Origin of the sequence: Cohnella fermenti, from assembly GCF_004801405.1 — a bacterium.
Classification (GTDB): domain Bacteria; phylum Bacillota; class Bacilli; order Paenibacillales; family Paenibacillaceae; genus Cohnella; species Cohnella fermenti.
Genome location: NZ_SSOB01000004.1, coordinates 57,672 through 115,342 on the forward strand (window position 1 = coordinate 57,672; position 57,671 = coordinate 115,342).

General features: G+C 60.8%; 42 protein-coding genes (2 of these 42 cut by a window edge). 30 read left to right on the top strand and 12 right to left on the bottom strand.

Going from position 1 to position 57,671, the window contains the following annotated elements; translation table 11 throughout:
- The 4 genes from E6C55_RS04420 to E6C55_RS04435 all read left to right on the top strand — a co-directional run.
- On the top strand, positions 1–637 hold the 3' portion of the coding sequence (locus tag E6C55_RS04420) for a formate/nitrite transporter family protein (RefSeq protein ID WP_136368573.1). It extends 185 nt beyond the left edge of the window; 637 of the gene's 822 nt are visible here — the last part of the coding sequence; the start codon falls outside the window, past its left edge; its stop codon occupies positions 635–637.
- Positions 630–1,556 (top strand): L-lactate dehydrogenase, encoded by a 927-nt coding sequence (locus tag E6C55_RS04425; RefSeq protein ID WP_230986532.1) that lies wholly within the window; start codon positions 630–632, stop codon positions 1,554–1,556. The genes E6C55_RS04420 and E6C55_RS04425 overlap by 8 nt, the downstream gene beginning before the upstream one ends.
- A 92-nt stretch (positions 1,557–1,648) precedes the next feature.
- Positions 1,649–1,975: an ArsR/SmtB family transcription factor gene (locus tag E6C55_RS04430; RefSeq protein WP_136368574.1), complete on the top strand. Its 327-nt coding sequence runs from the start codon at positions 1,649–1,651 to the stop codon at positions 1,973–1,975.
- Between the two features lie 108 nt (positions 1,976–2,083).
- Positions 2,084–3,808, top strand: coding sequence for a SulP family inorganic anion transporter (locus tag E6C55_RS04435; protein ID WP_136368575.1), 1,725 nt, complete (start codon positions 2,084–2,086; stop codon positions 3,806–3,808).
- Positions 3,809–4,134: 326 nt separating this feature from the next.
- On the opposite strand, the gene E6C55_RS04440 is transcribed toward E6C55_RS04435, so the two are convergent.
- Together E6C55_RS04440 and E6C55_RS04445 are read right to left on the bottom strand one after the other, a co-directional pair.
- A complete protein-coding gene (locus E6C55_RS04440) occupies positions 4,135–5,082 on the bottom strand; it encodes a transposase (protein WP_136368576.1) in 948 nt (315 codons plus the stop codon).
- A 504-nt stretch (positions 5,083–5,586) separates the two neighbouring features.
- Positions 5,587–6,234 carry a TetR/AcrR family transcriptional regulator gene (locus E6C55_RS04445; RefSeq protein WP_136368577.1) on the bottom strand — a complete coding sequence of 216 codons (648 nt, stop codon included), beginning with the start codon at positions 6,232–6,234 and terminating at the stop codon, positions 5,587–5,589.
- A 266-nt stretch (positions 6,235–6,500) separates the two neighbouring features.
- On the opposite strand from E6C55_RS04445, the gene E6C55_RS04450 reads away from it, so the two are divergent.
- The 8 genes from E6C55_RS04450 to E6C55_RS04485 all read left to right on the top strand — a co-directional run bounded on the left by E6C55_RS04450 (position 6,501) and on the right by E6C55_RS04485 (position 17,852).
- The gene (locus tag E6C55_RS04450) at positions 6,501–7,847 is read left to right on the top strand and encodes an ABC transporter substrate-binding protein (RefSeq protein ID WP_168735454.1); all 1,347 of its coding nucleotides are present in this window, start codon (positions 6,501–6,503) and stop codon (positions 7,845–7,847) included.
- A gap of 80 nt (positions 7,848–7,927) precedes the next feature.
- Positions 7,928–8,797: a carbohydrate ABC transporter permease gene (locus E6C55_RS04455; RefSeq protein ID WP_136368689.1), complete on the top strand. Its 870-nt coding sequence runs from the start codon at positions 7,928–7,930 to the stop codon at positions 8,795–8,797.
- 4 nt (positions 8,798–8,801) lie between these two features.
- Entirely contained in the window at positions 8,802–9,641 is an 840-nt protein-coding gene (locus E6C55_RS04460; RefSeq protein ID WP_136368579.1) for a carbohydrate ABC transporter permease, read from the top strand.
- 62 nt (positions 9,642–9,703) lie between these two features.
- Positions 9,704–11,467: a sensor histidine kinase gene (locus E6C55_RS04465; RefSeq protein WP_168735455.1), complete on the top strand. Its 1,764-nt coding sequence runs from the start codon at positions 9,704–9,706 to the stop codon at positions 11,465–11,467.
- A complete protein-coding gene (locus E6C55_RS04470) occupies positions 11,442–13,112 on the top strand; it encodes a response regulator transcription factor (RefSeq protein ID WP_136368581.1) in 1,671 nt (556 codons plus the stop codon). The genes E6C55_RS04465 and E6C55_RS04470 overlap by 26 nt, the downstream gene beginning before the upstream one ends.
- A 42-nt stretch (positions 13,113–13,154) precedes the next feature.
- Positions 13,155–14,846, top strand: a complete 1,692-nt coding sequence (locus E6C55_RS04475) for an MGH1-like glycoside hydrolase domain-containing protein (RefSeq protein WP_136368582.1) — start codon at positions 13,155–13,157, stop codon at positions 14,844–14,846.
- 12 nt (positions 14,847–14,858) lie between these two features.
- On the top strand, positions 14,859–15,737 hold the full coding sequence (locus E6C55_RS04480; RefSeq protein WP_136368583.1) for a glycoside hydrolase family 43 protein: 879 nt from the start codon (positions 14,859–14,861) through the stop codon (positions 15,735–15,737).
- Positions 15,738–16,658: 921 nt separating this feature from the next.
- Positions 16,659–17,852, top strand: coding sequence for a MalY/PatB family protein (locus E6C55_RS04485; RefSeq protein ID WP_136368584.1), 1,194 nt, complete (start codon positions 16,659–16,661; stop codon positions 17,850–17,852).
- 127 nt (positions 17,853–17,979) lie between these two features.
- Here E6C55_RS04485 and E6C55_RS04490 read toward each other — a convergent pair whose 3' ends face one another.
- Together E6C55_RS04490 and E6C55_RS04495 are read right to left on the bottom strand one after the other, a co-directional pair.
- Positions 17,980–19,794, bottom strand: a complete 1,815-nt coding sequence (locus tag E6C55_RS04490; RefSeq protein ID WP_136368585.1) for a cache domain-containing sensor histidine kinase — start codon at positions 19,792–19,794, stop codon at positions 17,980–17,982.
- A gap of 39 nt (positions 19,795–19,833) precedes the next feature.
- Positions 19,834–21,222: a response regulator transcription factor gene (locus E6C55_RS04495; RefSeq protein ID WP_168735456.1), complete on the bottom strand. Its 1,389-nt coding sequence runs from the start codon at positions 21,220–21,222 to the stop codon at positions 19,834–19,836.
- A 201-nt stretch (positions 21,223–21,423) separates the two neighbouring features.
- On the opposite strand from E6C55_RS04495, the gene E6C55_RS04500 reads away from it, so the two are divergent.
- The 4 genes from E6C55_RS04500 to E6C55_RS04515 all read left to right on the top strand — a co-directional run bounded on the left by E6C55_RS04500 (position 21,424) and on the right by E6C55_RS04515 (position 26,395).
- Positions 21,424–22,836, top strand: coding sequence for an ABC transporter substrate-binding protein (locus tag E6C55_RS04500; RefSeq protein ID WP_168735457.1), 1,413 nt, complete (start codon positions 21,424–21,426; stop codon positions 22,834–22,836).
- Between the two features lie 111 nt (positions 22,837–22,947).
- The gene (locus E6C55_RS04505; protein WP_136368588.1) at positions 22,948–23,835 is read left to right on the top strand and encodes a carbohydrate ABC transporter permease; all 888 of its coding nucleotides are present in this window, start codon (positions 22,948–22,950) and stop codon (positions 23,833–23,835) included.
- Between the two features lie 15 nt (positions 23,836–23,850).
- Complete coding sequence (locus E6C55_RS04510; RefSeq protein ID WP_136368589.1) at positions 23,851–24,678, top strand: carbohydrate ABC transporter permease; 828 nt, start codon at positions 23,851–23,853, stop codon at positions 24,676–24,678.
- 22 nt (positions 24,679–24,700) lie between these two features.
- Entirely contained in the window at positions 24,701–26,395 is a 1,695-nt protein-coding gene (locus E6C55_RS04515; protein WP_136368590.1) for a glycoside hydrolase family 66 protein, read from the top strand.
- A 559-nt stretch (positions 26,396–26,954) separates the two neighbouring features.
- On the opposite strand, the gene guaD is transcribed toward E6C55_RS04515, so the two are convergent.
- Positions 26,955–28,322, bottom strand: a complete 1,368-nt coding sequence (gene guaD / locus E6C55_RS04520; protein WP_136368591.1) for a guanine deaminase — start codon at positions 28,320–28,322, stop codon at positions 26,955–26,957.
- Positions 28,323–28,463: 141 nt separating this feature from the next.
- Between guaD and E6C55_RS04525 the strand changes: the two genes are divergently transcribed.
- The 3 genes from E6C55_RS04525 (at position 28,464) to E6C55_RS04535 (ending at position 31,669) form a co-directional block, all read left to right on the top strand.
- The gene (locus E6C55_RS04525; protein WP_230986533.1) at positions 28,464–29,168 is read left to right on the top strand and encodes a glycosyltransferase; all 705 of its coding nucleotides are present in this window, start codon (positions 28,464–28,466) and stop codon (positions 29,166–29,168) included.
- Between the two features lie 85 nt (positions 29,169–29,253).
- Complete coding sequence (locus tag E6C55_RS04530; protein ID WP_136368592.1) at positions 29,254–30,294, top strand: pectinesterase family protein; 1,041 nt, start codon at positions 29,254–29,256, stop codon at positions 30,292–30,294.
- Positions 30,295–31,111: 817 nt separating this feature from the next.
- The gene (locus tag E6C55_RS04535) at positions 31,112–31,669 is read left to right on the top strand and encodes a GNAT family N-acetyltransferase (protein WP_136368593.1); all 558 of its coding nucleotides are present in this window, start codon (positions 31,112–31,114) and stop codon (positions 31,667–31,669) included.
- A gap of 26 nt (positions 31,670–31,695) precedes the next feature.
- Here E6C55_RS04535 and E6C55_RS04540 read toward each other — a convergent pair whose 3' ends face one another.
- Positions 31,696–32,235, bottom strand: a complete 540-nt coding sequence (locus E6C55_RS04540) for a chromate transporter (RefSeq protein WP_136368594.1) — start codon at positions 32,233–32,235, stop codon at positions 31,696–31,698.
- A gap of 5 nt (positions 32,236–32,240) precedes the next feature.
- Positions 32,241–32,840, bottom strand: coding sequence for a chromate transporter (locus E6C55_RS04545; RefSeq protein WP_330999596.1), 600 nt, complete (start codon positions 32,838–32,840; stop codon positions 32,241–32,243).
- A gap of 376 nt (positions 32,841–33,216) precedes the next feature.
- Here E6C55_RS04545 and E6C55_RS04550 point away from each other — a divergent pair, with 376 nt between their 5' ends.
- From E6C55_RS04550 to E6C55_RS04560, 3 genes are read left to right on the top strand one after another with little or no spacing between them, the layout of a single operon-like run.
- The gene (locus E6C55_RS04550; protein ID WP_136368595.1) at positions 33,217–33,945 is read left to right on the top strand and encodes a hypothetical protein; all 729 of its coding nucleotides are present in this window, start codon (positions 33,217–33,219) and stop codon (positions 33,943–33,945) included.
- Between the two features lie 14 nt (positions 33,946–33,959).
- The gene (locus tag E6C55_RS04555) at positions 33,960–35,645 is read left to right on the top strand and encodes a vWA domain-containing protein (RefSeq protein WP_230986534.1); all 1,686 of its coding nucleotides are present in this window, start codon (positions 33,960–33,962) and stop codon (positions 35,643–35,645) included.
- Between the two features lie 43 nt (positions 35,646–35,688).
- Positions 35,689–36,828: a toxic anion resistance protein gene (locus E6C55_RS04560; protein WP_136368596.1), complete on the top strand. Its 1,140-nt coding sequence runs from the start codon at positions 35,689–35,691 to the stop codon at positions 36,826–36,828.
- Between the two features lie 730 nt (positions 36,829–37,558).
- Here E6C55_RS04560 and E6C55_RS04565 read toward each other — a convergent pair.
- Positions 37,559–38,482, bottom strand: a complete 924-nt coding sequence (locus E6C55_RS04565; RefSeq protein WP_136368597.1) for an alpha/beta fold hydrolase — start codon at positions 38,480–38,482, stop codon at positions 37,559–37,561.
- A gap of 16 nt (positions 38,483–38,498) precedes the next feature.
- Complete coding sequence (locus E6C55_RS04570) at positions 38,499–39,056, bottom strand: PadR family transcriptional regulator (RefSeq protein WP_136368598.1); 558 nt, start codon at positions 39,054–39,056, stop codon at positions 38,499–38,501.
- A gap of 186 nt (positions 39,057–39,242) precedes the next feature.
- On the opposite strand from E6C55_RS04570, the gene E6C55_RS04575 reads away from it, so the two are divergent.
- Positions 39,243–40,076 (top strand): sugar phosphate isomerase/epimerase family protein, encoded by an 834-nt coding sequence (locus E6C55_RS04575; RefSeq protein ID WP_136368599.1) that lies wholly within the window; start codon positions 39,243–39,245, stop codon positions 40,074–40,076.
- A gap of 92 nt (positions 40,077–40,168) precedes the next feature.
- Here the strand turns inward: E6C55_RS04575 and gdhA are convergent, their stop codons facing one another.
- The 3 genes from gdhA to E6C55_RS04590 all read right to left on the bottom strand — a co-directional run bounded on the left by gdhA (position 40,169) and on the right by E6C55_RS04590 (position 45,291).
- Positions 40,169–41,527, bottom strand: a complete 1,359-nt coding sequence (gene gdhA, locus E6C55_RS04580) for an NADP-specific glutamate dehydrogenase (protein WP_407923685.1) — start codon at positions 41,525–41,527, stop codon at positions 40,169–40,171.
- A gap of 263 nt (positions 41,528–41,790) precedes the next feature.
- A complete protein-coding gene (locus tag E6C55_RS04585) occupies positions 41,791–42,774 on the bottom strand; it encodes a diaminopimelate dehydrogenase (protein WP_136368600.1) in 984 nt (327 codons plus the stop codon).
- A 171-nt stretch (positions 42,775–42,945) separates the two neighbouring features.
- Positions 42,946–45,291: a helix-turn-helix domain-containing protein gene (locus E6C55_RS04590; RefSeq protein WP_136368601.1), complete on the bottom strand. Its 2,346-nt coding sequence runs from the start codon at positions 45,289–45,291 to the stop codon at positions 42,946–42,948.
- Between the two features lie 260 nt (positions 45,292–45,551).
- Here E6C55_RS04590 and E6C55_RS04595 point away from each other — a divergent pair, with 260 nt between their 5' ends.
- The 7 genes from E6C55_RS04595 to E6C55_RS04625 form a co-directional block, all read left to right on the top strand.
- Complete coding sequence (locus E6C55_RS04595) at positions 45,552–47,237, top strand: extracellular solute-binding protein (RefSeq protein ID WP_168735458.1); 1,686 nt, start codon at positions 45,552–45,554, stop codon at positions 47,235–47,237.
- Positions 47,238–47,286: 49 nt separating this feature from the next.
- A complete protein-coding gene (locus E6C55_RS04600) occupies positions 47,287–48,252 on the top strand; it encodes an ABC transporter permease (protein WP_230986544.1) in 966 nt (321 codons plus the stop codon).
- Complete coding sequence (locus E6C55_RS04605; RefSeq protein ID WP_136368603.1) at positions 48,246–49,100, top strand: carbohydrate ABC transporter permease; 855 nt, start codon at positions 48,246–48,248, stop codon at positions 49,098–49,100. Before E6C55_RS04600 ends, E6C55_RS04605 begins: the two co-directional genes overlap by 7 nt.
- Before the next feature lie 20 nt (positions 49,101–49,120).
- Positions 49,121–51,145 carry an MGH1-like glycoside hydrolase domain-containing protein gene (locus E6C55_RS04610; RefSeq protein ID WP_136368604.1) on the top strand — a complete coding sequence of 675 codons (2,025 nt, stop codon included), beginning with the start codon at positions 49,121–49,123 and terminating at the stop codon, positions 51,143–51,145.
- A 29-nt stretch (positions 51,146–51,174) separates the two neighbouring features.
- Positions 51,175–54,891, top strand: coding sequence for a sugar-binding protein (locus E6C55_RS04615; RefSeq protein WP_168735459.1), 3,717 nt, complete (start codon positions 51,175–51,177; stop codon positions 54,889–54,891).
- A 210-nt stretch (positions 54,892–55,101) separates the two neighbouring features.
- Positions 55,102–56,703 carry a response regulator gene (locus tag E6C55_RS04620; RefSeq protein ID WP_136368606.1) on the top strand — a complete coding sequence of 534 codons (1,602 nt, stop codon included), beginning with the start codon at positions 55,102–55,104 and terminating at the stop codon, positions 56,701–56,703.
- A protein-coding gene (locus E6C55_RS04625; protein WP_136368607.1) for a cache domain-containing sensor histidine kinase crosses the window boundary here: on the top strand, positions 56,700–57,671 show its 5' portion. 816 nt of this gene lie beyond the right edge of the window; only the first 972 of its 1,788 coding nucleotides appear in the window; it begins with the start codon at positions 56,700–56,702; its stop codon lies off the right edge, out of view. The genes E6C55_RS04620 and E6C55_RS04625 overlap by 4 nt, the downstream gene beginning before the upstream one ends.

A 57,671-nucleotide genomic window follows, 5' to 3' on the forward strand; every position in this document is an offset into this window, starting at 1 on the left:
GATGGCCGCGATTACGTTCGGGGCGGCGATCATCCTGATCTCGTACGGAGGAGGGGACCTGTTCACCGGCAACACGTTCTACTATACCTACGCGGCTCTCCGGAAGAGGCTCGAGTGGAAGACCGTCCTGAAGCTGTGGCTTTACACGTACATAGGCAATATCGTCGGTGCTGCTTTTTTCGCGTTTATTATCTTTACGACAGGGCTGTTCTCGGAATCCTCCGTCAACGAGTTCCTGCTCAGCGTCGTGGACAAGAAGATGAACCTGCCGGTCATGGAGCTGTTCTTCCGGGCGCTGCTCTGTAACTGGCTGGTGTGCCTCGCATTCTTCGTGCCGATGTCCATGAAGGGCGACGGTGCCAAAATGTTCGCGATGATCCTGTTCGTCTTCTGCTTCTTCATCTCGGGCTACGAGCATAGTATCGCCAATATGTGTACGTTCGCGATTGCGCTGGTGCTGCATCATCCCGGCACAATCTCGATGGGCGGGGTATTCCACAACCTCATCCCGGTTACGCTAGGCAACATTATCGGCGGTGCCGTTCTGATGGGCTTCATGTATTATTATGTGAACAAGCCTTACTTGGACGAACTGGATGCCCAGCCATCACAATCGGAGGTTGATAATCATGAGTAACACGATGAGCAAAACAAAGATCGTCGTCATCGGAGTCGGAGCGGTAGGAGCGACGACCGCATATACGCTGTTGCTGAGGGAGCGGGCGGACGAGCTCGTGCTCATCGACGCCAATCAGGCCAAGGCGAGGGGCGACGCCATCGACATGAACCACGGCATGCCGTTTCTCGGCCGCACGAAGGTATGGGCGGGGAGCTACGAGGATTGCGCCGGGGCGAACATTATCATCATCACGGCGGGAGCCGCTCAGAAGCCGGGCGAGTCGCGGATCGACCTGCTGAAGCGCAACGTCGGCATCTTCGAGAGCATCATGACGGAGGTGTTCAAGTACAACCAGGACGGCATTCTGCTGATCGCTTCGAATCCGGTCGACATTATGAGCTACTTCTCTTGGAAAAAATCGCAGTGGCCCGTTCACCGGATCATCGGCTCGGGAACTCTGCTCGACAGCGCGAGATTCCGGTACTTGATCGGGGAGGAGCTCGGCATCGATCCGCGGAGCGTCCATGCGCATATTATCGGCGAGCACGGAGATTCCGAGCTGCCGGTATGGAGCCTCGCCAACATCGCGGGCACACGCATCTCGTTCGATGAGGACCAGAAGGATCGCATCTTCCGCAATACGCGCGATGCGGCCTATGAGATCATCTCGGCGAAGGGGGCGACCTATTACGCGATCGCTCTTGCGCTCGACCGGATCTGCACCGCGATCCTGCGCGACGAAGGAGCCGTGCTCAACGTCTCGACGCTGCTGCAGGATTACCATGGCGTCTCCGACGTGTACCTCGGCGTTCCTTGCGTCGTGGACCGCACCGGTGTGCGCGAGGTGCTGAAGCTGCAGATCTCGGAGTCCGAGAAGGAACTTCTGCATAAGTCGGCCGAGAAGCTGAAGGGGCTTATTCAATCGATCGAAGTATAGAGGTCCCGCGCGGGTGCCCTCTCCGTCCTGAATGTGTTATTCTGGTTAGAGATAACCAGACGACACCCAGGCTCGGGGAGGGCATTCCTTATATGTTCCAAGAAGTTCAGCAATTCAAAGCCGATTTTTTTAAAGCGTTGGCGCATCCTCTCCGAATTCGGATTCTCGAGGTTCTGTCTGAAGGAGACAAGACGGTGAACGAGATCCAGACGCTGCTCGGAAGCGAAGGCTCGGCGGTGTCGCAACAGCTCGCCATTCTTCGCGGGAAGAACGTCGTGTACGGCACCAAGGACGGAACCTCCGTCATTTACTCGTTGCGGGACCCGCTCATCAAGGAGCTTCTTCAAGTTGCGCGGCAGATCTTCGACAACCATCTCGTCAATGCGATCTCTATGCTGGAGAGCATGAAGCAGAACTGACGGACGATTGCAGCGGGTGAGATAGATTGCCGATTGACGCCTTTAATATTTGGATTTATGATAATATCAATATTCAAATAATCAGATGTTTGAAGGTGCTCGTCAATCATGAGATTCAGCGGCCGGTTCGAAGGCTATGACGCCCGCTCCCTGCGGCGGGATTTGTTGTCGGGTATAATCGTCGGAGTCGTCGCCATTCCTCTTGGAATGGCGTTTGCCATTGCGTCGGGAGTGAAGCCCGAATACGGCCTATATACGGTCGTCGTCGCCGGCGTTCTGATCTCCTTGTTCGGCGGCTCCAAGTTCCAGGTCGGAGGACCGACGGGAGCGTTCGTACCGATTCTGCTCGCGATCGTGCTTCAGTACGGATACGAGAAGCTGCTGATCGCCGGCTTCCTCGCCGGCATCCTGCTTGTCCTAATGGGGCTGTTCCGGCTCGGCAGCGTCATCAAGTACATTCCGCGTCCGATCACCATCGGCTTCACGGCAGGCATCGCGGTGACGATCTTCGCCGGACAGCTCGCGAACTTCCTTGGCCTGCGCGACCTGCCGAAGCACGAGTCGTTCGTCGCGAACATGGGGGAGATTGTGTCCCACCTCCGCGAGACGAACCTCTACAGCGTCGCGACCGCCGCCGTCGGCCTGGCCGTCCTGCTGCTCGGAGCCCGCTTCCTCCCCCGAATTCCTTCCTCGCTCCTGGGTCTGCTGCTGGCGACGGCCGTCGCATCTCTCTTCTACCCGAACGAAGTCGCCACGATTGGTTCGACATTCGGCGCGATTCCGAATCGTTTGCCCGGCCTTCATCTTCCCGACCTGTCGCCCGAATCGCTTGTTCCGCTGCTGAAGCCCGCGTTGATCATCGCGCTGCTCGGCGGCATCGAATCGCTGCTCTCCGCGGTCGTTGCCGACGGCATGACCGGCACGCGGCACAACAGCAACCGCGAGCTGATCGGCCAGGGGATTGCGAATATGGTCACCCCCCTGTTCGGCGGAATTCCGGCGACCGGAGCGATCGCCCGGACGGCGACGAACATCAAGAACGGAGCAGCGTCGCCGCTCTCCGGCGTCATTCACGGCATCGTCGTGCTGCTTGTATTGATCCTGTTCGCTCCGTACGCATCTCGAATTCCGCTTGCTGCCATGGCTCCGATCCTGATGATCGTCGCCTGGAACATGAGCGAGCGCCAGGAGTTTTGGCATATCCTCAAGGCGAGAAGCGCGGAATCGTTCGTTATGGCCGGGACATTCCTGCTGACCGTGTTCGCCGATCTGACGACGGCGGTCGAGGTCGGGCTGGTGCTGTCGGCGGGGATCTTCATCAAGAAAATGAGCGGCCAGCTCGCGCTTGAGAAGGTGCTGCCAGACCCGGCCGACAAGGGGGAGAAGCTGTCCGCCCGAGCGGTCGGCGAACAGCGTAACTGCCCGCAGATCAGCATCTTTACAGTCGAAGGAGCGCTGTTCTTCGGAGTAGCGGACCAATTCGAGAAGTCGATTCTGAAGGAGATTCACAGCGACCCCAAGGTGCTCATTCTGCGAATGAGCTACGTTCCCTATATCGACGCGACGGCGACGGCGTACCTCTCCAGCATCGTCAAGCACTTCCGCAAGCGCGGCGGGACGGTTCTCGTCTCCGAGCTGCGAAGCGAGCCGATGCGAACGCTCGAGACGGCCGGCCTCGCGGACCTGATCGGGCGGGATCGCTTCTTCACGCGAACGGGAGACGCGATCGGCTTCGCTCTCACGAAGCTGGACCCAGCTTGCTGTCAGGGGTGCCGCCACTTCGCGTTCCGCGAGTGCTCTTCTCTGTCCGGTGCGGAGGCGAGCGGCGGTTAAGGGATCCCCCGCTAAGAAGGGCGGGAGGGGATGGGGGGACTCGAGGCAGGGGGCCGCTCCAGAACAGCATTCCCCTTTTTCCCAAAGGGTGCCTTATCCCCTCCGTTCAGGTTCCGTCCTGTCAGATTCCGCCCCGCCAGATTTCGATCCGCCAAGTTCCGGACTGTTCCGATTCGGCTTCGATTCAGCTCCTGCGCAGTTCCGATTCCGTTCCGGTTTAGGCATTTGTTCAGGTGTCATCCCGTTTATGTTCAACGAGCAGCCGCCTGGAGTTGAAGAGCCGATCGCCACTTAAGCCACGTTATGAGCAGATGGAAGCCTCCCCGTTAAACAGCGGTATAAAGCCGAAGCCACTTGCCCCGCCACTTCTTCTTGCTCTCGAACTTGTGCCACGGGGGCAAGAGGACCGGCCGGTCCTTCGTGAGCTCGGGATAAGTGATGGCGGGAGTGATGGCGCTCAGACGAAGAACGGAGCCAAGCAACAGGCCGGGGCCAAGAAAGTCCGCCGCATGGTTGGCACGATAGCCGTATTCGTTCAAGTAAGCCTGAAGATGCTTGGGGCGAATGCCGCAGAACGTATCGTTCAGCCAACACTCGACATGGCGCCGATGGTCCCGAAGAGCGGGATGCCTCCGGTTGGCGGCAGGCGGAATAATCGTCGCGGGGCTCCCGTCCGTGCAAGTCGTCCGGAATGCCTCGATGCCGGCTCGGGCGATCCGCCTGAAGAAGCCCTCCTCAACATGGTCCGGCGACGGCTGCCAGAAGCGAAAGAACTCGGGCTGCTGCTGCTCGTCCAACGAGGCCGCAAGAAGCAAAGGCTGACGCGCATCGAGATAGAGGGCGGGGCCATAATCGGCGTGCTCGATATGGACGTTGCCGCTCAGAATGCGGCTCTCCACCTCCAAGGACAGGGCGTGCCGGATTTTGTGGGCGATGAGCCAGGCTGTTTTATAGGTAACCCCGAGGATGTCGCGCAGCTCCGTCGCCGCAATGCCGGAAGGCTGCGAGAGCAGATAGATCGCTTGGAACCAGCGGGGGAGCGAAGTGGAGCTTCCTTCCATAACGGTCCCTGAGATCAGGGACGTCTGTCGGCGGCAAGAGGCGCATTCGAACAGGGGAAGCCTGCGGGTCCGAATCAGGAAGTAACGGGTTTGGCCGCAGCAAGGGCAACGGAAGCCATCCGGCCAGCGCGCATCGAACAAAGCCGAGATGCAGGCTTGATTGGAGGCGAAGCGTTCCTTGAACTGTGCGAAAGCGATCGGGTCGTCGATCATGAGAGGATCACCGCCAGGAGAGGGATTGTGCTTCCATTATACCAAACAAACGTTCTTATTTCAAATGTTTTTTAGGGAAAGACATCCATTCCCCAATTGGATCGCGAACGGATCGCAAAATGAGTATCGGTTCCTGAACGAAGGGGATAAGACACTGTCGGGAGAATAGGAGGGACTGAACGAAGGGGATAAGACACTGTTGGGCGGAATGAATGACGGAACTGAGCAAGAGGGATAAGGCACTGTGCGGCGCAACTGGGGAACGGGGGGCGAAACTGAACAGAAGGGATAAGACACTATTTCTCGAAAAGAGAAGTGCTCATCGCGGGAAGGAATTTACTGAGCGTTTTTACGAAAAATACCATATTCGAAAGAGCCGGACCCGCGATATTACATGGAATTCCTAGGAGAACGGATATGATATAAAGGTGCGAGTACGGCCGAATAGCAACAACAACCGCCAGGGGAATCGCGGGAGTCTCCCTGGCGGTTGTTGTTAACCCGTTATTCCGGGGGGCGAAGGTAGGAGAGGAAAATCTTCTTCAACTGCTCAAGCTGGCTCTGCGGAGGGAAGTCCTGGCGGGCCACGGGAATGTGGCTGAGAAGGGTCAGCTTGCGAGAGAACACGCCGAAGACGTTGACGATCGTCGTCAGCACCTCTTGAGTCGGAATATCGGTCCGGATCGAGCCGTCCCGAGCGCCTTCTTCCGCGATGGAGGCGAAGACGCGGGAGATCTGGCGGTAGACGGTGTCGTAGGCTTCGATATCCTCGAGCGGCTCCGGGAGATGGGCGACATAGCTGTCGAAGTTCTCGAGCAGCTTGGCCTGGCCGAGGCTCTCCAGTCGGGAGAAGTTGTCGAACAGCAGCTCGATCTTCCGAATGCAAGGAACGGGGCTCTCCGCGATGTCCCGGAAGTCCTGCAGCACGCTTTCCATTTTCCGAGTGGCGACGGCAAGGATGAGCTTGTCCTTCTTCGAGAAGAAGCGGAACACGGTCGCGATGCCGACATTCGCTTCGGTCGCGACGTCCTGCATGGTCGCGTTCTCGATCCCCTTATTCGTGAATACTTGCTCGGCGGCTTCGACAATCGTCCGCTCCCGATTTTCCTTGCCGGCAAGCCGCTCGCTCTCGTATCTCTTCTTCGGGTCCATCTCGTTAATCCTCACATTCCGTCGCGTAATGGTTATCCGTATTATAGCGTATTATAGCCTTTGCTACTTGATGTAACAACCGCTAACCGGGGGCAACGTGCCTATTAGCGCCTAAGACTTGAATCTGGTTTGGAACTGCTGAGTTTTGTTAAGCAATGCCTTACTTTTGTTTATGGAAGGCGCTTACACGGGGGCTTACAATGAGAGAGCAACGGACGAATCAGCGAACAATACAGCTAACGAAATTAGAGGAGGGGTTGCAACAAATGAATACCCGCAAGATCGTCTCTCTCACGATGTTATCCTCGTTCCTTGTGCTCGCCGCGTGCGGCGGCAACGGGAACGACAACTCCAATTCCGGCGCTTCCGCGTCGCCGTCTGCCGGCGCGTCGTCGTCGGCTTCGGCAAGCCAGCCGGCCAAGAAGGTCGAGCTGCGCATGGCATGGTGGGGCTCCGAGGAGCGCCACGAGAAGACGCTTAAGGCGATCGAGCTGTTCGAGCAGAACAACCCGGGCATCACGATTACGGGCGAATATTCCGGCTTCGACGGCTACTTCGACAAGCTGAACACGCAGATTGCGGCGGGCAACGCTCCGGACCTGATTCAGATGGGCGGCAACATCAAGGAATACGCGGGCAAGAACTCGCTGCTCGACCTGAAGCCTTACATCGGCCAGACGATCAACCTGGACGACTTCACGCCAAGCCTTGTGCGCGAAGCGACCGTGGATGACAAGGTGTACGGAGTAACGCTCGGCGTCAGCTCGTCCGCGCTGCTGTACAACGCCAGCATGTTCAACAAGGCGGGCGTCGCGGTGCCGACCGAGAAGTGGACGTACGACGACTTCAAGACGATCGTGCAGCAGATCGCGGATAAGCTGGGAGACGGCTATTACGGCTCCTACGACCTGTCCAGCGACTCGGCGACGCTGGCCTCCTACCTCGGCAGCGTAGGCAAGGAGCTGTACCGCGACGGAGCGATTCACTTCGACAAGCAAGACATGGTGAACTGGTTCACGCTATGGTCCGACCTGCGCAAGTCCGGCGCCGTCGTTCCGGCCGAGACGCAGGTGGCGAACCCGCCGACCGCGGTCGACAAGTCGCTGATCGTTCAAGGCAAGGTCGCCATCCAGAGCGCGTCGGCTTCGCAGATATCCGGCTTCCAGGCGCTGACGCAGGATCAGCTCGGCCTCATCACGTTCCCGAACGGGACGGCCGGCAGCGGCATGGTGCCGCCGATCTCCGGGCAGTTCATCACGGCGTACTCGGGCACGAAGCATTCGGAGGAAGTGGCGAAGTTCATGGACTTCCTGGTGAACGATCCCGAAGCGGGGGCCATCCTCGGCAGCACGCGCGGCGTTCCGCCGTCGGCGAAGATTCGCGACTCGCTCGCCGCAAGCACGACCGCGACCGACAAGGTGCTGTACGATTACATCTCCCTCGTGAGCGAGGTCGCTCCCGACGTCGACTACCAGCAATTCCCGGTCGATACCGAATTCACGAAGCTGCTCCAGCTCACAAGCGAGAAAATCTCGTTCGACGTCGCCTCGATCGATTCCGCCGTGGACGAATTCATGAGCGAAGTGAACAAGCTGCTCGCCAAAGCGCAATAACGCCATATCGGGGAGCTCCCAGCGGGCTCCCCATTCTTCAGACATAGGAGTGAGCGGATTTGCAGAGATACAAAACCTACATGGCAGGCTACGCCTTCCTGCTGCCCTGGCTTATCGGCTTCCTGGCGTTGACGCTCGGTCCCATCATTGCTTCGATGTACTTGTCCTTCACGCAATACGATCTGCTGACCGCTCCGAAGTGGGTCGGCCTGGCCAACTACAAGACGATGTTCACGGACGACTTCCGGCTTACGGATTCCGTGCAGGTCACCTTCAAGTACGTGCTGCTGTCGGTGCCCCTGAAGCTCGCGTTCGCCCTTCTGCTGGCGATTCTGCTTAACCAAGGCTTGCGAATGCTGCATTTCTACCGCACGATCTATTACATTCCTTCCCTGCTCGGAGGAAGCGTCGCGATCTCCGTTCTGTGGAAGCAGGTGTTCGATCAGGACGGTCTCTTCAACCGGATGCTCGGCGTCTTCGGCATCGAAGGCCCGGCGTGGATCTCCAACCCGCACTATGCGGTGTATTCGCTGGTCGGCTTGTCCGTCTGGCAATTCGGCTCCGTCATGATTATCTTCCTGGCCGGCCTCAAGCAGGTGCCGCAGGAGCTCTACGAAGCCGCGACCGTGGACGGGGCGGGCATTCTTCGCAAGTTCGCGAGGATCACGCTGCCGTTGCTGACGCCGGTCATCTTCTTTAATCTGACCATAACGTTGATCCAGTCCTTCCAGACGTTCACGAAGGCCTTCGTTATCAGCGGAGGCACCGGCGGGCCGATCAACTCGACCTTATTGTATTCGCTGTACCTGTATATGAAGGGGTTCACCTTCATGGAGATGGGCTACGCTTCGGCGATGGCCTGGCTGCTGCTGGCGATTATTGCCGTCTTCACCGGAGTTCTGTTCCTCACTTCCCGATTCTGGGTATTCTATTCGGACGGAGGGAAATAACGCGATGCCGCACCTTAGCAGAATTAAACCCTACGCGCTCCACCTCCTGATCACCGGAGTCGGCATTCTGATGCTGTACCCGGTTCTGTGGATGATCGCCAGCTCGTTTAAGCCGACCACCGAGATTTTCACCCAATCGGGTCTGTGGCCTTCGCGTTTCACGCTGGAGCACTACCATAACGGCTGGTTCGGGCTGCGCAACATCGAATTCGGCCGCTTCTTCGTCAACTCGTTCTTCCTGTGCGTCATCGCGGTGGGAGGCACGGTCATCAGCTCCTCGATGGCGGCGTTCGCGTTCGCAAGAATCGAGTTCCCGCTGCGCAGGTTCTGGTTCGCGCTGATGCTCGGAACGTTCATGCTTCCCGGCCACGTGACTCTGATTCCTCAATATACGATTTTCCACGAGATGGGTTGGGTCGACACGTTCCTGCCGCTGACGGTGCCGAAGTTCTTCGCCGACGCGTTCTACGTCTTCCTGATGGTGCAGTTCATCCGCGGCATCCCGCGCGAGCTCGACGAGAGTGCGGCGATCGACGGCTGCGGCTGGTTTAAGCTGTACATCCGGATCATCCTGCCGCTTGCGCTCCCCGCGATCATGACGACGGCGATCTTCACGTTCATGGCGACGTGGGACGACTTCTTCGGCCAGCTAATCTACTTGAGCGACATCAAGAAGTTCACCGTGCCGCTCGGCCTGCGCCTGTTCCTCGACTCGACGGGCAACTCCAACTGGGGTGCGGTGTTTGCCATGTCGGTGCTCTCCGTCATTCCCAGCTTCATCGTCTACTTCGCCGGGCAGAAATACTTCACCGAGGGAATCGCAACAACCGGACTCAAGGGGTAAAATAAAGCTGCGATGCCGGACTGCAACGGTATCAAACTTCGAATTCAAGAGGAATGGCGATCATGCGCAGAAGGCTTAAGGTGCCGACCCGGCTGTTCACGTTGATGGTTCTGTGCTTCGTCGGCTTCAACGGCCTGTTCCTGCTCCTATCGGGAATCGTCTATTACGGCACGTATTCGGACATCGCCAACCGCGAGATCCGGATGACGAAGAAGGAACTGCTGGACGTCTCGTCCGAGAAGCTGTCGAGCTATGTGTCGGGCATTCAGGACAGCGCGCGCTTCGTCGTCACGAACGCGCTTATCCAGAGCTACTTGTCCGACTCTCCCAAGAGCCGATTCGAATTCGTCACGGAGAGCCGCGACCTGTACGAGGAATTCCTCAAGCTGGCTTCGCTTCGCAGCGGGCTCTATTCGATCGAGCTCTACACGAATTGGATCGGCTCGTATACCCCGTTCCAGGACCGGTTCCTGCATCCGCTCGCGGACGCGGAGGAGGAAGGCTGGCTTGCGCGGTTGGACCGCGCCGACGGCTTCTGGCTGCCCGCCCATGACGATCCGGCGCTGGCGGCCGGCAAGCGGATGGTCGGCTACGTGCAGAGAATCATCGGCAACAAAGGAGAGAGCCTTGGCATCATCAAGATCAACATTCCGGAGGCGGATCTGCTTCTCCAATTGGCGAAGAACGATGAAGGCTCTTTCTTTGTCCTCCGGGACTCGGGAGGCAACGTCATTGCGTCGGCACTGCCGGAGGGCCTGCCTGCGGACCCGTCCTCGGAGGAGTATGCGCGGGCGCTTCACGGCACGGATTATACCGTCATCGAGTCGGACTCGGGCTCGGAGTATTGGACGGTCCGGCAGTTGATCTCCAAGGACGTGTTCGGGCAGAGCGGCAAGCGAATCCAGACGATCATCATCGTCCTGCTGTCCGTTCTGATCGCGCTGTCGATTCCGCTTGCGCTGTGGGTGTCCAAGAAGCTGACGAGCCCGATTCATCGGATCGTGGAAGGAATGAAGTCGCTTGAGAAGGGAGACTTCGGCGTCCGGGTGGAAGCGGTCACGACGACGCACGAATACGCTTATCTGACGACAAGCTTCAACCGGATGGTCCAGCGGCTGAAGGACCTGATCGGCCGGCTGAACGAGGAGCACCGCAGCCGGAGAGAGTCGGAGCTTCAGCTTCTTCAGTCTCACATCAAGCCGCATTTTCTGTACAATACGCTCGATCTCATTCATTGGAAGGCGCTCGATCACGACGCGCAGGAGATCAGCCGGATGGTGCTGCAGCTGTCCAAGCTGTTCCGGCTGGGGCTTGGCAACGGCAACTGGTACGCAACGATTCGCGACGAGCTGGCGCACGCCCGCTGCTACATGGCGATCCAGGGATATCGCAGCAAGTTCCCGATCGATTACCGGGAGGACGTGCCCAGGGAGCTGCTCGATTGCCTCGTTCCGAAGATCATCCTCCAGCCCTTCCTCGAGAATGCGGTCATCCACGGGTTCCGGCAGAAGCGGGAGGGTGCGGCGGTCGGGGTGTCGTTCGAGCTTCGGGAGAGCGGGGCGGATTCGTGCCTCGTCGTGACGGTCGCCGACAACGGAAGCGGCTTGCCGGAAGGGTTCGAGAGCCGCGAGCGGCGCGGGATCGGCATCCGCAACATCGAGGACCGCATTCAGTTGTACTGCGGCCCGCGCTACGGGGTGAAGGTCAAGCCGGGAGAGGCGGGCGGAACGACGGTCGTGATGACGCTGCCGCTGATCCGCGACGAGGAGGAGCTTGAGCAATGGAGAAAGGGGCTGTCCCATGAATACGATTCTCTTGGTGGATGACGACGATTACGTGCTCGACGGCCTGCTGCGGCACATTCCGTGGCAGGAGATCGGCGTGCAGATCATTGGGACGGCGGGCGACGGCGAGGAGGGGCTGCGCAAGTTCCGCGAGCTGAGGCCGGACATCGTCATCACCGACATCTACATGCCGGAGCTGGACGGCTTCCAGCTCACCGAAGCGATCCACGCGCTCGACGAGAACGTGCCGATCGTCATCCTGAGCGGCTACGACGACTTCGCCAACGCCCGCCGTGCGATGTCGTCGGGCATCCGGCACTTCCTGCTGAAGCCGCCGAGCCTGGAGGAGATCGAGTTCGTCGTGCGGGAGGTCGTGCAGCACCTGGGCGAATCGAGGGAGCGGGACGAGCTGCTCGCCAGCTACAAGGGCCAGCAGGAGCTCGTCCGGAAGACGATGCGCGACTCCTTCTTCCGGGATCTGCTGCAGGTCCGCTATCGTCCGGAGGAGCTGCCGGCTCAGCGGATCGCGTTCATGGGCTTGCCGGAGAGGCTGACCGTGCAGGCGCTGACGCTGAGCCTTGTGCGCTCGAGCGGAGCGGCGGGGCGGGACGAGCGGGAGTGGCAACTGCTCCGCTTCGGCACCGGCAACATCGTCCGCGAGCTGCTGGCGACGCGGCTGGAGCCGCAGCCCGGCGTGACGGCTTTGGTCCTGGAATACACGGACACGGACTTCGTTGTCCTGTTCCTTCGGGAGGCGGAGGAGGAGGGAGCGGCGACATTCGTCAAGGAGCTTGGCGAGGAACTCGTTCATCATATTCTGAAGTATATGAAGCTGTCGGTGCTTGCGGGGCTCGGGTCGCAGCATGAGGGGTATCACCGGCTTATCGATTCCTATCTGGAGAGCCTTCACGCTCTCGAGCAGGCGGAGATGAACGGGTGGAACCGGGTGTACGAATTCGGCGACCGGACGACGGAAGCGGGGGCGGAGAAGGAGAAGGAGAAGGAGAAGGAGAAGGAGAAGGAGAAGGGCGGGGATGTCTCGATGGAGGCGATTCGCTCCTTGCACGACGCGATTTTCCAGCGGCAGTGGCCGCAGGTCGCCGAGCAATGGAAGCGGCTTGCCGGCGAGCTGTCCCGCGGCGGGCTTCCGCTTCCCGTGCTGAAGGGCGTGTGCTCGGGCATCGCGAGCGCCATCTGGACGGCGTCCTCGTTGGAAGGGGCGAAGGACGGCCGCGAGGAGACGGAGATCAGCCTGGAGACGTGGCTGCTTCGCCTCAGCCGCTGCGGCTCCGCGCCGATGCTGCTCGAATGGATGGACGAAGCGATGGCCGCGATGCTCGGCCGCATCCAGGAGGAGTTGCTCGGCAAGAAGAGCCATGCTCTCGTGGACCGCGTCATCCGCGAGTTCATCGAGAAGAGCTACGACCAGGAGATGACGCTCGAGCAGATCGCCGCCAGCCTGCATGTGAACCGCAACTACTTAAGCCAATTGTTTAAGCGGGTGACGGGCGAGCCGTTCGTTACTTACTTCAATAAATACCGGATTCGGAAGGCGAAGGAGCTGATCCGCACCGGCAAGTACATGGTGTACGAGATCAGCGAGATGGTCGGCTTCCGCAACTCGACGTACTTCAGCCAGGTGTTCAAGTCGATTACGGGCTACAGCCCGTCCGAGTTCGAGAGATAAGATCAGCGCGAGAGGCTGATCATCGGGAGAGGAGCGATTGAAGTGGGAGAACTGCTTGACGAGCTGCGCGGCGTGGGGACGGCCGACGAGAAGAGCCGGGCCAGCGGAGCGGCGGTACTCGGGGCGAGGTTGCGAGAGGAGTTCATGAGGTCGGGCGTGCGCTTCGTCGCGACGCCGAGCCGGCTGGCGGACGTTCACCGGGCGGCGGCGGAACGGCTCGCGGACTGCCTCGACACGGACGGCCGGGGACGGCCCGTGCTGCAGGAAGGCGGCGTGTACAAGGGCTGCTGGCTCGAGAGCACGGGCACGATCAACGCCGAGCTTCTGTCGCGCTTCTGCCCGTCTGTCGCCGAAGCGACGTTCGAGCAGTTCGCCGACGGCCAGCGGAGCGACGGGCTTATTCCGTACAAGGTGACGGCGGGCTCTCCGGTGTTCAAGCAGATTCAGCTTGTGACGCCTCCGGCGCGGAGCGTCTGGAATCATTACCGGCTGAACGGGAGCGCCGCGGGGGCGGCGAATGAGGGCTCGCGGCTGGAGTGGCTGCGCAAAATGTACGGCGCTCTGTCCCGCTATGACGGCTGGCTGGCTGCGAACCGCGACACCAGGGGAACGGGCGCGGTGGAGGCGTTCTGCGCCTTCGATACCGGCCATGACCTGTCGCCGCGATTCTGGCACGTGCCGGATGCTCCCTACGGAGGCGACCCGGCGCGCTTCGATCCGAACTCGCCGATTCTGCCGTTCGTTGCGCCGGATCTGACGGCGAGCGTGCATGCCAACCGCAGACACCTGGCGCTGATGGCCGAGGAGCTGGGGGACGGGGCTGCCGCCGACGAGTGGCGCCGCAAGGCGGAGCGCTCGCTGCGGAGCCTGATCGATTATTGCTACGACGAAGAGGACGGCTTCTTCTACGACGTCGACGCTGCCGGAAGGTTCGTCCGCGTCCAGTCGGACGTTCTTCTGCGGGTGCTCGCGTGCGAGGTCGGAGACGGCGCATTCTTCGCTTCCTCGCTGTCCCGTTACCTGCTCAATACGCGCAAATTTTACTCCAAGTATCCGTTCGTGTCGATTGCGCTGGACGATCCGAGATTCGATCCGTCTTCGGCTTATAACTCCTGGGCGGGGCCGGTCAACTTCCTGAGCCTGATCCGCGCGCCGCACGCCTTCGAGCGGCACGGCCGCCACGTCGAGCTGACGTGGGTCATGCAGCCGATTCTGTCCGCGCTGTCGCGGATGACCCGCTTCGGGCAGACGCTCAGCCCGTGGACGGGCGAAGAAGGCTACACCGAGGCGTATTCGCCGGCGATCCTGTGCGCGCTCGACTTCACCGAGCGCATCTGCGGCATTCAGCCGACGCCGGACGGCGAGCTGCGCTTCACGGGGCTGCTGCCATCGTCGGTCGACCACGGCGCCCCGGTGGCGACGGAGACGGCGTATTCGCGAACGGTCGACGGAGTCGTCTGCGAGCTGCACAATACGCCGGAGGAATGCTTCGCTTATCGCGACGGCAAGCTCTGGTGCCGCTTCCCTGCGGGCTTGCGGCTCGTGACCGACCGCCGCGGCGAGCTGAAGCGGGTGATCGGCATGACGGTGCGGGAAGTGAAGGGAACGCTGCGAATGGAAGCGGAGGGCCGCGAGATTCCCGTTCGAATTAAGGGTAATGAGGTGTGGAGGCTGGAGCACGGACGCCTGGCGCTTGATTCGGCAATGGGCGTCGTTCTGCCGACTTACGGATAGGAGGCGTTGCACATGCGATTAAATCAAATTCAGATGCGAGACCCGTTTGTCCTGCCGGACGCGGACGAAGGCTGCTACTACTTGTACGGATCGACCGATCCGGACATCTGGAGGGCTCCGGGCGTCGGCTTCGACGTCTACCGGAGCAGCGACCTGAGGCAATGGAAGGGGCCGTTCCCGGCATTCCGGCCGGAGCCCGGCTTCTGGGCGGAGCGCAACTTCTGGGCTCCGGAAGTCCATGCGTACAAGGGGCGATATTACATGTTCGCCACGTTCAAGGCGGACGGCGTCTGCCGGGGAACACAGATTCTGGTTGCCGACGGCCCGCTCGGGCCGTTCGCGCCGCACAGCGACGGCCCGGTTACGCCCGCCGATCGGGAATGCCTCGACGGCACTCTTCACGTGGACTCGGACGGGGCTCCTTGGATGATTTTCTGCCATGAGTGGGTGCAGATCGTCACCGGAACGGTATGCGCGGTGCGACTATCGCCGGAGCTCGACCGGGCGATCGGCGAGCCCGTCGTCCTGTTCTCGGCGCAGAACGCGGAATGGGCCCAGCCGGTCACGTCGCCGAGCAACGGAACGGGCTACGTGACGGACGGGCCTTATGCGTACCGCTGCGAGACCGGCGAGCTGCTGCTGCTCTGGTCGAGCTTCAAGCAAGGCCGCTATGCGCAGGCGGTCGCCCGCTCGGAGTCGGGCACCATCCTTGGGCCGTGGACCCACGAGCCCGAGCCGCTGTACGAGAGCGACGGCGGCCACGGCATGCTGTTCCGCTCGTTCGACGGCCGGCTGCGGCTCGCTCTGCACACGCCGAACCGGACGCCGGACGAGCGACCGGTGTTCATCGAGCTGGAAGAGACGGAGGGGCGGCTGCAAGTGCGGGAATGATGGGGACGTGGATGGAGGAGGGACTAATCAAGGCGCACGAATGAAGGCGCACGAATGGGGACGCGTGGGTAGGGGCACGAATGGGGGCGCACGAATGGGGCGCATGGGTAGGAGGCACGAATGGGAGCGCACGAATAAGGGCGTACGAACAGGGGGAGCGAATAGGGAGCGAATGTGGGGGCGCGAGTAGGGAACTAGGCAAAGCCCCCGCCGACCGCGATTCCGCCGAATGTATGCGAAATTTCACATTCGTTGCCCGCGCCGACCGCGATTCCCCCCCATGGATGTGGTTTAATACGAAAATGAAGCCCCCCCACACACAATGGCGGTCTGTCACGCATTGAGACAAAAAAAGTCCCACCGGCCAACAAATTTGCTTGGATCTTAGCTTATATCCCGCTCTGGTCCGGCGCGGTCGGCATATCGGTGAGAGGCGTGACAGGAGGGGGAGTCCCCTTTTTGAACACTTATGTCTCTTCTCCCCGACGCTCAGGAACCTCCCCTTACCGATCATGGCCTTCGGTCTCAGGTTGGTCCGTTCAGCTTGCACGCGGCACGCGGCGCAGAATCCGTCCCGACGATCGCCGACCTTCGACCATCGCCGCTCTCTGACCGCCGCCGGGTTTGCCCCGCACCCCCCTTTCCTGAACGAAAGGGAGAGGAGACCTAATGCCGCCAGAGAGGATAAGGCGCGGGAGGGGATAAAGGCGCGGGCGGGGAGAGGATAGGCCGTGCCGGATGGCAAGCGGAGCGTCGTTGAGCGGATTCCTCCTCCACTAGCTCCGCCCAACTAGCCGCAAATTTTTATGGTAGAGGGTGACGCGGAGGAGGTTGGTCGGCGGTTATAGTGGAGGGAGTATTCATTGTTTGATATGCTTATAGCATATTCCGACGAGACCGCTCGAGGAGGATGCTAATAAGATGAAGTATAATTTCGATGAGATCGTCAATAGAAGAGGAACCTACTCGATCAAGTGGGACGGAGGAGAGGTTCTTAAGAAGTGGAAGTTCGCGGAGAGGTACGACGAGGAGACGATCCCGCTGTTTACGGCGGACATGGACCTGCCGGTTCCGCAGCCGGTCGTCGATGCGCTGCATCGCACGGTCGACCACCGCATCTTCGGCTATTCGGTCGTGCCGGACGCTTACTACGAGGCGATCCAAGGCTGGTTCAAGCGGCATCACGACTGGGAGATCGGCAAGGAGGAGATCGTCTACTGCCCGGGGACGGTCCATGCGATCTTCGCGGCGGTGCGGACGTTCACGCAGCCGGGGGACGGCGTCATCATTCAGCGGCCGGTGTATCCTCCATTCACGATGGCGATCGAGAAGAACGGACGAACGGTCGTGAACAATGCGCTCATGCAGGGAGAGGACGGCCGCTACGAGATCGACTTCGAAGACTTCGAAGCGAAGGCGAAGGAGCCGTCCACGACGATGTTTATTCTGTGCAACCCGCATAACCCAACGGGACGGATTTTCCGGCCGGCGGAGTTGAAGCGGATGGCGGACATTTGCCGCGACAACGGCGTGCTCATCATCGCGGACGAGATCCACGGCGACCTGATTCGCCGGAGCGAGACGTTCGTGCCGATCGCCAAGGTTGCCGGCGAAGGAACGCCGATCGTGACCTGCACGGCGATCAACAAGACGTTTAACCTCGCGGGCCTCCATTGCACGAACCTGGTCATTCCGGACAAGGAGCTGCGCGAGAAGTTCGTGCAATCCCTCGGCTCCGCGGCCGCGACCCCGTTCACGTATTCGGCGCTGATCGCGGCCTATAACGAAGGGGAGGACTGGCTCGAGCAGCTCAAGGAATACATCGACGATACGCTCGAGTTCGTGCTTGCGTTCCTGCGGGAGAGGATGCCGAAGGTGAAGGCGGTTATGCCGGAGGGCACCTACATTCTGTGGATGGACTTCCGCGGGTACGGGCTGACGCCGAAGGAGGTCCACGACCGGATCTACAACCGGGCGAATGTTCTTCTCGAGGACGGCGAGCGCTTCGGGGAGGAAGGGCTCGGCTTCCAGCGCATCTGCCTGCCGTCGCCGCGTCCGCTTATTCGCGAAGCTCTCGAGCGGATCGCGAGGGAGTTCGAGGATGTGAAGGAGTGAAGCCTCAAGATGCGAAGCGACGGGGGCGAGAATAGGGGGCGAGAATAGGCGGGAGCGAGAGTAGGCGAGGGGGCGGATCTGCGGCGAAGAGGATCGGCGAAGAGAACGTCGTTCCCCCTCCCCGCCCTTACTCCTCGCCATAGGGGAGCGCAGCGCGAACGGTCGTGCCGCGGCCGGGCGAGCTTGCGATCTCGAGGCCGTAAGGCTCGCCGTACTGCATGCGCAACCTGGTATGAACGTTTACCAGTCCGATCCCCCGTCGCAGCTCCCATTTCTCGGGCCCTTCCAGCGTTGTCTGGGGGCCCGATTTTATTTTCCGCAGGAGGGCTTGAAGCTTGTCGTCCGGTATGCCGCCCCCGTCGTCCTCGACCAGAAGCGCGAGCGTCTTGCCGTCCGTTCTCGCGGAGATGCGGATCGTCGTCGTCTCGCGGCGCGGCTCGCAGCCGTGGATCACGGAGTTCTCCACGATCGGCTGGAGCAGGATGGCCGGGATCAAGCGCTCGCCGAGCGAGCCGTCGATGTCGATCCGATACGCCAGCCGATCGCCGAATCGGCTCTTCTGGATGCCCAGATAAGCCTCCAGCAGCTCAAGCTCCTTGCGCAGAGGAATCGCCTGATCGATGCTCGCATAGCCGCGCAGCACGAGGCTCAGCTTCTCGAGGTTGTCCGTCGCCTCCTCGGTTCGCCCGACCTGAATCAACGCGCCGATCGTATGGAGGGTGTTGTAGATGAAGTGAGGCCGAATCTGGCTGACCAGGGCGTGAATCTGCGCTTCCTTCTGCAGGTAGCTCTTCTCGAACACTTCCTTCGTCAGGCGGGTGTTCTCCTCCATCATCTCCTCGATCCGTCCGATCATCGAATTGAACGAATGACCGATATACGCGATCTCGTCGCCCGAACGGAGCTCGGGAACCCGCACGGACAGATGGCCGAGCTTGACCTGCTTCATGACGGACACCATGCGAAGCAGCGGCCGCAGGAAGGCGCGAATCAGGAAGAACAGGATCAGGCATGCGAAGAGGGAGCCGAGTGCGGCGATCAGGATGGTGAAGTTCCGCGTCACGATGGCGCTTCGGTTAAGCTCGTCGACCGCGTTCAAGGAGATGACCGTCCAGTCGGCGCGGGCGATCTCCGATGTGGCGGCGAGGTACCGGCGACCGTTCTCCTTCAGATGGAATTGGGAGGCCGAGCGCTCGCGGGCGGTCTGATAGAGCTTGACGGGATCGACGTCCTTCAGGCTCGAATAGATGACGTTCTCGTTGCCGTCCGCGATGACGATGCCGCCCCCGGAGCCGAGATCGACCTTGTCGGCGATGTTCGCGATGCCCGAATAGTTGGCGTCCACCCGAATGACCGCGAGCGGCTTCGTCGTATCCTTCAGGCTGCGGAGCTGCTTGACGACGGAGAAGATTCGCACCCCGGGATTCGATCGGATCGTCTTCGGCGCGGCGAGGAAGATCGGCGTCTGGGTGCCGAGAGCCTGGACATACCAGTCCTGCTCGCGGAAGTCGGGTTCGAGCGGCTCCACGTTCACGGCGCGGCCGTTCAAGTAGACGTGATCGCCGGTGATGATGTACACCTGGAGGATGTCCAGCCGGGGCGTCACGATCATCTGGTTCAGGAAGTCCTCGATCTGCCTCTCCTTCTGGAGCTGTCCGTACTCGGTGTCCGGCTCGGGCAAGTCGAGAAGCTGGAGCACCTGGAGATTGTTGTAGGGGGACAGGGACAGGCGGAACAGATCGTCGACGTAATTGTCCAGGTTAAGCGAGAGCTGGTCCAGAATCTGCTTCGTCCGTTCATTGGATTGCTGTTGAAAATCCCGGGTGTACCGGTCGTACGAGAGAAGAGTCATCAGCGAGACGGCAGCGAGGAAAATCGCGATTGTGGCGCCGATCAGCTTGATCGCAATGCTCGGGCGCCGGAGCGCGTACCAGGGCGGCATCGTTCGGTTCCTCCTTCGCGGCCGGGGGGCGGCAACGCGTTAATCCGGCCGGTATTCGCCCGGCGTCTTGCCGAAGTGCTTCTTGAATACGTAAGTGAAGTGCTTGACGTTCGCGTATCCGATCCGCTCGGCGACCTCGACAACTCGCATCTCGGGGTTGCCGGCAAGCAGGCGGGCGGCATTGTCCATACGGACGCGCGTCATGTATTTGACATAGGGTGTCCCGATATGCTTATGGAAAACAGTGCTGATATGCTGCGGAGAGGCATGGAACTTATCCGACAGCAGCGAGAGCGAGATCGGCTCCGCATAGCCGACCTCGATGAAGCGCCGAATCTCTTCCGCCAGCTTCCGCTCGCCGATCTCCGCGCCGGACCGTTCCGGCCGCTCCTCCGATGTTCGACCATCCGGAGTTCGGTCTTCCGTTATTCGATGCACCGGAATGCGGGGCCCCGACTGCTGCTGGCCGCTCGCCTCGCCGATTCCTTCCGCATCCTCGCCCGCTTCGTACAAGCGGTCTCCGCCGCAGCGGATTCCCCTTCCGGACGCCGCCAGCGCCGAGCGATAGGACAACTCGAGCTGGAGCACGTCTTCGATCTGCTCCCCGAGCCCTCCCGTGATGGCGAGTCCGGTGGCGAGGCGCATGTTGTCCCGAACGGCGGCATAGAGCGCGCGGGCGTCCTCCTGCAGCGAGTCCGTCTCCGTGCCGGAGAGCAGCACGGCGGTGCGCTCCCGGTCGTCGAACATCGTCCACACCAGTTCCCTTCGCTCGCACAGCTCCGCGGCGATCTGGTTCAGAATGTAGTGGAAGATCGACCAGTCCCGGCGAGGGATGCTCTTGTCCCGCAGCGAATCGTCGTCGATCGCCAGCAGGAGGATAAGCCCTTCTCCTTCGAAGAGCGGAATCTTCATCCGGTACGCCAAGGGGAACAGCGAGCCGACCTCCGCCTCCGCTCCTGCGATCAACGCTTGGAGAAGCCGCCGGCCGATATGCTTCATTCCTTCCTGCGACAACGCCTGAAGTCCGCGCTGCGCCGCTTCGTCGGCGCGAATCCGCTCGAGCCGTCCGGCAACGTCCCGCAGCGTGCGCCGCATCGCGTCGCGATTCAGCGGCTTGAGCAAATACTGCTCGGCCCGATATTGCAGCGCGTCCCGGACGAACTCGAACTCCTCGTAGCCGGACAGAATCACGACCTTGATGCGAGGATGCCTCGCTTGCAGTTCCTTGCACAATTCCAATCCGTTCATGACGGGCATCTTAATATCGGTCATGACCAGATCGACGGAACGCTCCTCCAGGAACTCGAGCGCTTCTTGTCCGTCCGCGGCTTCCCCGGCAACGGCGAACCGCGGGTCGAGGGCGGGAATCTGAAGCCTCAGATACTCGCGCTGGATAGCTTCGTCGTCTACGATCAACACGGTATACATACGGTTCTCGAGCTCCTCTCGGCAAGTTACCTGCATTATAGCAAACTTGGAGGCCGGATTCGGCTCCCGCGAAAAAATCGGCCGTCCCGGAGAAAAAAACGGAATTTCTTCCGAAGGCGAACCTGGTCTATGCTTAAGTCGCGAAGGGGAATCGGCCGGCCGGCGTTCCCCGGCATTCCAACGACAAAGGGGAGTTGTTCAATGAGCTATACATGGAGCGCGGCGAGCAAGAGATGGATCGCGACGATCGGAGCGGCGGCGCTGGCCGCCGGACTGCTCGCGGGCTGCGGCGGCAACGGCGGGAACGGAGCGAACGAGGGGCAGGCAAGCGGCGAAGCGTCAACGTCCGCCTCATCTTCTTCGAACCCATCTGCCGCAAGCCCGTCCTCGAGCGGCACGGAGGCGAGCAAGCCGGTCAAGCTGACGATTCTGAACGGCACCGTCGAGGCGGTCGATTGGCTGAACGAGCAGATCAAGACATACACGGCGCAGCATCCGAACGTGACGATCGAGCAGGAGTTCCAGAAGTCGGCGTCGGACGTGCTGAAGGTGAAGATCGCCTCGGGAGACGCACCGGACATCGTCGCTCTGGCCCAGGTTCCCCAGGAGTTCTACGATCAGGATCTGTATTACGACTTCTCCGGAGAGACCGCGCTGTGGGACCGGCTGACGAACGCGTCGATCAAGTCCAGCGTCTCCGATACATCGCGCCCCGAGAAGCAGTTCTACCTGCCGATGACCGTCTCGTATACGGGGCTGTACTACAACAAGGACATCGTCGCCGAGCTTGGCATCGAGCGGCCGGATACGTGGGAAGCGTTCACGCAGGCGCTGCAGACCGTCAAGGACAAGAAGAACGACGTCACGCCGCTGTATCTGGGGGGCAAGGACTCGTGGACGCTCGGCCAGTTGGTCCAGTACCTCCCGCTCGGCAGCCTCCAGCAGGAGCTCGGCATCGAGGAAGCGAACAAGGCGCTTATCGCCAACGACGCCGCGAAGCTCGGGCTGGATCAGACCGGCGGCCGCATCGAGACGTTCGCCAAGGCGCTGATGGACTTCAAGGCGGCGGGGCTTGTCAACAAGAACGGAGCTTCGGCTTCGTACGACAACCAGCTCGACGCCATCGCCGGCGGCAAGGCCGCGTTCGTCATTCAAGGCATGTGGGCCTTAAGCGACATCCTGAAGAAGAACCCCGACGCGAACATCGGGTTCTGGCCGATTCCCGCCCTCATGGCCGGCGACAAGCCGTACATGATCGGCAGCCCCGACGGCTCCGTGTCCGTCTCCGAGAAGTCCGACAACCGGGACGAAGCGCTGAAGTTCGTGGACTTCCTCGTCAGCGCGGACGTGCAGAAGTCGTATTCCACGCTGCGCAACTCGCCGAGCGTCTACAAGGACGCCGAAGCCGACTGGTCGATTCTGAGCCGGGACGTCACCGCCGATCTGGATGTCGCGTTCGTCGCTTCCCGGTGGCCGTGGACGCCGAGCGGATACAATTCGGATTCGATCGGGCGCACTGTGCAGGAGCTCCTCGTCGACGCGTACAAGACGCCGGCGGACTTCGCCAAGGTGTTCAAGGACAATTGGGATAAGGGCTACACGACCGCCGGCTGACATCAATGACATTGAGTTCTGCCGATAGCAACGATTGGAGGCTCGAACCGAAGTCGTTCGGGCCTCTTGCCATTCCCTTCCCTTGCCAATTCCATAGGAGGTGTTCACATCATGTTGCGTCTTGCCCGGAGGATAAACGAGCGTCTCCATCGCTACATGGCCGTTCCGGCGCTGGCGCTGTTCGCGGTCTTCTTCGTCACCCCTCTCGTCAAGGGAATCCGGATCAGTCTGACGGACTGGAACGGCCTTGCGCCCGACTATCATTATGTGGGCTTAAGCAACTTCATCGAGTTTTTCCATGACGACAGGGCGATCCACGCGCTTAAGGTCACGCTGACGTTCGGGCTGATCAGCCCGGTGCTGCTGTGCGCGGCGGGCCTGCTGTATGCCCTGCTGCTGGACAACCGGCTGCGCGGCCGCGGCGCCGTCCGGACGTTCGTCTACCTGCCGGCGATCATCAGCCCGCTGATCATGGGCTACGTCTGGCTGCTGCTGCTGAATTCGGAGAACGGGGCTCTATTGGAAGTGTTGAAAATATTCGGGAGAGAGTCCGTCTACCGGGACTGGCTCGGCACTCCGGACGAGGCGCTCTGGGTCATCATTGCGGTGAATCTGTGGCAGTTCGTCGGGTACGCGATGATCATCTTCCTCGCCGGGCTTCAGGGGATCTCGGCGGATGTGCTCGAGGCGGCGAAGGTGGACGGGGCGGGCTATTGGACGTCCGTTCGCCGCATCGTCGCGCCCCTGCTCATGCCGGCGATCCGGATCAACGTCATTACGAACCTGATCGGCTCGCTCGGCGTGTTCGACGTCATCACCGCCTTGACCGACGGGGGGCCCGGCTACTCGACCGAATCGATGAGCATCTACATCATGCGCTCCTCGTTCAACGGCCATACGGGCTATGCGACCGCCGTCGCCGTGCTCATGTTCCTCGTCATTCTGATTCCGGTGTCGGTTGCGCTTCGGCTCATGAAGCAGGCCGATCAAGACGGTTAGAAGGAGGGACCATCGATGAGAAAAACACCGTTGGCCAAAACGCCTTTGTACGCGCTGATGATCCTGATGGCGCTCGTCTCCCTGATTCCGTTCTACATGCTGCTGTTCACAGCGCTGACCCCCTCGTCGATCAGCCTGGCGGACAGCCGCCTGCTGCTCCGCCACTTCGAGTGGGGCAATCTGGCCGCCGCCTGGCGGGAGTCGAAGCTGGGCGGCGCGATGACGAATTCGTCGATTCTGATGGGGGGCAGCGTCCTCCTGTCGGTTCTCGTCTCGGCGGGCGCCGGCTATGTGTTCGCTCGCGTGAATACGTGGTACAACCGGATTTTGTTCAATGTGCTGCTGTTCAGCATGATGATCCCCGGCGTCATCAACACGGTGCCGCTCTACTCCTTGATGAAGGCGATCCACGGCATCAACACGCACTGGGCGATGATCCTGCTGCTCGCGACGGGCTTCATTCCGCAATCCGTCTTCCTGTACGCCAACTTCATCCGCGGCCTGTCCCGGGAGATCGAGGAATCGGCCGTCATCGACGGCTGCACGCTGTTCGAGGCGTTCTGGCGAATCTCGTTCCCGCTGCTGCTGCCGATCACGTCGACGCTCATTATCCTGAATGCGATTGCCGCCTGGAACAATTACGCCCAATCGGTGTTCTTCCTGCAGAGCCAGGAGCTGCAGACCGTGCCGCTTGCAATCAGCCGCTTCGTGCAGACGTACGGCGCCGACTACACGAAGATGGCGTCGGCTGCGCTGATCGGGATGCTGCCGGCCGTCATCATCTACTTCGTCTTCCAGAGGTTCTTCGTGAAGGGAATCTCGGCGGGGGCGGTCAAGGGATAAACAGAGAAGGAGAGATAACCTCATGATTACCGATGTATACCCGCTGAAGGCGCAGTTCCTTAGCGGAGAGATCGTTCGTATCGCCGTCCTGCTGGAGAACCGGGGAGCCGAGGCCGCGGAATGGAGCCTGGAGGGACGCGTCAGTTGGCTGGAGCGGCAGCTCGAACGGCTGATGCTCGGCCCGGTTCGCCTGGAAGCCGGAGAGAGCCGCGAGCTGACGATGGAGCTGCAAGCCCGCGAGGCCGCGTTCGACGGCTTCGGGCTGGACGTCGATCTGATCGGCGAAGGCGGCGTTGTGCTGGACACGGCGTCCACCGCGTTCGATGTCGTCGACGATTGGCGGCGCTCGACCCGCTACGGCTTCCTGAGCGACTTCCATCGGTCGGAGTCCGGCGACGAGGAAGATGTGAAGTGGCTGAGCAAGCTGCACCTTAATCTGGTGCAATTCTACGACTGGATGTACCGCCACGACGATCTGGTCGCGGATCGGAGCGAATACGTCGACCTGATGGGCAGGGAGCTCAGCCTGGACGTCGTCAAGGAGAAGGTCGGGCTGTGCCATCGCCATGGCATGAAGGCTCTTGCGTACGGAGCCGTGTACGCGGCCAGCAAGCCGTTCGCCGAGCAGCATCCGGACTGGGCGCTCTATCAGAGCAACGGTGAGGTGTACGACTTCATCAACATCTTCACCATCATGAACATCATGGAGCAAAGCCCCTGGCACCGCCACATTATCGGGGAATACAAGCGCGCGGTCGAGCTCGTCGGCTTCGACGGCATTCATATGGATACATATGGTTTTCCGAAGGGGGGGACGTCCGTCTGGGGAGGAGAGGAGCGGGTCGTCCGGCTGGCCGAGCACTTCCCGGTGCTGATCGATCATACGCGGGAGGAGCTGGTCCGGAGCAAGGACGATATCGCGCTTGTCTTCAATAATGTCGGCAATTGGCCGGTGGGCGCGGCGGCGAAGGCGAAGCAGGATGCTGTCTACATCGAGGTGTGGAAGCCTTACGAGCGCTACCACCACATCCGCCAGATCGTCCGCGAGGCCAAGGCGGCAGGAGAAGGCAAGCCGGTCATTCTGGCCGCCTACCTGACGCCGTTCCGGACGGACGACCCCGAGCGGGCGCGCAACGCCGGGCTGCTGCTGACCGCCGTTATCGCCTCCCATGGCGCCTATCACCTCGTGGCCGGAGAGAACATGGCCGTGCTGACGCAGGCGTACTATGCCGATTACTCGGTCGTCACGCCTTCGTTCGCCCGGGAGCTGCGCACGTATTACGACTTCCAGATCCGGTACGCCAACCTGCTGTACGACGAATCGCTGACGGACGTGTCCATGACCCATCTGGACGGCGACAACCTGGAGTATGTGTTCGACGAGCTCGAGTACTCGGCCTACGGGGAAGCGGACAAGGTGTGGGCGATCGTGCGCGAGAACGAGCGGCGGAAGACGATCAGCCTCGTCAATCTGACGGGGAACCGCGAGGATTACTGGAACGAGGGCAAGTCTCGCCCGGAGCGCCGAACGAACATCAAGCTGCGCATTCTGCTGGAGGGGAACGTGTCCGGCGCCTTCGCCGCGACGCCGGACGACGGCTTCGGCCGGCCGGTGCCTCTCGAGTACGAGATCACCGCCAGCCTGCGCGGGCGGACGATGGAGCTGACGATCCCGTCCGTCGACGTCTGGACGGTGGTCTGGATCGAGCTGGATTGAGTTCGAGCGAGCCGGATTGGCCTGGAGCGGGCCGGAGAGAGTCGGATGGGTCCGGAGCGGGCGATTTTATGTGATTTTTCACATTCGTTGCGTTGGATTGGCGGGGATCGAGGCGTTTTATGCGGTTTTTCACATATATACAGCAACTCGTGCCGGAGATTTCTCTATATATGTTATTTATCACATAGAATCGTCCAAGTTGCCCAGTATCCACCTTCGCCAATGTGAATTTTCACATAAATCGGTGTTGCCGTCGCATCGTATCGTCATCGTGTACCGTCACATCACACCGCCACAGCGGGCTTCAGCGGAGGCTGAGGCCCGTTGTCCGTATGCAGACAGCGATAGTTATGACAAGCCTGCTGTGAAGAGGCGAAGTGGGAGGAGTTAGTGGAGGAAACCCGTACAACGACGCACTGAAGAGACGGTTGGAGAGGGAGATGAGCGGGAGATCCGTACAACGACGCACTGAAGAGACGGTTGGAGGCCGCACAATCAGGGAGCAGCCATGGCGCCGGGGGAGATCGTCAGGGCGATCTCCCCCGGCGGCAGCTTGGGTTTAATTCCGCTTATGAACAAGCTCCCCCTGCACCCATACCTCGCGAATGTGCTCCGGCCGAACGAGATACAGCAGCTTCTGGAAAACATCTTCCAAAGACTCGTCGGAGGAATAAACAGGAAGCTTGGCCGCCTCCAGCCGGGAGTCGACGACCTGCGCGTCGAAGGCGTAGCCTGCCTCGAGCCGGCCGATCGGCAGGCTCAGGCTCTCGCCGCCGCCGGCGGTGGCCAGGTAGAACGCCTCGCTTATGGTCAGCCGCGACTCAGGCAAGCCGCGCTCCGCCGTCGGCAGCTTCCCGTTCACGCCGTCCTCGAGCATCCGCGAGGAGATGACCGCCTGCCTCGCGCCGTCGTACAGGCTTGGCGAGAAGCCGCCCGAGAGATCGGTGCCGAGGCCGATCTCGACGCCCTTGTCCAGCCAGCGGGCAACCGGAAGCACGCTGTTCGCGAAGTAGGCGTTGGAGATCGGGCAGTGGCCGATTGCCGTGCCCGTCTCGGCGAAGAGCGCGGCATCGTCTTCGCTCAGAAAGTTGCTGTGCGCCATGACCGACTTCTCCGTCAGCAGGCCGAAGTCGTGCAAGGCGAACGCGTCGTGCTTGCCGCAGCGCTCCCGCACGTAGCCGTGAGCCCAATCGCTCTCGCTGCAATGCGATTGGATGTGCGTGTCGTGCTTCGCGGCGAGCTCGCCGAGCCCCTTCAGCGCTTCATCGGTGCAGCTCGGAATGAAGCGCGGCGTGACGACCGGGTAGACGCCTTGCTTCGTCGTCTCCGCGAGCTTCTTGACCGCGAGGATGAACGCCTCGGTATCCCGAATCGCCGATTCCGCGTCGGCGTCGCGATAATAATCCGGATTCTGCTCCGGATCGTCCATGACGACCTTGCCGACGAGCCCGCGCTGCCCCTTGGCCGCGCAAATCTCGGCGAGCAGAAGGCTCGCTTCCTTATGGACGGTCGCGAAGTAGAGCACCGTCGTCGTGCCGTTCGCGAGCAGCGTATCGACGACGTCCTCGTAGACGGTCCTTGCGAACGCGAGGTCCGCGAACTTCGCTTCGAGCGGGAACGTGTACGTGTTCAGCCAATCGTAGAGGGGAATGTCCAGCGCGGTGCCGGACTGCGCCCATTGCGGCGCATGAACGTGCAGATCGACGAAGCCGGGCAGCAGGTATTGGCCGTCCGCCACCTTCTTGAAGCGGAGAGAACTGCGGTGGGCTTCGACGATTGCCTCGTAATCCTGCTCTTCCGGCGAGACGATTCGCGCGATGACGCCGGCTTCATTAATGCAGAACAGATGATTCCGAAGGATGTCGACATCCTTCGGCGTTCGGCTTGTGAAGGCCGTCCCCTGAACTACCATCGTATAAACGCTCATCTGTATCTCCTCGTTGCTTTGTTAGATTTTCTGCCATAGGATTATTATAGGCACTGCTCCGCACGAAGTCCACGTCAATCGCCGACACCGCCGGGCGGAAGGTCCCATATGGTGTCATACCGGATGCAAGGGGGGCTGAACGTGGCGGGAGCTAGGGACGCGGGGGTGTCGGTCGTCGTGTGCACGAACCGGCCGGCGTATCTCGGGAACATCATCGACAATTACTCAAGGCAGCATTATCGGAAAAAGGAGCTGATTCTGATCGTCAACGACGACTCGGCCGATCTGGCGATGTATCGGAGGGTTGCGAGCCGGGCGGGGCGGGCTTCGGTCTATCGGATGCCGTCGCGAATCTCCCTAGGGCAATGCCTGAACGCCGGCATGGGGCTTGCGAAGCTGCCGCTGATCGCCAAGTTCGACGATGACGACTACTATTCCCCGAATTACTTGAAGGAGCAGGTCGGGGCGCTGATGCGGAAGAAGGCCGATGTCGTCGGCAAGCATTCCTGCCTGGTCTACCTCGAAGCTTCCAGGCGGCTTCTGCTTCGTTCGAAGGAGTATCGGAACAAGTATGCGACGTTCGTGCAAGGAGGGACGATCCTGTTCCGCCGCGAGGTGCTGAAGCAGGTGCGCTTCCCGGATCTGTCGGTCGGCGAGGATGTGAAGTTCCTGAGAGATTGTTCGCGCAGGGGGTACCGCACCTATGCGACCTCTCCGTACAACTACGTGTACATTCGCAGGGCGAACAAGATGAGCCACACGTGGCGGGTCAAGGACGAATTCTACCGAAGGGGGAGCGAGGTTATCGGGAGCGGAGCGCATTACCGGGCGTTCGCGGATCGCTAGATTGATTTCGCCGGCGGGGCTTGCTAGACTAAGACGACAATCGGCGACGACAATCGGCAGCGTCCGAGGGCAGAGGGGGAGAAGCATGGCCAGTCTTCGCAAAATCACCGTAGCAAAAGACGGGAGCGGGCAGCACCGAACGATACAGGAGGCGGTGGATTCGATCCCGAGGGAGAGCGCCGGCCGGGTCGTCATCGAAGTGAAGGCCGGCGAATATCGGGAGAAGCTGGTCATCGACCGGCCGGACGTCAGCCTGATCGGCGAAGGGGCCGACCGTACGACGGTCGTCTGGGGCGATTATGCCCGGAAGGCATTCCCGAGCGGCGAGCCGTACTACACGTTCCATTCGTATACGGCGCTCATCGGGGGAGACGGCTTCGTCTGCGAAGGTGTCTCCTTCGTGAACGACGCGGGGCCGGGAGAGCTTGTGGGACAAGCCATCGCGGCCTATGTGGACGGTGATCGGGTCCGGTTCCGGAATTGCCGCTTCGTCGGCTGGCAGGACACGCTGTTCACCGGTCCGCTGCCTCCGAATCCGCTGGACCGCTCGACGTTCGGCGGGCCGCGGGAGGGGCAGCCGCTCCGGCCGTCGCGGCAGTATTACGAGGAGTGCTGCATTACGGGGGATATCGACTTTGTTTTTGGCTCGGCGACGGCTGTGTTCGAGCGCTGCGAGCTTCGCTCCAGGGGCGGGGAGCAACCGCCGAAGGAAGCCGGGGGAGCGGCGTACGGATGGGTGACGGCCGCGTCGACGCCGCAAGGCGCGGAGCACGGCTACGTGTTCCTGCGCTGCCGGCTGACCGCGGACGCGCAGGTGCCCGCCGGCTCCGTCCATCTTGGACGGCCGTGGCGGGACTACGCGAAGACGGCGTTCGTCCTCTGCGAGCTCGGCACCCATATTGCCCGTGCCGGCTGGCAGGATTGGAACGGGCGCGGAGAAGCCGGAGGAGTCGCGTACGAGGAATTCGGCAACGAAGGAGCGGGTGCGGCTGCGGCAGCGGCCGGGGAGCGGACAAGCTGGAGCCGCCGCCTGACGGAAGCCGAAGCGGAGCGTCTCTCCGCCGATGACGTTCTGGCCGGCTCCGACGGCTGGAGGCCATCGGCGGAGGGCGGCGAGGTGCGGTAAGCGGCGGTTGCCGGAGTCGGCGAGCGGCGGCGGCACGGGCCGCGCCTACGTCTGCAATTGACTGAGACGCGGCCCTTAGCGCCCCTGCGCGAATGATCGTTTTTGGCAAAAGCCGCAGGCACAGGCTCCTTGATCGTCTCGAATGGCCGTATTTTTGGACTGCGGGGGTTAAATTCTCGCAATACATCCAGCAATTCGAGCGCGGTGAGGCTGAGTGGGCAAAGTTAGTGGAGGAATCCGCACAACGACGCTTCGAAGAGGCGATTGGAGCGGGAGATGTGCGGGGAATCGGCATAACGCCAGCTTGTTCCACTGCCGTTGCTGCTATATACAGATGCCTCCCGACTACTGCGCAAGCCCGCTTGTATGCGAAAAACCACATACATTGGCTTCCCAACTACCGCGCAAGCTCGTTTCTATGCGAAAAACCACACATAATCGCCCCCGGACCGCCACGAATGCCCGCTTGTATGCGAAAAACCACATACATTGGCTTCCCAACTACCGCGCAAGCCCGTTTCTATGCGAAAAACCACACATAATCGCCCCCGGCCCACCCCGAATGCCCGCTTGTATGCGAAAAACCGCATACATCTCGCGAAAGCCGCCCCCTCTCTGGCATCGCCAGGCTTGGCAGTTACTCTAGGCGCGCCCCCAGGATATACGCCGCGGCAATTCACGGGCAACCGCCCGCGAGCGTTCCCCGTCGCTGCTTCCGCCGATGTTGATCTTGGCCGGCCAATTGTGCTATAAGTGGGTAACGCCCCGCTCGCGGGGAGCTGGGAAGAGGCTGGAGAGGCCGGAGAGGAGAGACCAGATGTCCTTCGAACTTCGCACGAGGCGGCTGCGCCTGCGGTCGCTCGACAAGTCCCATGCCGAGATCGTCCGCGATTATTTCGCCCGGAACCGGGAGTTCCTCGAGCCGTGGGAGGTTCGACGAAGCGACGAGTATTACACGGTCAAGACGCACAAGAAGCTCCTCGCCGCGGACAGGGAGAGCGAGGAACTGGGGCAGATGGTCAAGCTGTGGCTCTTCAAGGCCGAGGAGCCGAGCCGCGTCATCGGCTCGGTCTCGCTGAGCAACATCGTGCGCGGCGCGTTCCTGTCCTGCCATCTCGGCTATCGGCTCGATTGCGAAGAGATCAGGCACGGCTACATGACGGAAGCGCTGCGGGAGCTGATCGGATACGCATTCGGGGAGCTGCGGCTCCATCGGATCGAAGCGAACATCATGCCCCGCAACGCCGCCTCCCTGGCGACCGTCCGGAAGCTGGGCTTCTACGAGGAAGGCTTGGCGCAGAAGTACTTGTACATTAATGGAGTGTGGGAAGACCACATCCACATGGTGCTTCGCAACGAAGCGCTCGAGAGGTAACGGGGCGGGAGTCGGTTGACGCGCGGTCAGATGACGTGCGACAGGACGAGCCCGCCGTATACGAATGCCGCGCAGACGACGAATGCCGGGTGGATCTTCTTGCGCTCCATCGCCCAATAAGCGACGGCCGCGATGCCAAGGAAGTGCCAGATGCCCGAGGACTTGATCGAGGAATCCGCCATCTGCCAGGTGAGCAGCAGCATCATCATCGCGATGACCGGCTGCACGAGCAGCGACATCCCCTTCACGACAAGAGACTGCCGGTGCTTGTGCAGCAGCTTGAGCAGCACGATCAGCGCCGCCGCCGAAGGCACGATGGTGGCGGCGAGCGCAAGAATCATCCCCGGCCACCCGAGAACGTCGAAGCCGACGAACGCCGCGATCTTCGTCGCGATCGGTCCCGGCAGCGAATTGCCGAGCGCGAGAATGTTGGAGAAGTCCTCGTTGCTCATCCACTTGTAATGGTTCACGATCTCGTTGTACATAAGCGGGATGGAAGCGGGACCGCCTCCGTAACCGAGCACATTCGCGAGGAAAAAACCGATGATCAAGTTAAGCCAATCCATTCCGTTCACCCTCCGCTCGCTTCATTCTTCGATTTGCGTTCCTGCAGCTTGCGGACGAGCTTGAAGTGGAAGGCGCCGTAGGCGAGGAACAGGGCGATCACGATCGCGTCGTGAACGTCCAGCAGTTGCAGCAGCACGAACGCGGCGGCGAACAGGACGATGCCGAATGCTTTGCCGAGCCCCTTGATCGCCTTCTCGCCGAATTCGTACGCCATGACGCCCAGCATCACCGCAACGACCGGAATAACGCCCGCGATCATCCCTTGCACGATCTGCGAGCTGCTTAAATATTGCACGACGGACATCAGCACGATCATCGCGAGCGCCGACGGCAGAATATGCGACAGAACGGCGACCGTTGCGCCGAGCGTCTTCTTCCTGCGGTAGCCGAGATAGGCGGCCATCTTCGTGGCGATCGGCCCCGGCAGGGCGTTCGCCAGCGCGAGAATCTCGCCGAACTCGTCGTTGTCGATCCAATTGTAGTTCTTGACCGCCTCATGGCGAATGAGCGGAATCACCGACGGCCCCCCGCCGAACCCCAGCACCCCTGTTTTGAACATGGCCCAGAACAACTGAGCATAATCGCCGCCTTTTCTCATTCCCATGCGTCATAACCTCGTTCCCGTTCGGCTTCTAGACATGCAACGATAATAACGCGTTTCGCCTGCGATTCCTAGCTTCAATTGCCGATTTGTCATGCTTGCCCTCGCGGACTTGCAGTCGCTGTGCCTCTTCACAATGCCTCCGAGGCGCGAGCGGCGAATGTGCAACCGGGCATCCTCCAGCAACGTATCCCTTCATAACAAGTGCAACGAGTGCCATCCGAATCCAATTCGAACATAAACGGCGATTCTATTCTATAAAATAAATCAACAACTCTATAAAATAAATCAACAACAAATTAATGGAGCATTTAATAGGATTATGGCCGAAAAAGTCGAATACATACGGGAGGCAACGGTTCGGCAGGAGGGAGAAGCCATGAGAATTATCAAGCTGTTCGGTCTCGCTCTCGGTGTGGCGGCCCTGAATATCGTCGTGTTCTCCCCCGGATTCATGGGGGTTAGTCTTGGCGGAGGAGCGATGGAGGCGGCAACCGGGGTGACGCTGCTGCTCGCAAGCGCTCTTGCGCTCGTCGGAGGAAGCTACGTATGGCTGCTGAAGCCGGCGGCTCCGGTTCCGCTGAAGGAACTCGATACGCCCGAGGACTATGCGGAGGCGCTGTCGCGCTATCGGAGGGTCAAGGCGCTCGAGGAAGACGTGCGGCTGGCGATCGAGCAGATCGAACGCATGGAGAAGAAGACGGAGACGCTGCGCGGCGTGCTCGGTCAACGGTTCGCTCCGGGCGAGCTGAGCTACAGGAAGTTCGCCTCGGCGGCGGGCGAGGTGGAGAAGCTGTTCTACTTGAACATTCGGAGTCTCCTGAACCGCCTGCACGTGTTCGACGAGTCGGAGCTCCGCAGCATCCAGAATCCGAAGCAGGCGCGGTTCTCCAGGGAGCTGCTGCAGGAACGGACGAACGTCTACAACGACTACATCGGCTTCGTGAAGAGCTCGCTCGATTCCAACGAAGAGATTCTGCTTAAGCTCGACAAGCTGCTGCTGGAGATATCCCGGCTGGACAGCTTCGAGCCCGGGGACATCGAGCAGATGGCGTGCATGCAGGAGATCGATTCGCTGATCAAGCAGACTAAATTTTACAAGCAATAAAGGGGGCAGCAAGAGTGAACAAGGGCAAACTGTTGGGGCTATCCGTGCTCGTGCTTGTCGTCGTGTTCGGGCTCGTCTACGTGGGAGTGAACATGACCTCCAATTGGGGCAAAAGCGACAAGCAGGTGTCGGCGGAGGATGCGGCCAAGAAGCTGGAGCGGCTGTATTCGGGGCTGTCGGTGACGACAGAGGAGCCGGTCAAGGGGCAGATCGACCTGGACCCGGCGGATATCGGCGACGCGCTTCCGGACATCTCGAAGTTCCCGATTACGGTCGATAACACGACTTCGGATTATGTGGAGATTTTCTCGTCTACGGAGAAGGGCGGGGCGGGAGTCGACGGCTGGCTGACCGAGGTTGCGGAAGCGTTCAACAAGGAGCAGCCGGAAGTGAACGGCAGCAAGGCGTCGGTGAAGCTGCGGAACATCGCCTCCGGCACGGCGGCGGACTACATCAAGTCCGGCAAGTACGTTCCGGACGCATTCACGCCTTCGAACGAGCTGTGGGGGCAGATGGTCGAAGCCGCCGGGGTCAAGACGGAGCTTATCGCGAAGCGGCTGGCGGGCAACGTTCCGGGCATCGTCATCTCGAAGGCGAAGTATGACGCGATTATCGAGAAGTACGGCGCGGTGAACGTGAAGACGGTAACCGATGCGATCGCCGCGAACGAGCTGGCGATGGGCTACACGGACCCGTTCGCCAGCTCGACGGGACTCAACTTCCTGCTCACCGCTCTCGATACGTTCGACAGCTCCGACATTCTGGGCGAGAAGGCGGTTCAAGGGTTCGAGAAGTTCCAGGAGAACGTGCCGTTTATCGCCTCGACGACGATCCAGATGCGGGATGCGGCGAAGTCGGGCAGCCTCGACGCCTTCGTGCTCGAGTACCAGACGTTCGTCAACGCGACGGACTTGAAGAGCGGCTACGTGTTCACTCCGTTCGGCGTGCGTCACGACAGCCCGCTGTACGCGCTTGGCGAGCTGTCGCAGCAGAAGACCGACATCCTGAAGAAGTTCGTCGAATTCGTGGCGCAGGAGAAGTACCAGAAGCTGGCCGGGGAGAAGGGGTTCAACGGCCTCGAGGACTATCAGTCGGAGCTGGCGCCGGTGGACGGAAGCTTGATCGCCTCCGCGCAGAAGCTCTGGAAGGAGAAGAAGAACGGCAGCAAGGCGATCTCGGCCGTATTCGTCACCGACGTCTCCGGCAGCATGGCGGGGGAGCCGCTTAACCGGCTGAAGGAATCGCTGACCAAGGGGCAGAAGTACCTGGGCAAGGACAACCGGATCGGTCTCGTCTCGTACTCGGACGACGTGGCCATCAACCTGCCGATCGGCACGTACGATACGAACCAACAGTCCATGTTCGTCGGCGCGGTGAACAGCCTGCAAGCCGGAGGCGGCACCGCTACGTTCGACGGCATCATCGTCGCGCTCAAGATGCTTCAGGACGATCTGGCGGCGAACCCGAACGTGAAGCCGATCATCTTCGTCCTCAGCGACGGCGAGACGAACCAGGGCAACTCGCTGAACGACATCAAGGGGCTTATCGAGACGTACAAAATTCCGATCTACACGATCGGCTACAACGCGAACATCAAGGCGCTGGAGAGCATCTCGGGCATCAACGAGGCGGCGAGCATCAACGCGGACACGGACGATGTCGTCTATAAAATCGGCAACCTGTTCAACGTGCAAGTATAAAGGGCAGAGGCACACCAAGCGATAAATTCGAGGAGGAATGGGCATGTCGTTCACGATGGAAGTATCGAGCCCGGAGGAGATCAAGGCGGTTATCGAGCAAGAGGTGAAGCCGGTTCCGGAGGAGGTCGCGAAGCTGAAGGAGACGGCGGACGCCAACGTCGTCGCGATCATGGCGATCGACCTGGATTCGCTGGAGACGAAGAAGGATATTCTTCAGTCGATCGATTCGTTCGGCCTGAACACGATGAAGGCGTCGTCGAACAAGAACTCGCTGCTGCAGGTATCGGTCGGCAACCTGTCCCGGTCGGGCGACGACGGCGGCCAGGTCGCGAAGGGGCTCACCGAGCTGCACATGCAGCTTAAGGACCTGGACCCGAGCGCGATCGACTTCGCGAAGCGGGGGTTCCTCGGCAAGCTGTTCAATCCGCTGCGGGCGTACTTCCTGAGATTCGAGAAGGCGGACTCGGTCATCGCCGACATCGTCGTCTCGCTCGACAAGGGCAGGGCGACGCTGAAGAACGACAACACGACGCTGGAGCTGGAGCAGCAGACGCTGCGCGACCTGACCAAGAGGCTGCAGAAGGAGATACAGCTCGGCACGTTGATGGACGAATCGATCGAAGCCCAGGTGGATGCCGCCCGCATGAGGGGAGAGGACCCGGAGAAAATTCGGTTCATTACCGAAGAGGTGCTTTTCCCGCTGCGGCAACGGGTGATGGACCTGCAGCAGATGCTCGTCGTGAATCAGCAGGGCATCATGGCGATGGAAGTCGTCATGCGCAACAACAAGGAGCTCATCCGCGGCGTGGATCGCGCCAAGACGGTGACCGTCTCCGCGCTCAAGATCGCCGTCACGGTCGCCAGCGCGCTGTACAACCAGCAGATCGTGCTGAAGAAGATCGAGCTGCTGAACCAGACGACGAACGAGCTGATCGCCGGTACGTCGAGGATGCTCAAGGAGCAAGGCGCGGCGATTCACAAGCAGGCGCTTGAGACGAGCGTCTCGGTCGATACGCTGAAGGCTGCGTTCACCGACGTGATCGACGCGCTGGACTCGATCAGCGCATACAAGCAAGAAGCGCTGCCGAAGATGCGCGACACGATCAACCAGTTCCGCGAGCTGGCCGACACCGGCGAGAAGCAGATCCAGCGGCTGGAGAAGGGCCATCAGCTCAGCCTGTAAGCTCAGAGCAGGGGCTCCCGAACGGGGGCCCTTGTTGTTCTATCAGGAGCCCCCGCAGCCCCTCGTCGATATCGTAGACACTACAAACACTACAGACACCACAAAGGCCACAACCACCACAACACTACAACCACCACAACACTACAACCACCACAACACTACAACCACCACAACACTACAACCACCACAACACTACAACCACCATACCCACAGACCCGCAGATACCACAGACCCGCAGATACAACAGACACCGCAAACATCACAGACACCACAGACACCACAGACACCACAAATACCACAAATACCACAAATACCACAAATACCACAAATACCACAACCACTACAGACCCGGCAGATACCACAAACACCGCAGATGCCGCCGACCTCAGAGCCTCCAACCCACTACAACCAGCTATCGCCAGACCCTCAGCCCCCGCCGGCACCGCCAGTCACGAGGACTTTATGTGAAATTTCACATTCGTGCAGCGTGATAACAGGTGGTTTGGGAGATTCTATGTGAAAAATAGCATACATAGAGAAAATTCCGGAGCGAGTTGCCGCATATATGCTAAAAATCACATAAAACGCCACGATTGCCACGAATCCGCGCCAACGAATGTGAAAAACCACATAAAATCGCAAATTGCAGGCGGTGCAACCGGCCAAGCCATCGCGAACGCAGCCGGCTCACCGACTCACTCCCGGATCAGCCGTCGCGGACATAGCCGGATCATTCCCTCAGCAGATGGCGATCCAGCCAGGGGCCAATAAGCGGCAGCACGTTCTTCGCCTGCATGGCGGATGTGTGATCGAGGCCGTCCGACAGGCGCACCTTCCAGCCGAGCGCTTCGAGCTCCTCCCGATGCCGCAGGAGCGGACCGGCAATGTCCACCTGGACGTCGCCCCAGCGGGCGCCGTAGTCGATCCGGTCGGCGGAGCCTGCGAAGGCGAGGCGGGGACAGCGGATGCGGCTCTGAGCGGCACGGTCGTCAAAGTGCTGCAGGTGCTCGTACAGAGTGACGAATTGCTCGGTCTGCGCGGCATTCATCGGGATGTCCACGTTCGACCAGTCGTAATCCTCCCAGTTGGAGCTTGCCGCCGGAGCGGAATCCATAGGGGCCGCGGCGGCAGCGTTCGGGACGGGATGCTCCGGTTCCGGATCGTTAGCGCGCTTCTCCCCTTCGCTCAGGCCGTCGTTCGCCATCTTGCGGGTCGCTCGGGTGACGGCAAGCATCTCGCGATAAGGGCCGCCGATAGGAGGAAAACCTCCCATGACAAGAGCCGACAGGCGGTCGGTTCGGATGGCGAGCTGCAGCCCGCTCAAGGCGAGCCACGAATAGCCGTAATAGGCGAAGCGTTCGGCGCCGGCGGCATCGGCGATGGCAAGGAAGTCGGCGGCGATATGGGCCGGCGTCAAGGTGAGCGGCTTCGGGTGCCGCTGCACATGATCTTCATAACCGAAGGCGACGACCCGGAAGCGGTCGCTTAAGCCTTCGATCAACGTTCGCCCGAGCGCCGGATCGGCCCCCCAACGCCGCATCTCTTCGGCCTGGGCTCCTTCGACCGGCACGGGGTTAACCGGCAGAAGCACGGTCGGACCGTCTCCGCGGATCTCGACCGGTATCCGACTTCCGTCATGCAGGGCAGCATCCATTCGTTGGAACTCCTCCTTATTTTTGCTCATCGATGAAGAGGTAGCTTCCCGAGCGCAAGGCTTGCAGCAGCGATTCCGTCGAGGCGACGGCATAGTCGAAGTAGCCGACCCACAGCCCGACGAGTTCGGGATGCTTGGACGGATCGGCGGGAATCGGCTGTGTCGGCAGCGTCCGCAGGAACGATACCGTCGCACGAAGCGAGTCGAGCCGTTCTTCCAGAAGCCGGGCGGCCCGGGCGCGGGGAAGGAACTCCATGAAGGCGATGCCGGCTGCGACCATCTGGAAGTCGTTGTTCTTCAGCGCCGCTTCCAGCAGACGAATGAATTCTTGCCGGCCTTCCTCCGTGATGGCGTACTCGGTGCGAGCGGGGCCAAGCTTGGTCGAGTCCTCCGACGAGGAAGGCTCGATCAAGCCCTGGGAAGCCAGCTTCTCAAGCGCGTGATAGATCGAACCCGGCTTCACGCTGGTCCACGTATCGGCTCTCCAGGAGACGAGATCCTGGTGGACGCCGTAGCCGTGCGCAATTCCTCGGCGGGCCAGTGCTCCGAGAACAAGCAGTCGAGCGGCTGACATGGGATTGATTCCTCCCGTCTATAGAGGTTTGGTTGGCGGAACGACAGGAGCTTAATTATAGGCAATTTGGTCCATCTAGTCAAATTTGAATAGATGCTTCGCAACAGAGATCTCAAACGAAGGATTTGAACCTTGCGGGCGAGGCTAGTACACTTAATGAGAGAAGACATGAGAGGAGCTGTGGTGATGAGACTGGGAACCTCGTTATGGCGAAGCTATGAAGACCCTTCCGACTGGGCGCAGGATATGAAGAGGCACGGCTTCCGGGCGTCCGTCTGCCCTATCGGCAAGGATGCCGACGACACTGTGGTCGCCGCTTATCTCGATGAGGCCGGGAGGAACGATCTCCTGATCGGCGAGGTCGGGGCATGGTGCAACCCGATCAGCCCGGACGATGCGGTGCGCAAGGCTGCGCTGGAGCATTGCAAGGGGCAGCTCGCCTTGGCCGAGAGACTGGGAGCGCTATGCTGCGTCAATATCGCCGGCTCGCGGGGAGAGCAGTGGGACGGGCCGCATCCGGACAACTTCTCGGACGCCACGTTCGCGCTGATTGTGGACTCCGTGCGGGAGGTCATCGACGCGGTGAAGCCGCGCAGCACGTTCTATACGCTGGAGACGATGCCATGGGTGTTCCCCGACTCGGCGGACTCCTACCTGAAGCTTATCCGGGCGATCGACCGTCCGGCGTTCGCGGTCCATCTCGATCCGGTCAACATGGTCAGCAGCCCGCGGGTGTTCTATCGGAACGGGGACATGATCCGCGACTTTTTCGCCAAGCTTGGACCCTATATCAAGAACTGCCATGCGAAGGATATCGCGCTGGCCGGCCGCCTGACGGTACATCTCGATGAGAAAATCCCGGGGCAAGGAGCACTCGACTACCGAACGTTCTTGACGGAGCTGCACAAGCTCGATCCGGACATCCCGCTCATTATCGAGCATCTGTCCAAGGAAGAGGAGTATGCGGAAGCCGCAGGCTACATTCGCCGGACCGCCGAGAGCTTAAGCATTCCTCTGTAAGCAGCCATATAAATGAAAAAAAGGGGGCGGAAGCCCCCTTTAACTATTATCCATTATTCAAGCGCTCTATGTCTTGGCGTATAAGCTTAAACTTACACGACGCCGTGAGCCATCATGATCTTGGCGACCTTCAGGAAGCCCGCGATGTTCGCTCCAGCCACCAGGTTGCCCGGCGTGCCGTAGTTGACAGCCGCATCGGCGCTGTGCTGGTGGATGGCCTTCATGATGCCCTTGAGCTTCTCGTCGACTTCCTCGAACGTCCACGAATAGCGCATGCTGTTCTGCGACATCTCGAGCGCGGAGACGGCCACGCCGCCGGCGTTGGCAGCCTTGGCAGGTCCGAACAGGACGCCGCCCTTCAGGAATACGTCGATCGCTTCCAGCGTGGACGGCATGTTCGCGCCTTCGCCGATAGCGATAACGCCATTGCGAACGAGCGTCTTCGCCGATTCCTCGTCGATCTCGTTCTGCGTGGCGCAAGGAAGGGCGATGTCGCACGGAATCGTCCAGATTCCCGTACAGCCGGAATGGTATTCCGCTTCGGGATGGAAGCGGACGTATTCGTCGATCCGCTTGCGCTCGACTTCCTTAAGCTGCTTGACCGTGTCGAGGTTGATGCCGTTCGGATCGTAGATGTAGCCGCCGGAATCGCTGCACGCAACGATCTTGGCGCCGAGCTGGGCCGCCTTCTCGATCGCGTAGATGGAGACGTTGCCCGAACCGGAGACGACAACCGTCTTCCCTTCGAAGCTCTTGCCTGCCGCTTGCAGCATCTCGTCCACGAAGTATACGCAACCGTAACCCGTAGCTTCCTTGCGCGCAAGGCTGCCGCCGTACTCGAGCCCCTTGCCCGTCAGGACGCCCGCTTCGCTCACGCCGCGAATCCGCTTGTACTGGCCGAACATGTAGCCGATCTCTCTTGCTCCGACACCGATATCGCCGGCCGGCACGTCCGTGTCTTGGCCCAGGTAACGGTACAGCTCGGTCATGAAGCTCTGGCAGAAGTGCATAATCTCTCTATCCGACTTGCCCTTCGGATCGAAGTCCGAGCCGCCCTTGCCGCCGCCGATCGGCAAGCCGGTCAGGGAGTTCTTGAAGATCTGTTCGAAGCCGAGGAACTTGATGATGCTCGCGTTGACGGAAGGGTGGAAGCGAAGTCCGCCCTTGTAAGGACCGATTGCGCTGTTGAATTGAACGCGGAAGCCGCGGTTCACTTGGACACGTCCGGCGTCGTCCAACCACGGCACGCGGAAGGTGACCATGCGTTCCGGTTCGACGATCGATTCAACGATGCCTTGCTCAATGAATTCGGGGTGCTGCTCGAGAACGGGCTTCAGCGTAACCAGAATTTCGTAGACCGCTTGGTGGAATTCGCTCTCGTTCGGGTTCTTTTGTTGAACCTTGCTAAAAATCTGTTCGATGTAAGCATCGGCGGACACTTGCGTGCTCATGGCAATCATTCTCCTTTGAGAGGCTACAGATTTGCACTGATTCACCTTTTATTTGCACATTCTATCAGCATATTCGCTTCCCGTGAATCCATAGGCCTATAGAAATATTTTTTCGGGCATTAATAAAACTTTTATATAATATTCAAAAACCCTATAGTTACTGAATAATTATACTGTTGAAAGTCGCTAAAATAAGAAAAACCAAGCCTTACGTTGAATAAGGCTTGGTTGTGAAACTAGAGGAAAGACAGGGCTGTCCGTTCTTACAGAAGCTCCTTGCGAAGCTGTTCCGGCGACTTCGGCGACAGGTAACCCGGAGCGATGTCGAATACGGTCTTCGCACCCTTGGCGCCTTCGCCTGCGAGGCGATGGGCGGCGCGGGCATAGGCCGTCAGCACGCTGGCGGTGAATTCCGGGTTGCTCTCAAGCTTGAGGGAGTACTCGATAATCTGGCGCGTATTCTTGCCCGTTACGCCGCTGCGGATCACGAAGCCGCCGTGCGGCATCTCGGAATGATCGCGGCGCAGCTCCTCTTCGCTGATGAACGTCACGGTCGTGTCGTAGTCGGAGAAGTAGTTCGGCATGGAGACGATCTCTTGGCGAATCTTGTCTTGGTCCGCGCCTTCCTCGGCGACCACGTAGCAGTCGCGGATATGCTTGTCCCGGGTGGACAGCTCCGGCGTCTCGCCGCCGCGAATGCGGTTGATGACTTCTTCGGAAGGAACGGTATATTGAACGCCGCCCTTGACGCCCGCCACGCGGCGGATTGCGTCGGAGTGGCCTTGGCTGACGCCCTTGCCCCAGAACGTGTAGTCCGTGCCTTCGCTCAGGATCGATTCCGCCATGAGGCGGTTGATCGAGAAGAGGCCCGGGTCCCAGCCGGTGGAGATGACGGCGATCGTGCCCGCCGTGACGGCGGCGTCGTTCACGCGCTCGAAGTATTCCGGAATTTTCGCATGCGTATCGAAGCTGTCGACGGTGTTGAACAGCTTGGCGAATTCCGGTCCTTGCTCCGGTAGGTCGGTTGCCGAACCGCCGCACAGAATCATAACGTCAATCTTGCCTTGGAAGCTCTCGGCATCGGAGATTCGGAAGAAGCTCAGCCCTTGCTCGGAAGCGAATGCGGCCGGGTCGCGGCGGGTGAAGATGCCGACCAGCTCCATGTCCGGATTCTGACCGATCGCGGATACGACTCCCCGTCCCAGATTGCCGTACCCTACGATGCCTACCTTGATCTTGCTGCTCATTGTGTTTCCTCCCAATTTTCTTGTGCATTTTCACTATTATAACGTGCTGTTTCTGGCTTAACAATTATAAGAATCAAACAAAATTTTGCAAGACGGGTTCCTGCGTGCCCGGATGGCGGGGGGAACGGGGGATCGCGCGGCCGCTTCGCGGCGATCTTCCTTGCCCGGTTCTTACTCGGCCGAGCTTCTCCCTGCGCCGCCGTTCCATTGGCGATACTCGGTCGGCGTCATGCCGTACACCTTCTTGAAGTTGCGAAGGAAGCTGGAGAAGTTGGTGTAGCCGACCTGTTCGGCGATGTCGTTCAGCTTCAGCGGAGTGTCCAGCAGCAAGCCGCCGGCGGCGCGCATCCGCTCTTCGATCAGATAGTCGACGAAGTTGCCGCCCGTGTGCTCCTTGAACAGCCGGCTCAAGTAATTCGGGCTGATGCCGAACAGGTCGGCCAGGAAGTTCACCGAGATGCCGCTCTGCGCGTAGTGCAGCTTGATATAAGCCTTAATCGCCTCGACCAGCTCCTGCGTCTTCTTGCGGCTGCTTCTCTTCTCGCTCCACGCGGAGATGACCCGCAGCACAAGGTCGCGGACGATGTCGTTCATCTCGCGGGCCGTCTCGCATTGCCGGAAGCGGGCGAGCAGCGTGTCCCGCTCCGCGAGAAACGGCTCGTCCAGGCCTGAAGCGGCTGCGGATCGCAGCGCTTCGAGAACGACCTGCAGGTAGAGCTGGATCAGCATGTCCTTCGACAGATTGCATCCGGTTGCGTTGGCCAGAAGCTGGCCGGACAGCCGCTCCGCCTCGTTCGCATCCGCTTGCTTGACCGCCGACACCAGCAAGTCGACGGTCTCCAGCACCTCCATCAAGGCGCGGCTGTTCCAATCCCCGGCAACTCCGGACGTCAGGAGGGAGTCGGGACCGGTTAACATTTTGCACGATAGGAAGGTCGCCGATTCCAGGTAGGAGGTGCGGATGTCGCGGAAGTCCTCGTAGCGGGTGCCGATTCCGATGCAGATGGTCCGCTTGAAGTTGATCTTGATGTATTCCTTCAGCCGACTTCCGAACCGCTTCGCTATATCGTCGTAATCGTCTTCCTCGCGTTCCCCGAAGCTTAAGATCATGACGGACTGGGAGTCGTTGATCTGAACGGCCGCCCCCTTGAGAGCCTCGTCCATGGTCTGCAGCGTCTCCTCAGCGACGTTGCAGAGCCCGTACAGGTAGAGGTGCAAATCTCCGGTCTGGCGGGTCTCGGGACTGTTGTCGAATTCCATCGTCAGCGCGATATAATGCTTGGGATACAGCTCGACGCCGACGTGCTTCAGCAGCGGCTCCGCCGCCTCGAACCGGGTCCTGCTGCCGTTGAGCATATCGAACATGATCTGCAGCTTAAGCGCGGGCAGGCTCTCGTGCAGTTGCTTCTCCGCGCTGGAATAGCCGGTGAACACCTGCTGGATTCTCGATTGCAGATCGACATAGGAGATGACTCCGGGCCGGGGGGCCTGTCCGTCGCCGGAATCGCGGTAATGGCGCAGCGCCAGCTCCTCGAGCTTGACGACGAAGTGCTCCATCGGCTTGAACCAGCGGCGATTGACGAAGATCGTCGCGGCGATGGCGATAAGCGCCATCAGGCAGGCAAGGCCGATCAATAGGTTGCGCGCCGCCAGAGACAGCTTGTCGAGCTGCTTCTGGGAGACGACGTAGACGAGCGTCCAGTCCGAGTAGGAGGAGTGCTGGTAGAAGATCAGATTCCTCCCGTTCGACGTTCGCTCTTCGACGAAGCCTCCGCCTGCCCGTTCCAGCACCTCGCGGCTGTAGCTCTGGTCCCGGATGCTGCGGTGAATCATCGAAGGGTCCTTATGGGACAGGATCGTTCCTTCGCGGTCGACCAGGAAGACGTTGTAGCTGTCTCCGAATTGCAGATCCCCGAACATGTCGGAGATGCTCTTCTCGTTAATCTGGGCGATGACGACTCCGCTTGCCGCGCGCGGGCTTGCCGTGAACGGGTAATAGCGGATCATCAGGAAGTCGCGGACCGCCGCTCCCCCGTTCTCCGGGGAAGGGAACGCCGACCACTTGTCGGCCTTCGGGCCGTCCAGGAAGCCGCGAATCCAGCCCATCCCTTCGAATTGCTCCAGGCTTGAATAGCTCGAAGGGGAGACCAGCTTGCCGCTGCGCGCCGAATAGAGCAGCACGGTCTTCATATCGAAGTTCGACGCCAGAACGGAGCCGAGCCGATCCTGCAACTGCGACACCTCAAGCAAGTATTCGGGCGAGTCGGAGGCGGGATTATCGAAGAAGGAGTAGGCGTTGCCGACGCGAAGGAAGTTCAGGACGGTCAGGTCGATCTCCTGCAGCGTGCTGTCGACCCGCTTGCTGATCTGGCTCAGCACGTTCTGGTTGGAGCTGACGACCTGCGTCTTGAGCTGCTTCTCCGAGCTTGCGTAATTCAGGACAACCGTCGTCAGGATGATGAGGAAGAACAACGCGATGTAGACGAGCTGCAGCTTGACGGATAGTTTTCTTCTCATGCCGTTCTCCCCTCTCCCAACCTCTGCCGTGTAAAATGGACTCTACGATTATATGACAACAAGAGTGCGGGCAGCGAGTGTCAGAATCTATGCCGGGGTAGCGAATTCCGCAAAAACCCGCGTTCGACAGCCATTCATACCCGATTGTAGATTGTGCAACTGGCCGCCGCAGCGCCCGCCCGGCTATATTGGGGTTGCGGACGGCGCAGAGCCGCATGAAGCCTTATCGGATCGATTATACAAAACGGAGGTCAGGCGAAGTGAACGAGATCAACAACAGCAGCGAGATCAACAACAGCAGCGAGAGCAACGAAAGCAAGCGAATCGGCAGACGAATCGGCAGGCAGGCCGGAAGGGGCACGCGGATCGGAAGGAGCGCGCTCTCCCTCGCGGCGCTTGCGCTTGCGGGAACGGCGGTGTTGGCCGGCTGCAGCTCGGAGAACACGGATTCGAACAACAAGGAAGCGGCCGAGGGGGCGCCTTCGGAGCAGGCAAGCGCCAGCGCGTCGCTGCCGATGAAGGTGACCGCTTCGATCTACGACCGCGGCGCGGTAGCCGCCGGGGAAGGCACTTACGAGGACAATCGCTGGACGAAGTACATTAACGACAATTCCGGCGTTCAGGTCAGTTGGGTGCCGATTCCGCGCAACCAGGAAGCCGACAAGTTCAACGTGCTGATCGCTTCCGGCCAGGCTCCGGAATTGCTCGCGACATACAATCGGGACTTCATCGTGCGCTGGGCCAGCGAAGGCGCCATTCAGCCGATCGACGATTACATCGAGAAGTACAGCACAAGCTACAAGGCTTATCTCGAGGAGCATCCGGAGCTGAAGCCGTACCTGACGCTCGAGGACGGCAAGATGTACGCGATCGCCTCCCTGCGGCCGACCCGCGCCAACACCGCAATCTTCATCCGCCAGGATTGGCTCGACAAGCTCGGGCTGTCCATGCCGACGACGGTGGACGAACTGGTCGAGGTGGCGAAGGCGTTCCGCGACAACGATCCGGACGGCAACGGCCAGAAGGACACGATTCCGATGGCGATGTCCACCTCCTATATGGCGATTACGGACGACTGGTTCATGGCCCGCAGCGGCGAATGGTTCGTGGAAGACGGCAAGGTTGTCCAGAGCTTCTTCACCGGCCGCTACGAGGCGGCGCTCGACTTCCGCCAACTGGCCTACAAGGAGGAGCTCGTCGACAAGGAGTTCGCGACGGACAAGGAGTTCTCGCGTCAGAAGCAGCTCTGGACGACGGGAAGAGCGGGCATCTTCTTCAGCAACGTGAACATGGACAACACGATGAGCGATCTGCGGAAGAACGATCCGAACGCCAAGCTGTCCGTCGTTCCGCCGCTTGAGACGGAATACGGAACGAACGGCTATCAGCTCGAGGTTCCGAACCATCTGCTGACCGCCTTCAACAAGGACTTGAAGAACCCGCAGGCGGCCATCAAGCTCGTCGACTGGCTGATCGACGAGGGCTGGGAGCCGCTGACGTACGGCACCGAAGGCGAGCACTACGAGATGAAGGACGGCATCCCGGTCACGCTCGACCTCGACAAGTACAAGACGGAGGTCAGCTACGCGTCCGAATACCGGCTTGTCCAGCAGGAGCGGATGACGCCGGAATACGTGACGGCCCGCGCGGGCGAGGACCCGAACGATCAGGATCTGGCCGCGCTGAAGAGCACGATTATCCGCAACTCCGAATCGTATGACTTCCGCAAGGACTTCCCGTACGTTCCCCCGGTCGCCGAGTATTCGACCATCGCCACCCAATTCGAGGCGAAGTGGAAGGAGATCAACACTCGTGCGGCGATGACCGGCATAAGCGCGGCGGAAGCCGTCAAGGACATCCGTCAAGCGTGGGAGAGCCTGGGCGGCGAGCAGGCGACGGCCAAGGTTCAGGCCTGGTACGATGCCAATAAAGATAAGCTGCAATAAGCGGACAGGCTGAACTAAAGAGATTGGAGTGGAAGACCCGATGAGCAGCATGAGAGGGGAGCGGATGCTCGGACGGGCCGCCTTGCCGGCGGCCTCCGTCCCGAAGACGCGGCGCTCCCGGCTTCGCGACGTATACCGCGACCGTTACTTGTATGTATTCCTGCTTCCGGCATTGGCTTACTTTATCGTGTTCAAGTATGTCACCTTGTTCGGGGAGACGATCGCCTTCAAGAATTACCGCTTGCTGGACGGAATCTGGGGCAGCGAGTGGGTCGGCCTGAAGCACTTCCGGACGCTGTTCAACAGCGAGGACTTCTGGCATGTGCTCGGCAATACGCTGCTGCTGAACGTCTATCATCTCGCGTTCGCCTTCCCCGCGCCGATCGTGCTGGCGCTCTTGCTTAACGAGGTGCGCGCGGAATGGTTCAAGCGGGCGGTGCAGAACCTGCTGTATCTGCCGTTCTTCATCTCCTGGGTTGTGCTGGGCGGCATGATCGTGTCGCTGCTCTCGCCTTCGACCGGGGTGGTGAACGCGCTGCTCGGCCTGTTCGGGGTGGAGCCGATCTACTTCATGACGAGCTCCGTCTGGTGGCCGGTCGTCTTCATCGTCTCGACCATCTGGCAGAGCGCCGGTTGGGGAACGATCATCTATATGGCAGCGATGGCAGCGATCGACCCCGGGCTGTACGAGGCGGCCAAGATGGACGGGGCGGGGAGGCTTCGCCAGGTGTGGCATATTACGCTGCCCGGCATCCGGGGAACGATCGCCGTGCTGCTCGTCCTGCAGATGGGCAAGATGATGGACGTCGGCTTCGAGCACGTGTACAACTTGCAGAACGCAGCCGTGTTCAGCGTCTCCGACGTCATCAGCACGTACGTCTACCGCATCGGACTGCAGAATGCGCAATACAGTCTCGCGACGGCGGTCGGCTTGTTCCAGGGAGTGATCGGCCTGATTCTGGTGCTGATCGTGAACAAGACCGTGAAGAAGCTGGGGGAGGGAGGCTTATGGTGAATCGCCTCGGCCGGACGTCCTTGTACGTGTTCCTGGCAGTATGCGGGTTCATGACGGTCTTCCCTATTCTGAATATTCTGGCAGTATCGTTCAGCAGCAGCCGGGCGATCATCTCCGGCGAGGTGTCGCTGTGGCCCGTCGAGTTCAACGCGCAAGCGTACGTTCAATTGATTCGCGACGGCCAGCTCCTGGCCGCCCTGAAGAACACGGTGATCATCACGGCGGCGGGAACGGCGCTGCATATGCTGGCGACGACGCCGGCGGCGTATACGCTGTCCAAGAAGCGGCTGAGGGGCAGGGCATTCTTCACGTTCGTCGTGCTGTTCAGCATGCTGTTCGGCACCGGCCTGATTCCGCTCTTCCTGCTGATGAAGCAATTGCAACTGCTCGACTCGTATTGGGCAATCTGGCTGCCCGGTCTCGTCAGCGCATACAACCTGTTCGTGATGAAGTCGTTCTTCGAGGGAATGCCGGCCGAGCTCGAGGAGTCCGCGACGATCGACGGCGCGACCGACCTGTCCATCTTCTTCCGACTGACGCTGCCGCTCTCGAAGCCAATTCTCGCGGCCATCTCGCTGTTCTATGCGGTGGCGCTGTGGAACACGTACTCGAACGCTCTCTATTTTATTACCGACTCCCGGCTGCTGCCGGTGACGGTCAAGCTGTACCAGATGCTGCAGATGCCGATCGACTCGCTGCTGAGCGGCGCGGAGGGAGCTTCCTACATCCAGCCGGAAGGGCTTAAGGCAGCGGCGATTATTTTGACGGTCGCTCCGATTTTGTTGGTGTATCCGTTCCTGCAGAAGCATTTTGTCAAAGGCGTATTGCTCGGCTCCGTGAAGGGCTGACCGAATGAGGTGAATCGACGATGTTCAAGCTGGAAGATTACGAATTGGATTTGCGTCGCTGTCTCGCTCCAGAGAAGCATGTCTGGGCGGGCAGCGGCTACAGCACGGCGGCGCCGGAGCGCCGAACCGTCGCGGGGGTGAGCGGCTGCTATTCGCCTCCGTATGCCGCGGGCGATCTGCGACTCGGCTTTACGCTTGTTGCCGACGGCCATCGCATTCCGGATACGGGCCATCTGGGCAAGGGGGACGTCGGCTTGCTGTATGCGGAGGAGCGATGGCGGCCCGACCGCATCGTCCGCAGAGGAACGTACCATCACAGGCTCGACGGGAAGCTGCTCTCCCTCGGCGTCGTCAGCGAGCTGGTGCCGCTGTACGGCCTGCACGGCTTCGCGCTGAAGCTGACCGTCCGCAATCGCAGCGGCCGCTCCGTCCGGCTCTCCGTTCTTCCGCAGGTCGAGCCGGGCAAGCCCGCCCGCGTCTCCCTCGACGAATGGGATTACGGCTGGCCCGACACTTCGGCGGAAGCGGCACGCTCCGCAGGGGACGGGGTATGGGAAAATCCCGATGCGAGAATAACGCTGCTGCAAGAGGACGACGGGATAATGACGCTGGAGCACGGGGAGGAGCGGATCATGCGGTTCGCGGTCGGAATCGGCGCCGCCGGCGTTCCCTTCCGGGCGGAAGGAACGCTGGCGCAGCTCGAGAGCCGGACGCGGGAAGCATGGGAGCGGCGGCTGGAGGAAGCGAGCGCGCGGCTCCCGTCGCTCTCGTCGGATATTCCGGGACTGGAGGCGTACTACCGGCGATCGCTTCTGAGCGGGCTGATCTGCCTGTGGGACAACCCCGAGTTCGCCATGCAGCCGTTCCCGGTCGTGTCCGGCATCGAAGGAGCCGGAATCTGCTGTTACCCTTGGGACGCAGGCGGCTATGCGGCGAAGACGATGGGGCTGCTGCTGGGCGAGGAGAAGAGTCTGGAGCTGGCGCGGCTGATGGCGGCGAGCGGCATCGACCGCCATTCCCGATTCGCGCCGAGCGGCAAGGGGGCCAACGTTCCTTATTCGTACAGCTTGTGGTCCTACGTGCACTTCGTCTGGTCGGTCATGCTGCTGCACGGCGGCGGGGAGGACCTGTATCCCGCGATGCGCGAATTGGTGCTGAAGGACGATGGCCGTCTGCGCGAGTGGAACGGGCTGCTCGACTACGGCCTTCAGCCGAATCTGCTGGAGATGAGGGGAGCCGGATACGAGCATATCGTGGCCAGCCCCAACGCCGAGCGCGCCTGGAGCTATGAGCGGCTGGCCGAGCTGGCGGAGAAGCTGGGGCAAGGCGGGGAAGAAGCCGCGCAGTGGCGCGGGAAGGCGGAAGCGATTCGCCGTTCAATACGCGAGCGGCTGTGGGACGAAGAGAAGGGATGGTTCAAGGCGCTTTATCCGGACGGCCACGAGGAGACGATCTATTCGATCCAGTACTTCGACGCGCTTCGGTTCGGGGCCTGCACGGAGCCGATGGCGGAGCGGATGCTTGAGCAGGTCCGGGACGGCGCGTTCCTGGGCGAGTACGGCGTCAGCAGCGTCTCGGCGGAGGACGAGCTTCACTACGAGCTGAACGATCCGGACTGGTCCGGAGCAGGCACGTATACCGGCGACGCCCCGATGCTGGCGCTGACGCTCTGGGAACGGGGATATCCGGACAAGGCGTGGGACGTGCTGAAGCGGCTGTTCTGGATGGGGCGGCATCTTCCCTACTATCCGCAGGAGCATTATTGCGACAGGCCGGCCGTTCCGGCGCACAAGCGGGCCAACGTCGTCGCCGGCCTGTCCGGGGCGGAGGCGATCCTGTTCGGACTGGCGGGCATCGAGCCGGGGCTGGACGGCAGTCTGTCGGTCCGCCCTTGTCCGCCGGCGGAGGGGACGATCCGGATCGACGGCTTCCGGCATCGGGGGCATACGGTGGATATCGCCATGAGCCCGGGGCATTGCGAGATCGTCTGCGACGGCCGACCCGTCTATGCCGGCGCCCCGCGGGCCGTGCGGATCGTGAATTAAAATTCAATATCAATCGGAGGACGATGATGATGAGAACACGTTCTTATTCGGCTTCAAGCGCGGTTGCTCTGTTGCTGGCGATTGTACTGCTGTTCTCCGCGGCGGCGGGGGGATATCCCTCCGCCGTTTACGGAGAACAATTGGAAGCGTTATCAGATGAAGGGGCGCAGGCGGAGACGGCTTCCTGGGAGCAGTTCCGCTCCGGCTTCGGAAGCCACGACCATGCGCTTGCGCTTGAGGCGGGCGCCGACGAGATCGTCATTGACGGCAGCTTGGACGAGTGGGACGGCTATGCGGAGCTGCAGCTTCCGGCGAAGGACGACCAGATTCAGATGAGCGGCTGGGGCGGACCGTCGGACGTATCCGCAAGCGTCTACCTGGCGTACGACGACGACTTCTTCTATTGGGCGGCGGCAGTGACCGACGATATTCATGAGCCGATCGCCGGAAGCACGATGTGGCGAGGCGACAGCATCCAGTTCGCCTTCGGCCTTAACGGCGAGTACGGGCCGGAATACGGCATCAATTATATGGATGGCCAAGCGAATATTTGGCAGTTCAGCGAAGGACAGGCCGCAGTCGGGGCGGATCAGATCACGGCCGCAGCCGTTCGCAGCGGCAACGAGACCGTCTATGAGGTCAAGATGCCGTGGACCGCGATTGCAGCCGGCAAGCCCGAGGCGGATCTGCTGCCGTTCACCCTGCTCGTGAACGACAACGACGGGGCCGGCCGCCGCGGCTGGCTGGAATGGACGCAAGGCATCGGCAAGGCCAAGAACCCGGAGCTGCACGGACAGGTGCATCTGATTCCGGCCGATCGGGAGTGGAGCTTCTGGGTGGAGGGACCTCGGCAGACGGCCGTAGACGCCTCCGTCTCCTACTCGGTATATGCCGCGAATTGGGAGGACGAGCCCCGCACGCTGAATCTGACCTCCGTCTTCCTCGGCGAAGACAGGGAGGTGACGATTCCGGCAGCGTCCGTCGCGCACATTCCGATTCCGTTCACAGCGACGGAGCCGGGAACGTACGAGCTTGACTTCGCGCTCTCCGATCCGGCTTCGGAAGCCGCAGAGCAATGGACGTTAACCGTGGACGCGGCCATGACGGCTGCGGACGTGGAAGCGATGCTGGACGCGACGGAGACCAAGCTGCCGCTTCTGGAGCAATGGCTGACGGAATGCGAAGCGCTCGGCCTGTCGACGGATTACGAGCGCGTCAATTATACGGTTATTCAGGACTTTATCGCTTACGGCAAGGAGGATATCGCGCAGGGACGGCTGAGCCGCGCTTATTACGTGGCGCTGGAGCTGGAGAAGCTGTACGACGAAGCCGCAGCGGAGCTGCAGGCGTCGCTGGACGGCAGCCGCACGCCTGCGGAGGTGCCGCGTTACGTGACGGGGCCCGTCGATATCTCGGGCTACTCCTTCGTCGGGGATACGCAGGTCAGGAGCACGGGCGTCGTCGAGACGCGGCCGATCATCTTCACCGGCTACGGGGCGTTCACCCAGGTTCGGAAGGATGTTCCGAAGCTTCAGGATCTGGGGGCCAACGTCATTCAGATCGAATTGGGGCCGCGCGACGTCATTCTGGACAAGACGGATTACATCAATCAATACTCGGTCAGCCGGGCGGGCGGGGTCGTCGCCTCTGCGGCGGTGACGGACGACGCGAGCCGGAGCGGGAACGCTTCGTTGAAGATTACGAATTCGTCGCCGTTCCAATCGAACGTCTACTTCAACGTCGGGCAGACGATAGCGGTGGAGCCGAACACGACCTACGAATTCAAAGTATGGGTCAAGGGCGAGAACGCGAAGAACACCTGGTTCCCCGGAGGCTCCGGCATGAAGCAGCGCAAGTCGTTCCCGAGCGGGACGTACGACTGGCGGGAGGTCGAATACGAGTATACGACGGGAGCGGCGGAGACGTCTTACAAGCTGCTGGTCGTCTCGGAGAACGTGGGAACGATCTGGATCGACGATCTCAGCGTCACGAAGGCCGGCAGCGATATCAACCTGGTGAGCAACCCCGGCTTCGAGGATCTGGGAGGGTATTCGGAGGACAAGGAATACGTCGTATCGACTCAGAAAATCCACTCGGACATCGAGAAGGTGCTGCAGAACGCGGAGGAGCACGACGTTGCCGTCAACCTGCTTATTTCGCCGCATTATTTTCCCGACTGGGCTCTTGCGAAGTGGCCGGAGCTGAGTTCAGCCAACAACGGCTTCATCAAGTTCTCGTTGTTCCAGCCGATGGCTCAAGAGATTATCGAGGATTACTTGAGAGCGCTCATCCCGATCGTCTCGGCGTACGATTCGCTGCACAGCATCACCTTGAGCAACGAATCCGTCTATCAGGCGAATAAAGACCCGAACGCCGCGGGCGCTTGGCACGCTTATCTGGCGGAGCTGTATGCCGGAGGGATCGGCGAGCTGAACGACGCCTACCAATCCAACTACGCGGCCTTCGCCGAGGTGCCGATGCCGGACAATGTAACCGCTTCCGTCCGTTCCTACGATTACGTCCTGTTTAACCAGGACTACTTCGCCAAGTGGCACGAATGGATGGCGGACATCATTCACGAGCTGGCGCCGGACCTGCCGGTTCAGGCGAAGATTATGGGGGACCCGCAGGGCAGCCTGGCCTGGGGCGTGGACATCGAGCGATTCTCCGAGTTCAGCCAGATCAACGGCAACGACAACTGGAATTACATCAACGAAGGGCCGAAGGGCTTCATGGAGGAGCTGAGCTTCTACGACCTGCAAGCTTCCCTGAAGGAAGCGCCGGTGTTCAATTCCGAGCATCATATCATCGCGGACGGGGACAGCGACTATTCGCCGCAGCAAGCGAAGCATCTGCGGTCCGTCCTGTGGCAGAGCGCGATTCATGGACGCAGCGGCTCCGCCATCTGGGTGTGGGAGCGAACGTACGATGCCTCGTCCAGCCGGGAGGGCAGCATTCTTCACCGTCCCGACGTCGTCGCCGAGGCGGGCAAGACCAATCTGGACCTGAACCGGCTGTCCCTGGAGATCACGGCCTTCCAGAACGAACGTCCGCAAGCCGCGATTCTGCATTCGACCGCTTCGGGAATCTTCTCCGGGGATTACTGGAACGCCAGGCTTCGCTCCTACGAGGCGCTGTCCTACAGCGGATACAAGGCGGGCTTCGTCTCGGAGAAGCAGGTCGCCGAAGGCGGGCTCGAGGCGTACGAGCTGCTGATCGTCCCCGCCGCTTCCCGCGTGGACCCGGCAACCTTGTCCGGCATTCAATCGTTCATGGAGCAGGGCGGACGCGTGCTGCTGGTCGGGTCCCACTCGCTGGAGCTGGAGCCGCGCGGCGCCGCGCAATCGGCCGCGGACCGGAATTATGTGTTCGCCCATGCCGCCAAGCTGAACGCGGAGACCTCGACGGCTTCCCAGATCCGCGACGCGCTGCAGCCGATCCTCGGCGATATCGATCCGCAGCACGTTACGCTGAAGGTGGCTTCATCCGGAGAACTGCCATATAACGTGGAATGGCGCAGCGTCGAGCTGGACGGCCGGAGATTGCTGAACATCGTCAACTACGGCGACAGCCCGGTAACGGTAGAAGCGTTCCTCGGGAGCGGCGGGAACGCCCCGATCGGCGGATTCGCCGACCTGATCGCCGGCGAGACTCTCGCGGGAACCGAACTGACGCTCGAGCCGCTCACGCCGTATCTGCTGGAATTCGCCGCAGCTTCGGAGGAGGAGCCGGAGCCGTGCCTGTAGCATAGCGGGGACATCGGAGCGGCATCGGCAAGAGAATCCCCGCCGCCTGAGAGAATCGAAGAAAATGTTCGGTTTGTCCCGTAGGCAGTGACTCCTCCTCCTTCTATAATGGGGAGACGGAGTCGCAGCCTGCGGACCGAGCCCGATCGGCGGGCCGACGGTCCGGGGGGCGCGACCGTCCGGAGCTTCGTGATTCGGGGAGGGATTCTCTTGAGATTATTGATCGTGGATGACGAGACTCGCACCCGGGAATTGCTGCGCACCTACATTCCGTGGGAGACTGTCGGAATCGATGAGGTGGAGACGGCGCGGAACGGCCTGCAGGCTCTGGAGATCGCCAGGGAGCGGAAGCCGGACATCATTCTGTGCGACATCCGGATGCCGAAGATGGGCGGAATCGAATTCGCGACGGAATACCGCAAGTCCGATCCCGATTGCCTCATCCTCTTCCTGAGCGGATTCTCCGACAAGGAATACCTCAAGTCCGCCATTCATCTGAAGGCGTTCACGTATATCGAGAAGCCGGTCAATCTGAACGAAGTCCGCGACGCGGTGGAGTCCGCCATCCGGCTCCGCCGCGAGGAGCTGAAGCGCAGGGACGAGGAGCGGATGCTGCAGGAGGGCTTCGACCGCAGCCTTCCTTATCTGCGGCAAGAGATGGTGCGGCGGCTCGTCTCCCATCCGGATTCTCCGCACGTCGCTCCGGCTTTGCGCAGTCAGGAGACGTTCCTGCTTCCGACGGAAGGGCCGTTCACGGTGGCGGTCGCCAGCCTGTACTGGAGCCCGTCCGATCTGCCCGAGGACCCGGGGATCACGCAGCAGCGAATTCTCGAGTCCATCTCGAACCATGCGCGTCTCCACGAGTTGAAAGCGCTTGCCGGCTTCGACTCCCGCCATTTTCTAATCGTCGTCATTCCGGGAGCCTACGGCAGCTCGTACCGCGCGGGCAGGGCCGTCATCGAGGAGGTGCTGTCCGCCCTTCGGGAGATCGGAGGACCCGAGATCGATCTGCGGCTGGGCGTCGGGGGGCCGGCCACGTCGTTCGTGAGCATCCCGGAATCGTACCGTCTCGCCTCGCTTGCGTGCTCGTACCAATATTACGGCAACGGCGCGCAGCCGATCTTCTCCGATGCGCTCGGCCGGCATGAGCCGGTGGCGACGAATTGGGAGGAGGTCCGGCTCATGCGCGACCAGCTTCGCAAGGGCCATATCGAAGAGGCGAAGCGAATTGTCCGGGAGTGGACAGATTATGTGCGCAAGCAGTTGGACCTGGACATCCTGAGGCTCAAGGACACATACTTCCAATTCCTGATCGCCGTTATGGAGACGGCCGTTCAGCTTGGGCTGGCCGAGGTGTCGGAGGACACCGAGCGAAGGTACATGTGGAAGGAGATCGACCGCATTCCGAGCCTTGCGGCGCTGGAGCAATACGTGCTGTCGTTCCTGGACGCGATGGCGGAGACGGGCGAAGAGGAGGGCGGCGCGGGAAGCGGCAAGATGCGGGAGATCGTGCGCTATATTCATACCCACTTCCACGAGAAGGGCTTCACGATCCGGGAGATCGCCGACCATATGCAGCTTAGCGAGACGTATCTGTGCGCGTACTTCAAGAAGATGAGCCGTCAGACGATCAAGGAGTTCATCACGGATACGCGCATGAGCCGGGCGAAGGAGCTGCTCGCGGACTCGAACGTCAAGATGACCGAGGTCGCCTTGCGGATCGGCATCTCCGACTCGAATTACTTCACGACCTTCTTCAAGCGGAATGCGGGCTGCACCCCCTCCGAGTTCCGGGAGCGTGCCATCCGATGAGACGCAAGCTGAAGCGGTCTTTCTACCTGAGCATCCGATACAAGCTGTTCGCCATCTTCGTGCTCGTCATTCTGATTCCGTTCCTGCTGCTGCTTTTTATCCATATCAGTCTCACGCAGAAGGAGAACAAGGAAGCGGCCGAATACTCCTCCCGCAAGATGCTCGACGAGACGAGGGCCTACCTCGAGTACAAGTCCGAAGCCATCTCGGAGGTGCTCAACTTCATCGCATTCAACGAGCTCGTGAAGAATGCGGTAACGGCGGATTCCGCGCCCTACGAGGACATCGACACCTGGCATATGGACGCGCTGCAGTTGTCCCGGCTGATCAATCAGTTCCGCTACAACGACGATATCCAGGCGATCCAGATTTACATGAAGAAGGGGCTGGCCGAAGCGACGGAGAACGCCGACTTCCTGCGCATCAAGGAGGTGGAGGACAAGCCGTGGTATGTCCGCTTCGCCGCGTCCAAGGCGGTCGTCGCCTGGCTGCCCTCGACCGATCTGGAGCCGGATGCGGACCCGCGCGAGCTGACCGTCCTGCGCAAAATCCCGAACGATCACGACGTCCGGCAGTTCGACGGAATCGTTCGTGCGCGGGTGAAGCAGACCGCGATGGAGTCGGTGCTGAACCATGCCATCCTGACGCCGAACGCGGTCGCTTTCTTATTCAACGAGGAGGGGGAGCTGATCGGCAGCTCGGAAGGGTTCGAATACCCGGACGAGCTTGTCGGGCAGGTGAATGCGCTCTTCGCCGATTCCGACGCGGGGGACAGCTACGACAACGACAACTATCCGATCGGAGGCAACCGGCACCTGCTCGGCGTACAAGCGATCCCGCACACCGACATGAAGGTCGCGCTGACCGTGCCGTATACCGATATCCTGCAATCGACGGTCAAGGCGCGGAACCGGATCGTGACGATTTTCCTCTTCGTCGTTCCCTTTATGCTCCCGCTCTCCTATCTC

Bases quoted from the DNA above. Each gene is read 5' to 3' on its own strand.
- E6C55_RS04425 (WP_230986532.1), top strand. From the start codon at position 630: ATGAGTAACACGATGAGCAAAACAAAGATCGTCGTCATCGGAGTCGGA.
- E6C55_RS04430 (WP_136368574.1), top strand. From the start codon at position 1,649: ATGTTCCAAGAAGTTCAGCAATTCAAAGCCGATTTTTTTAAAGCGTTG.
- E6C55_RS04435 (WP_136368575.1), top strand. From the start codon at position 2,084: ATGAGATTCAGCGGCCGGTTCGAAGGCTATGACGCCCGCTCCCTGCGG.
- E6C55_RS04440 (WP_136368576.1), bottom strand. From the start codon at position 5,082: ATGATCGACGACCCGATCGCTTTCGCACAGTTCAAGGAACGCTTCGCC.
- E6C55_RS04445 (WP_136368577.1), bottom strand. From the start codon at position 6,234: ATGGACCCGAAGAAGAGATACGAGAGCGAGCGGCTTGCCGGCAAGGAA.
- E6C55_RS04450 (WP_168735454.1), top strand. From the start codon at position 6,501: ATGAATACCCGCAAGATCGTCTCTCTCACGATGTTATCCTCGTTCCTT.
- E6C55_RS04455 (WP_136368689.1), top strand. From the start codon at position 7,928: ATGGCAGGCTACGCCTTCCTGCTGCCCTGGCTTATCGGCTTCCTGGCG.
- E6C55_RS04460 (WP_136368579.1), top strand. From the start codon at position 8,802: ATGCCGCACCTTAGCAGAATTAAACCCTACGCGCTCCACCTCCTGATC.
- E6C55_RS04465 (WP_168735455.1), top strand. From the start codon at position 9,704: ATGCGCAGAAGGCTTAAGGTGCCGACCCGGCTGTTCACGTTGATGGTT.
- E6C55_RS04470 (WP_136368581.1), top strand. From the start codon at position 11,442: ATGAATACGATTCTCTTGGTGGATGACGACGATTACGTGCTCGACGGC.
- E6C55_RS04480 (WP_136368583.1), top strand. From the start codon at position 14,859: ATGCGATTAAATCAAATTCAGATGCGAGACCCGTTTGTCCTGCCGGAC.
- E6C55_RS04485 (WP_136368584.1), top strand. From the start codon at position 16,659: ATGAAGTATAATTTCGATGAGATCGTCAATAGAAGAGGAACCTACTCG.
- E6C55_RS04490 (WP_136368585.1), bottom strand. From the start codon at position 19,794: ATGCCGCCCTGGTACGCGCTCCGGCGCCCGAGCATTGCGATCAAGCTG.
- E6C55_RS04495 (WP_168735456.1), bottom strand. From the start codon at position 21,222: ATGTATACCGTGTTGATCGTAGACGACGAAGCTATCCAGCGCGAGTAT.
- E6C55_RS04500 (WP_168735457.1), top strand. From the start codon at position 21,424: ATGAGCTATACATGGAGCGCGGCGAGCAAGAGATGGATCGCGACGATC.
- E6C55_RS04505 (WP_136368588.1), top strand. From the start codon at position 22,948: ATGTTGCGTCTTGCCCGGAGGATAAACGAGCGTCTCCATCGCTACATG.
- E6C55_RS04510 (WP_136368589.1), top strand. From the start codon at position 23,851: ATGAGAAAAACACCGTTGGCCAAAACGCCTTTGTACGCGCTGATGATC.
- E6C55_RS04515 (WP_136368590.1), top strand. From the start codon at position 24,701: ATGATTACCGATGTATACCCGCTGAAGGCGCAGTTCCTTAGCGGAGAG.
- guaD (WP_136368591.1), bottom strand. From the start codon at position 28,322: ATGAGCGTTTATACGATGGTAGTTCAGGGGACGGCCTTCACAAGCCGA.
- E6C55_RS04530 (WP_136368592.1), top strand. From the start codon at position 29,254: ATGGCCAGTCTTCGCAAAATCACCGTAGCAAAAGACGGGAGCGGGCAG.
- E6C55_RS04535 (WP_136368593.1), top strand. From the start codon at position 31,112: ATGTCCTTCGAACTTCGCACGAGGCGGCTGCGCCTGCGGTCGCTCGAC.
- E6C55_RS04540 (WP_136368594.1), bottom strand. From the start codon at position 32,235: ATGGATTGGCTTAACTTGATCATCGGTTTTTTCCTCGCGAATGTGCTC.
- E6C55_RS04545 (WP_330999596.1), bottom strand. From the start codon at position 32,840: ATGGGAATGAGAAAAGGCGGCGATTATGCTCAGTTGTTCTGGGCCATG.
- E6C55_RS04550 (WP_136368595.1), top strand. From the start codon at position 33,217: ATGAGAATTATCAAGCTGTTCGGTCTCGCTCTCGGTGTGGCGGCCCTG.
- E6C55_RS04560 (WP_136368596.1), top strand. From the start codon at position 35,689: ATGTCGTTCACGATGGAAGTATCGAGCCCGGAGGAGATCAAGGCGGTT.
- E6C55_RS04565 (WP_136368597.1), bottom strand. From the start codon at position 38,482: ATGGATGCTGCCCTGCATGACGGAAGTCGGATACCGGTCGAGATCCGC.
- E6C55_RS04570 (WP_136368598.1), bottom strand. From the start codon at position 39,056: ATGTCAGCCGCTCGACTGCTTGTTCTCGGAGCACTGGCCCGCCGAGGA.
- E6C55_RS04575 (WP_136368599.1), top strand. From the start codon at position 39,243: ATGAGACTGGGAACCTCGTTATGGCGAAGCTATGAAGACCCTTCCGAC.
- gdhA (WP_407923685.1), bottom strand. From the start codon at position 41,527: ATGAGCACGCAAGTGTCCGCCGATGCTTACATCGAACAGATTTTTAGC.
- E6C55_RS04585 (WP_136368600.1), bottom strand. From the start codon at position 42,774: ATGAGCAGCAAGATCAAGGTAGGCATCGTAGGGTACGGCAATCTGGGA.
- E6C55_RS04590 (WP_136368601.1), bottom strand. From the start codon at position 45,291: ATGAGAAGAAAACTATCCGTCAAGCTGCAGCTCGTCTACATCGCGTTG.
- E6C55_RS04600 (WP_230986544.1), top strand. From the start codon at position 47,287: ATGAGAGGGGAGCGGATGCTCGGACGGGCCGCCTTGCCGGCGGCCTCC.
- E6C55_RS04605 (WP_136368603.1), top strand. From the start codon at position 48,246: ATGGTGAATCGCCTCGGCCGGACGTCCTTGTACGTGTTCCTGGCAGTA.
- E6C55_RS04610 (WP_136368604.1), top strand. From the start codon at position 49,121: ATGTTCAAGCTGGAAGATTACGAATTGGATTTGCGTCGCTGTCTCGCT.
- E6C55_RS04615 (WP_168735459.1), top strand. From the start codon at position 51,175: ATGAGAACACGTTCTTATTCGGCTTCAAGCGCGGTTGCTCTGTTGCTG.